Genomic DNA, 57,671 nt, shown 5'->3' with positions numbered 1-57,671 from the left:
GAAGAAGGCCGAAGTTGTCTGCGTCACGCTGTTTTTCAACTCCGACAGTGCGTAGCCCAGGCTCAGCTTGGCCGCCACAAACGCCAGTGGGTAGCCCGTAGCCTTAGAGGCCAGCGCCGAGGAGCGCGACAGGCGCGCATTCACCTCAATCACGCGGTATTCCTCGGAAAATGGGTCCAGGGCGTACTGAATGTTGCACTCGCCCACAATGCCCAGGTGGCGAATAGTCTTGATGCCGATGCTGCGCAGCTTATGGTACTCGCGGTTGCTCAACGTCTGCGACGGCGCCACCACGATGCTCTCGCCGGTGTGGATACCGATAGGGTCGAAGTTCTCCATGTTGCAGACCGTGATGCAGTTGTCATACTGGTCGCGCACTACTTCGTACTCCACTTCCTTCCAGCCTTTCAGCGACTCTTCTACCAGAATCTGGTCGGAAGTCGTGAAGGCTTTTTCAGCCAGCGCCCGCAGCTCGTCGTCGTTATTGGCGAAGCCACTTCCCAAACCACCCAGTGCAAACGCCGCCCGCACGATAATGGGGTAGCCGATTTCCTCGGCCGCCTTCAACGCATCATCCAGGGTAGTCACGGCCCGGCTGCGGGCAATGAGCACGCCGATCTGGTCGAGCTTATCCTTGAAAATGTCGCGGTCCTCGGTGTCGATGATGCTCTGCACCGGCGTACCCAGCACCTTCACGTTGTACTTCTCGAAGATTCCCCCTTGGTACAAGGCCACGGCGCAATTCAGGGCCGTTTGGCCGCCAAATGCCACCAAAATACCGTCGGGCTGTTCCTTCTTGATGACCTCCTCTACGAAGTAGGGCGTCACGGGCAGGAAGTACACGTCGTCGGCAATGTTGTCCGACGTCTGCACGGTGGCGATGTTGGGGTTGATGAGGATGGTGCGGATGCCTTCCTCTTTCAGGGCCTTTAGGGCCTGCGAGCCGGAGTAGTCAAATTCGCCGGCCTCGCCGATTTTCAGCGCGCCCGAGCCAAGGACCAGGACTTTTTGTGGTTTGTTCATTCTAAGAGGTGGGTCACAAACCGCTGGAACGGTTATGTTAAATGGCAGTCGTATAAAGTCGGCTATAGCCGATTCGCTTTGTGGCGGAGTACGTTTTATTCAGTAAAGAGAGTGTCGCTTCTCACTATTTCCCAGTTGCCGGACGGCCGTTTGGTCATCCAGATTTTGATAGCTGCATCGGCGCGTTCACCATCTAATAAAAAGCGAAAAACAAGAGAGTCTTTTTTGGCATTCAGGTTTTCAACCTTAAAGTTTTTGGCCGTTATCCTTCCTGTTCGACTAGTTATTCGGGGAGAAACTCTGGCCGAACTCATGGCTTTTGCAATCAAATCAGCTGGTTCACCGAGCATTGCTTTCATGAGTGTCTGCTGTCCCATATTCTTGAAAAAACAGAACGCGGCAAAAGCTAAAACACCCAGCAGCATATACCCCCAATTCGGAAAACCTCTACCTTTTGCTTGCATAAGAGTAATGGCCTAGGAAGTGATGAATCAGGAGAAAGGCACGCCATGCTTCGACTTTGCTGCGCTCCAGTCAGCATGACGTTCTTTTTCGGCTGATTTACTTACCCTCCTTATACTCCTCTACCGCCTTCAAAAAGTCATCAAACATAAACTCCGTGTCCTGGGGCCCACCAGCGGCTTCAGGGTGAAACTGAGTGGAGAAGAACGGCTTGGTTTTGTGCTTGATGCCTTCGCAAGTGCCGTCGTTGAGGTTTTCGAACAGCATCTCCCACTCGGCAGGTAGGGTGTCGGTGTCTACCGCGAAACCGTGGTTTTGGCTGGTGATGTAGCTGCGCTTAGTGCCCGTGAGTAGGACAGGCTGGTTGTGGCTGCGGTGGCCGTACTTCAGCTTGAAAGTGTCGCCGCCCGCGGCTAGGCCCATGAGTTGGGAGCCCAGGCAGATGCCGAAAATGGGCTTATCCTGCTGCAGGGCCGTTTGGAGGTGGCCAATAGTCGCCTCGCACATCTTCGGGTCACCGGGGCCATTGCTGAGGAACAGGCCGTCGTAGTCGAGCTGGGTGAAGTCGTAGTCCCAGGGCACGCGGATGAGCTCTACGTCGCGCTCCAGGAAGCAGCGGATGATGTTGGTCTTGGTGCCGCAGTCGACCAGCACGATTTTGTTGCTGCCGCTGCCGTAGTGCTTCACTTCGGTGGGGCTCACCTGGGCTACCAGATTATCCTGATTGGGGTCGTGCAGGGGCACGTCCTCTTCGGCCACGATTTTTCCCAGCATGGCGCCTTTCTCGCGCAGCTTCTTGGTGAGTAGGCGCGTATCCACGTCGAAAATGCCGGGGATGTTGTATTCCGACAGCCAGTCGCCCAGGCTCTTGGCAGCGTGCCAGTGGCTGTGCTCCTCGGAGTAATAGTTCACCACCAGTCCGGCCACGTGAATCTTATCCGATTCAAAAATCTTGGAAACCGACTCGTACAAATCCTCGCCGGGCACACCGTAATTGCCTACCATCGGGTAGGTGAGCACCAGAATCTGCCCGGCAAACGACGGATCCGTGAGGTTTTCGGGGTAGCCAGTCATGGCTGTGCTGAACACGACTTCGCCTGCGGCCGATGTGAAGGCGCCGAAGGATTTGCCCTGAATTTCGGTGCCGTCTTCCAGCACCAGCTTCACCGATTTAGCGTTTTCCACTCTGTTTTGCGTAAAAGGGTTTACTCTGTTAGTTAATTTCTGAGGTAGTCAGGCAGGCCGCTTTCTTCTATGTTGCAGTAGGCTGAAGCAGCAGGTGCGCCTATTGTCCCACTTAGCATAGATTGGAACCTTGCCATCGGAGCGAAATACGACGATTTGCCCCCTGTGCTGGGTGTCTGGCGGGTGCGCGGCTTGTCCTCAGCCAGCTTTTGAAACCGCTCCGATATTTTTTCGGCTGGAACAGGACCGAAAACTAGGGGTCTGTTCCAGCCGAAGCAGGAGGTAAGCCAAACGGGGGCGAAAGAATGCGTTTCACTAGGCCCCGCGCACTGCCGCTTCCGAATGTCAGGCATCGGGAAGTCTGGCGGGCACGACTGCTGAATGGAATAGGCGGTGGCCGCTCTTTCATGGAAAGAACCAGCCGGTTGCTGCGCAATAGAAGCCAATGGCAGCGTGCAGCTAATCAGAAGGGGAGCTTGGCTCGTGAACCTCATCGTGCTACTCATTGGGGTTGCAAGTTAGGCCACAAGTCGCTTACTTCCTCGCCTCCGCCGGAATAAGTGTGTACAGCGCCTCTAAAAACCGGTCTACTTCCTCCCTCGTGATATTCAGCGGTGGTAGCAGACGCAGCACGCCGGGGTCGGAGGCATTGCCTACAAAGATGTGGTGCTCCGACAACAGCTTGTCGCGCACCTCTTTTACGGGGAAGTTGTACTTGATGCCAATCATCAAACCCCGACCGCGGATTTCCTCAGCGCCGGCGTTGGCTTCTAGTTCTTGGCGCAGGTAGTCGCCCAGTTCGTGCGCATGCTCCACTAGGTTTTCCTGTTCGATGACTTCCAGCACAGCCAGCGCCGCGGCACACGCCAAGTGGTTGCCGCCGAAGGTAGTACCTAGTAGTCCATACGAAGCTTTCAGGGTAGGCGCAATCAGAATGCCACCGATGGGGAAGCCGTTGCCCATGCCCTTCGCTACCGAAATAACGTCGGGCTGAATACCTGCCCACTGGTGCGCGAAGAACTTGCCACTGCGGCCGTAGCCGCACTGCACTTCATCAGCAATCAGCAGGGCGCCGTATTGCTTGCACAGCTCGGCTAGTCCGCGTAAGAAGTCGTCTGAAGGCATGATGATGCCGCCTACCCCTTGAATGGGTTCGATGATAGCGGCGCATACATCGCCCGCTTGCAGGGCTTGCTCTACCTCGGCCAAGTCGTAGGGTAGGAAGCTCACGGCGTGGTTAGCGTTGAAAGGCGCCACAATCTTCGGGTTATCCGTAGCCGCCACCGCGCCCGACGTACGGCCGTGGAATGCGCCTTTAAACGCAACAACTCGGCTCTTGCCCGTGTGGAATGATGCCAGTTTCAGTGCATTCTCGTTGGCCTCGGCGCCCGAGTTGCACAAAAACAGCCCATACTCCGGGTAGCCAGACACCTCGCCCAACTTCTGCGCCAGCTCCCGCTGAATCGGAATCTGCACCGAGTTGGAGTAGAAGCCTAGGTTCTGAAGCTGCTCGGTGAGGCGCTGCACGTAGTGCGGGTGGCTGTGGCCGATGGAAATCACGGCGTGGCCGCCGTAGAAGTCGAGGTATTCCTGCCCGTTGTCGGCCCACAGCTTCGCCCCAAGCGCCCGCACGGGCGTGATGTTGACGAGCGGATAAACGTTGAAGAGGTCCATGATGATAAGCAGTTAGCGCCGTTCTGGTACCCAGGGTAGAAGCCCTGGGCTAATCAGCATTTCGGCAAATTTCGTTACGTAGCCCAGGGTTTTAACCCTAGGGTATCCGAGCTGTTAAAACAACGCCGCCTTCAATCCTAGCCCCGTCGTTTCTGGTAGCCCAAAAAGCAAATTCATATTCTGCACCGCCTGCCCCGAAGCGCCTTTAATCAGATTATCGAGAGCCGACGTGATAAGTAGTTGCTTCCCGAATTTCTGCACGTGCAGCAGGCACTTGTTGGTGTTCACTACCTGCTTCAGGTGGATTTCCTTATCTGAAACCGTAGTGAATACCGCATCGGCGTAGAAATTTCGATATAGCTCCCGCGCCTCGTCCTGGCTCAGCTCCGACGGCGTGTAGACGCTGGCGAAGATGCCCCGCGTGAAGTTGCCGCGGTAGGGAATGAAGTTGATGTCGACCTCGGCCTGGGGCTGGAGGTACCGCAGACTCTCCCCAATCTCGCCCAGGTGTTGGTGCTTGAAAGGCTTGTAAATGGAGATGTTGCCCGTGCGCCAAGTGAAGCCCGTGGTTTCGGTCAGCTCGCGGCCCGCGCCGGTGCTGCCGGTAATGGCCGAGACGTGCACCGCATCCGTGAGCTTACCTGCCGCCGCCAGGGGTAGAAGCGCCAGCTGAATAGCCGTGGCAAAGCACCCCGGATTGGCAATGCTCTGCGCCTGTTGAATGCGGCTGCGGTTCATCTCTGGCAAGCCGTACACAAACTCCCTACCCTCAAACTCGGCGTCAGCTTCCAAGCGGAAGTCGTTGCTGAGGTCGATGATGTGGGTGGTTTCGGGCAGATTGCTCTTTTCCAGCCACGCCTTGGAGTTGCCGTGGCCCAGGCACAGGAACACCACGTCCTCATCGCCAGCCAGGTCCGACGCAAATCGCAAATCGGTGTCGCCTACCAGGTCGTCGTGGACTTGGTAGACGGGATTGCCAGCGTTGGACGAGCTGACGATGGCGCTCAACTCCGCGTATTCGTGGTGCAGCAGAATGCGAATCAGCTCCCCGGCCGTGTAGCCAGCGCCGCCCACAATGCCGACTTTGATGTTGTGATTTTGCATGGTCTAGTCGCCCTCCTAGGTGGACCCCACCCCCCGGCCCCACTCTCCTTGATGCGGAGAATCCTCCGGGAGAGGGGGAGCCACGGCGGCGTGAACAACAGTTAGGACTAAAAACTAAAAGTAGAAACTAGTCCCCCCTCTCCCGAAGGATTCTCCGCATCAAGGGGAGTGGGGCTAGGGGTGGGGTTACTCGTTGAACGAGCTGTGAATCCGCAGTTGGTTGCTGAAGATCTTGATGAAGCCCCGCGCGTCGCGCGAATCCCAAGCGTTGTTTTCCTCGCCGTAGGTCGCGACTTTGGACTGCATCATGTCGTATTTCGACTCGATGCCTTGCAGTTCGAACTGGTAGGGCTTCAGCGTCACGAACACCTTGCCCGACACCCGCTCCTGCGACGATTCCAGCAATGCCTCAAAGTCGCGCATCACCGGGTCGAGGTATTGAGCCTCGTGGAGTAGGGTGCCGTACCAGTTGGCCACGTATTCCTTATGAATCTGCTGCCAGCGCGAGCTGGTATGCTTCTCCAGCAAGTGGTGGCCCTTCAGCAGAATCAGCGGGGCGGGTGCTTCAAAGCCTACCCGGCCCTTGATGCCCAGAATGGTGTCGCCCACGTGCGTGTCGCGGCCGATGGCATATTGACCAGCCAACTCGTTGAGCTTTTGGATGAGTGCCACGGGTGCCATCTGCTCGCCGTTCAGCGCTACGGGTTCGCCCTTCTCGAAGGTGATTTCCACGTTCATCGGCTCGGTCTGCGTGAGTTGGGTAGGGTAGGCCGATTCGGGTAGCGCCTGGCGCGAAGTCAGCGTTTCAACGCCGCCTACGCTGGTGCCCCAAATACCCACGTTGATAGAATACTTTGCCTTCTCCCAGCTCATCTCGAAGCCCTGCTGTTGCAGGTACTCAATTTCCTGCTGGCGCGAAAGTTTCAGGTCGCGGATGGGCGTGATGATTTCCGTATTGGGCGCGATGACCGCAAACGCCACGTCGAAGCGCACTTGGTCGTTGCCGGCGCCGGTGCTGCCGTGGGCAATGTACTCGGCCCCGGTGCTGCGGGCGTACTCGGCAATAGCCAGCGATTGGAACATGCGCTCCGCACTCACGCTCAGCGGGTACGTGTCGTTCTTTAGAATATTCCCGAAAATCAGGTAGCGCACACACTCGTGGTAGAATCGCTCCGTCACGTCGATAACCTCGTGCGTGGTGGAACCCAATTCGTAGGCACGCTTTTCAATAGCGGCCAATTCCTCGGGCGAGAAACCGCCCGAATTCACAATTACCGTGTGGACTTCCAGCCCAAGTTCGCGCGACAAATACACGGCGCAGTAGGACGTGTCGAGGCCGCCGCTATAGGCGAGGACTACCTTTTTCTTCATTTCAGAGAGTTAGAGAATGTATGCGAAAGTAGGGAGAGGGTAGGAGAACGTCATTCCGATTAACCCCACCCCCGGTCCTTCCCCTCCGGGAAAGGGGGGGCAGACGGTATCAAAACAGTTCGTCAGAACGCACCCCTCTCCCGGAGGGGAGGGGCCGGGGGTGGGGTAGCGCTACCGCAGAATCTCGATAGATTCCTGCGCAATCTTGCCGTACTGGTCTTTCAGATTGTCGTAGACCATGCCCGTGCACAAGCACATTTTGCGCTCGTTTTCCTGCAAGATGGGGTAGTTCTTGCAACTCATGCAGCCTTTCCAGAAGTCGTCGCTTTGCGTGAGCTCGGGGAAGGTGGTAGGGCGGTAGCCCAGCTCGCTGTTGATTTTCATCACAGCAGCGCTGGTGGTAATACCGAAAATCTTGGCTGCCGGGTACTTCGTGCGCGAGAGTTTGAACACCTCGTGCTTGATGGCACGGCCCAGGCCTTCCTTACGCAGCTCGGTGTTCACGATCAGGCCCGAGTTCACCACAAACTTGGCGTCGTCGAACGTCTCAATGTAGCAGAAGCCGGCCAACTCACCTTCTACGAAGGCGATGATGGCGTCACCGTTCTGGATTTTCTTGATTAAGTAATTCGGCTCGCGCTTGGCGATGCCAGTGCCCCGCGTCTTGGCCGACTCAACGTACCATTGGCAAAGGGTGTCAACATATTGAATGTCGGCGAAAGTAGCGACGCGTAAGTTCATGGAGATACGGCGATGCTTGCCTACGCAGGGGTAGGCAAAATGTCTCGAAAAGCAGGATTGCGAAAAGAGAGCCGTTGCTGCCGAGAAAGGCAGTTTTAGGCAACCGGGGCCGGCGGGACGGGTACTCGGGTAGGACTTCCATAGCCGGCTAGCACATGCTGGTAGCCGGGCTGACTGGGTCGCCAGAAGACCCATAATCAGCGCATGAATAACTGTCCTACACCCGTCGTCGCATCATTTCGGTTGAGTTTGTTTCCGGCCGGCTACCGAGCAGGTTAGGTGCACGGCGGAAAATTTTTGCAAACATAAACCCCGTAAAGGATATTGCAAGCTTTTACTGAAATTTACCCTCGTTGGTTGTGGAATTAACCAATTCTTAATCAAGGGGTTGTCAGCGTTGCAAAAATCACATTGGGATAATAAAGTTTGAGCAAGTAACGCGCCAAAGCGCTTTTGAGTATTGGCAAGTGCACGTAACCAATATGTTACGTATGTGCTCCGAATAGGACTATTCGGTTGCAGCTATATAACACACGCTAGCTGTAGCAGTTCATTTTAAAGACAAAATTTTACCTGGCCGATACTGTTGCTTGCACCGCGCAGCTCATAAATATAAAGCTACTCAAGAGCGTCATGTCGAGCTTGTCGAGACATCTTGCGCGCTGATATCAGATAGTAAATGCCTTGCTAAAGGATAAAACTGCTTGCGGACGTTAGCACGTAAGATGTCTCGACAAGCTCGACACGACGCTTTACTTACTCTCTCTACCTGGTTTCTATATGGCAGCCGTCAGTACGAAGCTCGTTTAGCAGAATCCCGTCAGGCGACTACCGGCGTCGGACCGGTAACGTAAGCATCTCCTCCATGAAAGAACAACTGAAAATAGTAAAGATAGGCGGCGGCATTCTGGACGATCCAGAGAAGCTGTACCAGTTCGTAGCCGAGTTTCACCGCCTACCCGGCCTGAAGGTGCTGGTGCATGGTGGTGGCAAGGGCGCTAGTACCTTGCTGCAAAGCCTCGGCATTGAGCCCCAGATGGTGAACGGCCGCCGCATTACCGACGCCGCCACGCTGGATGTGGTGACGATGTTCTATGCTGGCAAAACCAACAAGCTGCTGGTGGCCCTACTTCAGGAGCGTGGCACCAATGCCCTAGGCCTTTCCGGTGCCGATGGCGACGTGCTGCGCGCCACCCGCCGACCGATAGGTGCGGTCGATTACGGCTACGTTGGCGACCTGACCGATCAGAGCGTGAACACGCCACTACTGCAAACCCTACTCAGTGGGGGCCTCACGCCCGTATTCTGCGCCATCACCCACGACGGCCAAGGGCAACTGCTCAATACCAACGCCGATACCATTGCCAGCGTGTTGGCTCGTGCACTAGCACCATTTTATGAGGTAGCCCTGCATTTTTGCTTCGAGAAAGACGGCGTATTGGCTGACGTGCACGACGACAGCTCGGTGATTCCGCAAATCACGCCCGCGCTGTTTCAGGAGCTGAAAGCCAGCGGCGCTATTGCGGCCGGTATGCTGCCGAAGTTGGAAAATGCCTTTGCCGCCTTAGATGCAGGGGTAGAAAAGGTCATCATCGAAAACGCGTTGAAAATCAACGAACCCGTGAAAACTGTGCTATGTCAAAGCTAGTAGACCAGTTGACCGAGGAAGCCATTCAACTGCTGATGGCGTTGATTCGCACACCATCTTACTCGCGGGAGGAGGCGGATACGGCCACGCTGCTAGAGCAGTTTCTGCAAGCACACGGTGCCGAAGTGCACCGCGACGCCAATAACGTGTGGGCCATGTCACGCCACTGGCAGGAGGGCCGCCCAACGGTCCTACTTAACTCCCACCACGACACCGTGAAGCCCGGCGCCTCCTGGACCGCCGACCCATTCGGGGCCGCAGTAGTAGGCGACAAGCTCACCGGCTTGGGTAGCAACGACGCGGGCGCTTCCGCCGTGAGCTTGCTGGCGACGTTTCTCTACTTTGAGGAAAACCCGTTGCCCTTCAACTTGCTCTGCGCCATCACGGCGGAGGAGGAAGTATCGGGCGCTAACGGTATCCGTCGCCTGTTGCCCCTACTCCCTACCATCGACTTGGGCATTGTAGGAGAGCCGACACAGATGGACCTGGCCATTGCCGAAAAGGGCCTCGTGGTGCTGGACTGCGTAGCGCACGGTCGCACTGGCCACGCCGCCCGCGAGGAAGGCGACAATGCCCTCTACAAAGCTTTGGATGACATTCAGCTACTTCGCAACTACCAGTTTTCCCGCGTGTCGGAGCTGCTGGGGCCAGTGAAGCTCTCCGTCACGCAAATTCAGGCCGGGACCCAGCATAATGTAGTACCCGACCGTTGCACGTTCGTGGTAGATGTACGGACGAATGAGCTGTATTCCAATCAGGAAGTAGTCGATATTATTCGTGCTATGGTAGGTGCCGAGGTGACGCCGCGCTCTACCCACCTCAATTCTTCACGCATTGCCCTGGAGCACCCGTTGGTGCAGCGTGGGTTGGCGCTGGGTAGGAAAGCATTCGGCTCCGTCACGCTCTCCGACCAAAGCATGATGCCCTTTACGACGGTGAAAGTAGGCCCCGGCGACTCGGCCCGTTCCCATACCCCCGACGAGTTTATTTATTTAAGCGAGATTCGCGGCGGGGTGCGTGGCTACGTAGAGCTGTTGCAGGGACTAGAATTAGAGACTAAAAACTAGAAGCTAGTTTTACCTTTTAGGAATATGAAAATCTGGGAAAAAGGCATTCCTGTAGATGCCAAAATCGAGCAGTTTACCATTGGTCAAGACCGGGAACTGGACCTGTATCTGGCCAAGTTCGATGTGCTGGCTTCCAAGGCGCAGGCCAATATGCTGGCGCAGGTAGGCCTGCTCACGTCGGAGGAAAACCAGCAGCTGCAACAGGGCCTCACGGAACTGGCCGATCAGGTGGAAGCCGGCACCTTCACCATTGAGGACGAGTTTGAGGATGTGCACTCCAAAATTGAGTCCTACCTCACGGAGAAGTTCGGCGACGCGGGCAAGAAGATTCACACGGCCCGCTCCCGCAACGACCAGGTGCTAACGGCTATTCAGCTGTTTTTGAAGGACTACACCGAGCGCGCCGCGGCTAAAATCGTACAGCTGGCGGAGGTGATGCTGCAAAAAGCAGAAGTGCACAAAGCCGATTTACTACCTGGGTACACGCACTTCCAAGCCGCCATGCCCAGCAGCTTCGGGCTGTGGTTTTCGGCGTATGCTGAGCACTTGCTGCTGGATTTGGCGTTGTTCGAAGCCGCCCACACCGTAGCCGACCAGAACCCGCTGGGCTCCGGCGCTGGCTTCGGCAGCAGCTTCCCCATCAACCGCCAGCAGACTACGCAGGAACTCGGCTTCGGCAACATGGCCGTGAGCAGCGTGGGCGCCCAAATGCTGCGCGGCAAGACGGAAAAAACGCTGGCCTTCGCGCTGGCCGGGTGCGCCGCTACCCTCGCCAAGATGAGCTACGATCTGGTGCTCTACAACTCGCAGGATCTGGCCTTTGTGGAGTTGCCGGCCGCCTTCACCACGGGCTCCAGCATTATGCCGCACAAGAAAAACCCCGATGTGTTCGAGCTAATTCGGGCGCGGTGCAATGCGTTGCAGGCCCTGCCCAACACTATTACGCTCACCATCAGCAACCTGCCCAGCGGCTACCACCGCGACTTCCAGATTCTAAAGGAGCTGCTCTTCGAGCCGATGACGCAGTTCCTGGATATTCTGGACATCGTGTTGTTTGCCCTACCCCAGCTGCGCATCAAGCCCAACCTGCTGGCCCAGGACAAGTACGACGGCGTCTTCTCAGTAGAGAATATCAACCAGCTCATTCAAACCGGCACACCCTTCCGCGAAGCCTACCAGCAGGTAGGCCGTGCCGTGAACGAGGGTAGCTACGTGCCACACAAGGAGTTCCAAACCACTCACTTGGGCAGCGTGCACAACCTGAGCTTGGAAGAAATCGAAGCCAAGCTGGCGCGGGTGCGGCAAGGAAGTAGGGTGCTGGGCGGAGAGCAGTAATCAGCTGTCATCCTGAGCGGCGCGAAGGACCTTATTACGTTGGCACGAGTCGTTCGCACGATATTGTTCAGCGTGATAAGGTCCTTCGCGCTGCTCAGGATGACGATAGGTAGGTAACCTTCACGCGCTTCACAAGCGGCACCGTGAACTGAACATTTGCAGGCTTACCGTTCTGCCTACCCGGCCGAAACTGCCCGATGGTGCGGAAAGTCTCGGCTAAGGCGGGCGTAACGGCTTCTTCCGATTCGGCAGCGGTAGGCCCGAGTGCTGGTCGGCGCACGTGGCCAGTTTTATCAATGATAAACGTAACAACGGACATGGGCCCGCTAGCCGCGCCGCCGTGCACGTGGCTGGTTATGAACGACTGCAACCCATCCATACCACCATCCAGGTAGGCGGGCTTCTGCTCCACATACGTATAGATTTTATCGCCATCCAGCATAGATGTGTTTGGTTTTTGCGACGACACTGCATTGGGCGCTGAGGTAGCCATTTGAGCACGCGCAGCAGGGATGAGTAACGCTGAGAAACCGAGGAGAGTGAGGGCGCCGAGCAACGGGCGTGGTAGAGAAGTAGGCATAGGTCTGAGTAGGCTTAAGTAGAAAACTATTTTCTGTTTTTTGAGGAAGTGGATGACGTAAAAGTGATTGGTATGGTGTAATAAACATCTACTGGAATATCATTTTGTTCGCCTGGGGTCCAGCAAGGCATGAGTTGTATAACGCGTATTGCCTCAGCATCTAGAATAGGAGATAAGCCCCTTTCAATCCGGATACTGTCAACTGTACCTGATTTGGTTATTCGACATTTAACCCAAATTCGGCCTGATTGAGTGGCACTTAGTGGATAGCGGACATTGCTTGCAATGAATTGTCGAAGTGCTTTATCTCCTCCGGGGTATTCAGGCATTTTCTCCACATACATACCTAGCACTTCTGGTTGGAAGCTCTGCTTGGTAGTGGTAGACTTCACCTGCGCCCACGCTTCCCTACCCGACAACCCCAATCCGCACACCAGCACCAGCGCCACCAGAAACCGCCGCAGCTTGGAGCGCAGCCGCGGCTGCGGAGCCGCGGCCAACTGGCTTTGCCGGAAGCGGCCACACAACTGGCCATCGGGCGAGGCGGCGCGGGCGGCGGCCAGGTCGGCGGCGGTGCTGTTGGTGAAGTCTATTACCTCGTGGTTGCAGTGGGCACAGTGGCGGCCTTGAGCCGTTGGTGTCATTTGCTGCCAGTCTTCAGAGCAGGCTTGCAGATGCACGTTAAGGATAGGTAGGGGTAGCATAGAGGCGTGATATATAGCAGTAGTAAAGTAAATTACGCTGAAAGACTACTTCTTATTGCAGATGCGCAGAGCGCGTTGCTGAAACAAGTTGATATAGGCGACTGTCCGCGAGCAGATGCTGTTCATACCATCTTCATGCTGCGCAATAAAGCTTTATTGTAACCCGCTCAAAACAATCTCTGATTTTTGTGCTTTATGTCCGCATCTGACGGCTACGATTGTGTGAGTATCTTTGCCGCTTACCCCGCAGGGGGTGTTGTTTCTACTTTGCCTTATGTCATCTCTTCAGAATTATCCCCGCTTCACTTTAGGTAATACGCTGACCACGGAGCAACTGGAGTTTTTTCGGCAGTATGGATTTCTGCATTTTCGACCTTTTCTGACCCCCGATACTGTGCAGGATTTGCTGCGCGCGTCGGAAGACGTGCAGAGCAAATGGCTGGCCGAGGGGGTAGAGAAAGTAAACGGCGTGCCCATCAAATACGGTAAGGATGTGGACGGCCAGCCCATTGTGCAGCGGTTTGCTTTCGCCTCACACCACAGCCCCGTACTGCGCGAGTTCCTGAAAGATCCACGCCTAGAAGCGTTGTTTCCCTTGCTAGAAGCTCCCGGCGGGCGCATCGGCGAAAACGAGAAGGACGGCCTTGTCATCAACCACTACGTGAACGTAACGGGCTCCGAGTTCTCGCAAATGGGTTGGCACACCGATTCTCTGCGCGACGTGTTCTACGGCAAGCGCATTGGTCCGATGCTGAACGTAGGTGTGCACCTCGATGGCACGCCGGCTACCAATGGCGGCCTGCGCCTGCTGGTAGGTACACACACGCAGAGCCTGCGCAAAATGCTGTTTCGTAAGAAATACTACAAAGACGTAGACTCTGACCCCAACGAAATAGCCGTAGAAACCGAGCCCGGCGACCTGACCGTGCACGACGGCCGCATGTGGCACCGCGTGGCCCGCTCGCCGCTGGTAGGTGAGGTGTCGCGCCGCCGTGTCATGTACATTCCTATTATCTCGGGCAAGTACGAGCCCAAAAACGAGGAAAGTCCTACGCCGTTTTACCTGCGCTTTCTGCATTTGGTGAAGTAGCGTAAGGACTACAAGGCTGTCATGCTGAGCGCAGCCGAAGCATCTCTATCGCAGCGCTAATTCTATTCATTATGAATTACTATCGGTAGAGATGCTTCGGCTGCGCTCAGCATGGCGGTTTACGCGTAATTGGCAGGATACCACCAAAAATAATCCTATGAAAACGGCACTTATTACCGGCGCCTCGCGGGGTATTGGGCAGGCCATTGCCACCGAGTTGGCGCGGCACGGCTACCATGTACTACTCACGGCGCGCTCCGAAGAGGCCCTGGAAACAGTAGCCGCTACCCTGCGCCAGCAGTTTGGGGTAGAGGTGCACGTGCTGGCCGCCGATCTGGCCGCGGCCGATGGTCCGGCCCGCGTGGCGGAATGGGCCACTGCCACCGCGCCGGAACTAGCTGTGCTAGTGAACAATGCTGGCTACGGACTGTGGGGCAGGTTTGAAGAATTGGGCCTGGATGAGCAGCAACAGATGTTGCGCCTGAATATGCAGGTGCCCGTAGAGCTGACGCACCGCTTGCTCCCTGCGCTGCGCCGCCAGCCCAAGGCCTACATCCTGAACGTGGCCAGTACCGCGGCCTACCAGGCGGTGCCTACCCTATCACTCTACGCAGCCAGCAAGGCGTTTCTGCTCAGCTTCAGTCGCGGCCTGCGCTACGAGTTGCGCAACTCACCGGTGTCCGTCACCTGCCTCAGCCCCGGCTCTACCACCACCGACTTTGCCAATCGAGCCGGCATGAACGACGCCCTGCAAGCCACCGCCAATAAGGTCTCGATGACGCCGGAGCAGGTAGCCAAAGCCGCCGTAGTGGCCCTACTGGCCGGCGAGGCCGAGCTGATTCCGGGGGCACTCAATAAGATTTCCGCCACGCTCACCAGCTTCGTACCCAAGTCGCTGACAGAGAAGATTGCGGCCGGTATCTACGAGAAGCATTTGTAGGAAATAGTGAGTAGTGAGTTTGTGAAGTGGTAAGTAAAAAGCGCCTGTCATGTTGAGCTTGCGAAGGACCTTCTGCCAGTTGAACGAGTCGTTGTTACACTTATCGTTCTACCATGAGAAGATCCTCCGCTGCGCTCAACATGACAGGCGCTTTTTACTTACCACTTCACCACTTTCCCCGCCAGGTAATAGCAGCCGAAGGCAAATGGCACAGCTGCCAGCACATCGTAGGTATAGTGTGCGTGCTGTATTAGCACTAATGTGGCTACAACCACTGTCAGGACGGCCAGCACTTGGCGCAGCCGGCCTCTACCTACTGCCAGGGACAGGAGGGCCAACGTGGCGGTATGACCTGAAAAGAACAGGTCTTTGGTGATGGGAGTAGGCGAGGCGTAGAAGAAACGCTCTACCACTGGGTCGTGTAGCACTAGCAGGTGGGCAGGTGCTTCCAGGGGGAATAGCCACAGCGTAGTTATGCGCAGCAAGTGTAACAAGGCATAGGCCCACAGCGCCCGCAGCAGCAGGGTAGGGCGAGGCAGTAGGTAGACCAAAGCCACCGCAATGCTCAGGTAGATAACCTCAAAGGTAGGCGCAGATACGTCGCGGGCGGGTAGGGCGTCCAGCAGAGGGTCGGGTAGCACCGTACCTGGCCGCGCCTGAATGAAAGCAAAGAAGAAAGGCAGCGCGTAGGAAATACCCAGCAACAACAGCACCACCACAAGCAGCCGCAGGCGGAAGGCAGGATGGTATCGAACTGCCGACCAAGTGAGCGGGCGCGCCGGTGTGGTAGTGGCGGGAGAACTAGAAACGAGCATGCGAGAAGGAGCTTCGCACTATAAAAGGGTAGGTGCAGTACAAAAATAACACTCTGAAAGCAGGTATGCGAAAGTGGTGCCATCGGCGTACTTTAGGACGTTTTTTCATGCCCTCTATCCACTGCCTATGCCTCGTTTTTCTACGCTGCTCACTACCGCCTTGGCGCTGACTACCCTGCCGGCCCTGGCCCAAAACGCTGCCCTCAATGCCCGTATTGCCAAGCTGGCGGCGCAGGAAGAAAGCAAGGTGATTGCCTGGCGGCGCGACATCCACGAGCATCCCGAGCTGGGCAACCAGGAAACCCGCACGGCTGGTATCATAGCCGACCACCTCAAAAAGCTAGGCATTGAGGTGCAAACCGGCGTGGCCCGCACCGGGGTAGTGGGCATTTTGCGCGGCGGCAAGCCCGGCCTCGTAGTAGCCCTGCGTGCCGATATGGACGGCCTGCCCGTAATGGAAACCACCGGCCTACCCTTCGCCTCGCAAGTGAAGACCACCTACAACAACCAGCCCGTAGGCGTGATGCACGCCTGCGGCCACGACACGCACGTGGCCATGCTACTGGGCGCAGCCGAAGTGCTAAGCCAGGTGAAAAAAGACCTGCCCGGCACCGTGAAGTTCATCTTTCAGCCGGCCGAAGAAGGCTCCCTACCCGGCGAAACCGGCGGCGCCAAGCTAATGGTGCAGGAAGGCGTGCTGACGAACCCCAAGGTAGACGCCGTGTTCGGTCTGCACATCAACGCCCAAACGGAGGTAGGCAACCTGCGCTACCGCCCCACCGGCGAAATGGCCGCTGCCGACGTGTTTACCATCAAAGTGAAAGGAAAGTCGGCGCACGGGGCCTACCCTTGGCTGAGCGTGGACCCCGTGGTGACGGCCGCGCAGATTATTCTGGGCCTGCAAACCATCATCAGCCGCCAAACAGAATTGACCAAGGATGCGGCCGTGCTAACGGTGGGCATGGTGCACGGCGGTGTGCGCAACAACATCATTCCCGAGCAAGTGGAGCTGACGGGCACCATCCGGACCCTGGACAAAGACATGCAGCAGAAACTGTGGGCCGATGTGCGCCGCACTGCTACCGGCATTGCCAGCAGCGCCGGCGCTACCGCCGAGGTGGAAATCGTGAACTACACGCCCGTGACCTACAACGACCCGAAGCTGACCGCGCAAATGGCGCCTACCCTGCGCGCCGTGGCGGGTGCTGGCAACGTGCAGGAACAGAAGGCCGTAACTGGCGCCGAGGACTTTGCCTACTTCCAGGAGAAGGTGCCGGGCTTGTTTGTGTTTGTGGGCGGAATGCCCAAAGGGAAAAACCCAGCGGATACGGCCCCGCATCATACCCCCAACTTTTTCGTAGACGAAAGCGGCCTGACGCTGGGCGTAACGACGCTAGCCACCCTCGCCGCCGACTACCTGGGAGCGAAACGGTAGGTATGCCTACAGAACGTCATTTCGACCAACGGGAGAAATCTCGCGTGCTCCCAATAATCTTTGTCAGTTGAGGTTAGCGCTGCATGCGATATTTCTCCCGTTGGTCGAAATGACATTCTACACCAACACCTTGCGCCCTACCCTCAACCCTCCGCGAAATCCATTTAATCCGCACAATCTGCGATGAATATTGCTTTAGTTACCTGCGACATCCTGGCTCAGTATGCCGCGCCCAATGTAGAAGACGAAGACAGCCTACTCACAAACTACCTGCGCGCGCAAGGCCACCACGTAGAGCCCCGCGTGTGGACCAACCCGGCCGTGGAGTGGGAAAAGTACGATGTGGTGCTCCTGAAATCACCCTGGGATTACTTCGACCGCATTGAGGAGTTCTACGCGTGGCTGGACCGGATGGAGCAGCTGCAAGTGCCCATGCTGAACCCCGCCGCCATAGTGCGTTGGAACACCAATAAGCGCTACCTGCGCGACATGGAGCAGGCCGGTGTGCGCATTGTGCCTACCCAGTGGCTACCCCGTGGCAGTCATTTTGATGCCGAAGCCGCCCACGCCGCGCTGCAAACCGACCACCTAGTGGTGAAACCAGCCGTGAGTGGCGGCGCCAAAAATACGTTTGCACTGCTGCGCGGCGAGTCTTCTATCCGCACACCTGACCTCAACGAGCTGCTCCAGCACGAAGACTTTCTGGTGCAGCCCTTCCTACCCCAGATTCAGGCGCAGGGCGAGTGGTCGTTGGTATACTTAGGTGGCGAGTACAGCCACTGCGTGCTGAAAACTCCCAAGTCCGGTGATTTTCGGGTGCAGCACTACCTGGGTGGCGGCATTCAAGCACGGCCCGCGCCGGAGAACCTGCGCCGCACCGCCGATGCCATTGTGGCCCAGTTTGCCCCCGACTGCCTCTACGTTCGCGTAGACGGGGTAGAAATCGACGGCGAATTGGTGCTGATGGAATTAGAGTTGATTGAGCCCTTCCTCTACCTCGCCACCGAGCCCACGGCCTTGGCACAGTACGAAAAAGCGCTGTCAGCTTTAAAAAGCTGAGGAGTTTTCTACTATTATTATCTGTCATCCTGAGCGGAGCGAAGGACCTTATGACCGCAGAACGAGTCGTTGATACGATAGTCGTTCTGCGGTCATAAGGTCCTTCGCTCCGCTCAGGATGACAGGTAGAATCGTCTACAAAATCCGACTAATCCGCTCTAATCCGTGATTATTGGAAACCATTCACCTCAAAGCCGCCATCCACGCTCAGACACTGGCCGGTGATGTAGCTGGCGGCGGGTAGGCACAAGAAAGCCACGGCCGCACTTACTTCCTCCGGCTCGCCTACCCGGCGCATGGGGGTGCGGTCGAGCACGCTTTGTAGAAAATCTGGGTTGCGGAGCACTGTTTCAGCCAGGGGCGTGCGGATATACCACGGCGCCACCACGTTCACGCGGATGCGGTCGGCGGCCCACTCCACGGCCAGGTTGCGGGTAAGCTGCACCATGGCGGCCTTGGTCATGCCGTAGATAGAGCCGGTGCGCACGTGCCGCAGCCCCGCCACCGACGAGATATTTACCACGCTGCTCCCCTCGGCAGCTTGTAGCAGCGGGTAGGCACCCTGGCACAACGCAAACGTCGATTCGAGATTGGTAGCCAGCAGAAATTGGAACTCGCTGGCGCTGTAGTCTACCGTGGGCTTGCGAATGTTGGTGCCCACATTGTTGACCAGAATATGCAGTCGGCCCCACCGCTCGCGCACCATATCCAGCACCTGCTGCCTACCCTCCGCCTGACTAACGTCGGCGGCCAGCGCGTGCGCATCGAGGCCAGCCGCTTGCCAATCGGCCACTTGCTGTTCCAGCGCTGGTGCGGTGCGGGCTACGGCCAGCACTGCGGCGCCTAATCGCAGTAACTCTTCCGTAATGGCCGCCCCAATTCCTTTGGAAGCCCCCGTAACAACGGCTACCTGCCCTTGCAGGGACCAGCGAGCCGCAGAAAAAGTAGATGTGACATCTGCCATAGCGAAGATTATTGTATAAGATTTCGGCCTTTCAAAAAAGAAAACAGGCAATGAGAAATTCCCGAATTTGTAAATTTAATATACTCATTGCACAATGCGTGGTATTGGCCTAAGCGCGATAGTCTACAAATGGGATTACTAGTTGTACGGGATAAGCCACTTGAGTAGAGAATAAAAATTGAGTTTGCTTACGTGTTGTGGATGCATATTAAAATATTCTTAATTTGGATACCCTGCTGTTAGCAGATTGTTCTACTTCCTTTCTTCCTTTCCAAACCACACTCATTTGTATGGCAGAAAACTACTCTGCTGCCGCCTTGCTATTGCTCGGCGGCCTAAGCATCGCTACGGCCCAAGCACAGCAAAAAGTGCCTACAGCGACTGAAAAACCAATTAAAAGCACTGCGCCAATGTTGGTAGAACTCCGCGGCGCGAAAACCAATTACTCGCTGAGTGAAGCCAGCAAGGCCTTACGCGAACAGTTGCAATTAGCTACCACCGACCAGCTCCTACGTGCCAAAACGTCGGCCGACGCGCTGGGGTATGTCCACGAAAAGTACCAACAATACTACCGGGGCATCAAGGTAGAGCACGGCGACTATACCGTGCACGCCAAACAGGGCCAGATTGAGAGCCTGAGCGGCCATCTTACCCGCATCGACAAGCTGGATGTGCAGCCAGCCCTGGCCGAAGCCGCCGCGTTGCAGCGGGCCATGAGCTTTGTGGGCGCCCGGCAGTATATGTGGCAGGATGTCTCCGAAGAAGCTTTCCTGAAAGAGCAGGAGCAAGACCCCATGGCTACCTACAAGCCCAAAGGCGAGCTGGTAGTGATTGGGGTAGGCGAAGGCGAAGCCAAAACGGTACTGGCCTGGAAGTTCAATGTGTACGCCAAGGCCCCCGTAAGCCGCGCCTACCTCTACGTGGATGCGCATTCGGGTGAAGTCGTATATAAGGACGATATCATCAAGCACGCCGCCACTGGCAGCTTTGCCACGGCCTACAGCGGTACCCGTTCGGTGGCCACCGACAGCTACAACGGCAGCTACCGCCTGCGCGAAATCACCCGCGGCAACGGTATCGAAACCTACAATTGCAGGAAAGGCAACAGCTACACCAGCGCCGTCGATTTCACCGACGCGGATAACAACTGGACGGCCGCCGAGTACAACAACGCCAATTTTGACAATGCGGCTGGCGACGCGCACTTCGGTGCCCAGGCCACCTACGATTATTGGAAGAACATCTTCGGCCGTAACAGCTACGATGGTGCTGGCGCCAAAATCAAAAGCTACGTGCACTTCGACGACACGCCCGGCGACGGCAAAGGCTTCGAGAATGCCTACTGGAACGGCTCGGTGATGACCTACGGCGACGGCGGCACCCGCTTCCGGCCGCTTACGTCGCTAGACGTATGCGCACACGAAATCGGCCATGCCGTATGCGAAAAAACCGCTAACCTGACGTATTCCTACGAGTCAGGCGCCATGAATGAGGGCTTCTCCGATATCTGGGGCGCCTGCGTGGAACAATACAATGCCGCCCGCTACGCCCTCACGAAAAATACCTGGCTGATTGGCGAAGACATCGACAAGCAACAGGCCGCTCTGCGCTCTATGAGCGACCCCAAAGCAATGGGACAGCCGGCCTACTACAAAGGCCAGTACTGGTATGCTGGCACCGCCGACAACGGGGGCGTGCACACCAACTCGGGTGTGCTCAATCACTGGTTTTACATCCTGACGCAAGGCAAGAGCGGTACCAACGAAGGTGGTAACAGTTATTCCGTGACAGGGGTAGGCATCACCGACGCGGCCAAAATTGCCTTCCGGACTGAGGACGTATACCTCACCTCGTCGAGCAACTATGCGGCGGCCCGCAGTTATTCCATTCAGGCAGCTACCGATTTGTTTGGGGCAGGCTCGGCGCAGGTAGTGGCTACTACCAATGCGTGGTACGCTGTGGGGGTAGGTGCGGCCTACTCCGGTGGCGGCACTACTACGCCACCACCCACCACGGTTGCCTACTGCACCTCGAAGGGCACTGATATATCCTACGAGTGGATTGACTACGTGAAGCTGGGTAGCATTGCGCGCACCTCGGGCAAAGACGGCGGCTACTACGATGGCACGGCCCTGAGCACGTCTGTTGCAGCTGGCTCTTCTCAGACCATTAGCTTCAGCGCGGGCTTTGCTTCTTCAGCCTACACCGAGAACTGGGACGTGTACATCGACTACAATCAGGACGGCGACTTTACGGATGCCGGCGAGAATGTAGTGGGTGGCAGCAGCGGCAGCAGCGGTACCCTAAGCGCCACCTTCACAGTACCAGCCACGGCCAAAACCGGCAAAACCCGCATGCGCATTGTGATGAGCGACAACTCGGTTACCACCAGTTGCGGCACCTATACCTACGGCGAAACCGAAGACTATTCCGTGAACATCACAGGCGGCACCCTGGCTGCCGACAACACGGGCGTAGCCAGCCTCACAGGCATCACCACCCTCGATGCCAAAGCGCCTGCGCGTCAGGTGTCTGTTTACCCCAACCCCGCCACCGACCACGTAGCCATTGCCCTACCCGACAACGGCACCATAGCGGGCGTGGAAGTGATGGATATCCGCGGGACGAAAGTAGCCGTACCGTATGCTGTCAAAGGCGAGTTGAACGTATCAAACCTGGCAAAAGGCGTGTACATCCTGAGCATCAGCGACGGGCAGAAAACCTTCCACCAGCGGTTTGTGAAGGAGTAGTACGTAATTCGCTACCCATAAGAAAAGGCCCGATGCACGCTGCATCGGGCCTTTTCTTGTTCCAATAGCTTCTGATCTACCTACATCCCACAGTAGGTAGTGGCCGCAAAATGTGCCTACCTACTCCACGGCGAGTACTCCAGCTTCAACTCAACCAACCCATACCCATCGTTGAGCGCGGAGCTGGAACGACCAAGGCCGGTACTAATATCGTCGAACTGGTCGGTGGTGGTGAAGTAGTAGGCGGCTTCGGCGGTGGCGTTGAGCTTGGGTGTGAGGCGCAGGGTTACGCCCAGGCCCACGGGTGCTACTATCGCCAAGGCAGGGTAGTCGCCGCGCTCGGGGCGCAGAAACGAGGTGTTGTCGTCGGGGCGGGTGGTGCCGTTGTAGGCTTTGGGACTGTAGAGGGCCAGGCCTACCCCCAGTTTCAAGTAGGGCTTCACAAGGGCTGTGGGCGCCGGCCGTGGGGTAGCATAATAAGCCCCATCGCGTAGCGGCTCGAAGCGCACGAATACCGTACCCGTGCCGTTGCGCCCCCGGAAAGCAAGGTTACGCTCGGGCAGGTAGTCCGTAGAACCTATCTGGAAGTAGGTAGCCTCGGTGCCTACCGTCCAGTGCGGATGCACGGGGTAGAGCACGCCCAGGCTGAAGCTGGGCCCGGGTAGTTGATTGCTGAGCCCCTTCGTCAGGTCGCCATTGTACAGGCCAACGCCGGCGCCAGCCGAAAAGCGTACCGGACCCCGGTAGTACGTGCGGGCCTGCATGTCATAATGCCGTTTGCGGCGCTCGGGGTGGTCCTGTGCACAAACGGACAGGGACAAGGCAACAAGGGCAGCAGACAGAAGGTAGGATTTCACGGGAGAGACGAAAGAGGTGGGTAGGGTAGGTAGAGAAAAGACCGTCATGCCACGCATAACGTTCAAACAGTAAGCTGCCGTTACTTAAACGTGCCCTGGGGGTCGGGCTGCTTGGCTATCAGCTCGCTAATGAAATTGAAATCGATGCTGGCCACGCTGTATTTTTGGCCTTGGTGCACGGCATTCCAAGCCTTGGCGTAGTCTTCCTGAATGTAGTACACGCGGGCCAGTTGCTGCCAGGCAGTAGCGTTGGTAGAGTCGGCGGCCAGGGCTTTGTTCAGAAAATCGGTGCTGGTCGATAGGTCTTTTTTCTTCTTGGTCTGCTCATACCGAATCAGGTAGAGGCTGCCCAAGTCGCTGAGGGCCTGGTTGTCGTTGGGTGCTAGGGCCAGCGCTTGGTTGAGCAGATCGATGGAGGCATCGGGGGTAGGCTGCTGGCTGGCAATCACACCCAGCCCGCGGTAGGGTAGGGGGTTCTTGGGGTTGAGCACCCACGCCAGGTTGAGACGGTAGGTAGCCGTGTCGATCTGACCTTCGTTGAGGTACTCGAAGCCTTTGGTAGCAAAAAAGTCGCTGGCCTCGGTGCGCGACGCAAAGCTTTTCTGGATGTTGCCCAAGTAGGTAGCGCCCAGCGCCTGCTCGGCCTGCGCCGCCGATAGCCCCCCAAACAACGGCTGCACCCGGCTGGCTGCCGTGATAGTGGTAGCAACCGACTCAGTTTTACTCTTGGATTTGGATTTGCGCTGCGCTTGCGCCGGTGTAGTAACCAGGAAAGCGAACAGCAGCGCGCAGGGAATCAGAATATTTTTCATCAAGCAAAAGAAGCAGGAAAACGAACGATAAAGTGGTAACGTGCAATGTTAGCTAACAAATATACAACGCCGCACCACGCAACTACAATGCTACCGTGGCAGCCGGCAATCCGCCCGCTGCCGGGCCGAGTACGTATGGGCTACTTCCTGTATTTCGTCTTACTCGCCTTATGTCTTTTCTTCGCTACGGACTGCCAGCCATCGTAGCCGGCTTGCTCTTGCTGCTGGTTGCCAACGAATATGCCGTGGCCCGGCCCAGTCGCCGCATCCGCGACGTTGCTTACGTGCCCCCTACCGACTCGGCCTACCTGGCCGGGCGCCAAGTGTTGGATGTGTACACGCCCCGCCGGCGCGGGCCGCAGCCCTTGCCAGTAGTGATTTTTATCCACGGTGGTAGCTGGAACAGCGGCAGCAAAAATCTGTATTCCTTTATCGGGCGGAGGCTGGCGAAGCAAGGGGTAGTGGCCGTCATCATCAGCTATCGGCTGGCCCCGCAGGTGCGCGTGCCGCAAATGGCCGACGACTGCGCCCGTGCCGTGGTCTGGACCACCCAACACGTGGCCGAGTACGGTGGCGACCCGCAACGCCTGTTCGTGATGGGCCACTCGGCCGGCGGTGGGCTATCGGCATTGCTCGCTACCAAAGACGAGTTGTTCACGCGTTGGGGGCTGGCCCGCAACCCCGTCCGCGGCGCCATCCTCGACGACCCCGCCGGCCTGGACATGCTCGACTACCTCCAAAAGATGCAGTACCCCGGCGACGAACAATATCTGGTGCCTTTCGGCAAAGACCCCGCCGTATGGCGCGCTACCTCCGCCATGTATTTCGTATCGGCCAGTAGCCCGCCTTTCCTACTGTTCGTGGGCGGCGAAACCTACCCCTCTATCCAGAGCAGCAGCGCCCGGTTTCGGGAGCGGTTACAGGCAGTAGGACAACAGCCCGGCTACACGGTGTTGCCGGGCAAGAAGCACGTCCCAATGGTGTTGCAACTATTCTGGCAGCACAACATCATCTATCAGCAACTGCTGAAGCTGGTAGGAGCGAAGTCTGAGTAGGTCGAAAAGCAGAACGTCCCGTGGCGCGCAGCGCAACGGGACGTTCTCGATATTTCTTCAGAGAGCGTTAGCCAATTGACTACGCCACTGACTCAATCTCAAAGCCGGCTTCCTGCACAGCCCGGATTACCTGCTCCGGCTGCACGTTGTTGCCTTGCACGGTCAGGATTTTGTTGGGGTCATCGGTGTCCACCTGCCAGCTGGAAATGGCGGTTTCTTCGTTCAGCGGGCCAGTGACGGCACGCACGCAGCCGCCGCAGTTGATGGTGGTTTTGAATTTTAAAGTATTCATGGAGTGTAGCAAATTAAGCCGAAAGGGCAGCTATTGAAGCTGCATGATGGCTGATTAGATAAGGATAGAACAAGAAACAGGGTAGAAAGTGTCGTGCAGAGGCGTGTAAGCTTCGGGTGGCAGTGTATAGAATTCGGTTTACTATTATTTCTGCCTTTGCTCAGCTATCTGCACTCCGCACTCGCTCGGCTATGCCGAGTGAGCCCTACGCCCAAGCAGCTCTGCTGCGCGCGTCTACTTCACGTTAGCGCGGTGTTGCGCAAACGGCGCGGCCGGATTTGGGGCACTGCCCCTCACACGTAGTCCTCACTCGGTACAGCCGAGCGAGGGCGGAAGCAACAAGCAAAAGGCTTACGCCGGCCGTTGCGGGCGCTTCTCCAGAATCAGTTGGGTGCGGTAGTCGTGCAACGTAGCCTCCAGGCCCACGGGGTACACGTGCGGGTTGAGGAAACGGCGGATACTGGGGTCGAGGCTCTGTACTTCCCGCAGAGCGCGGGCGCGGCTTTCAGCCAGAGTAGGAAGCTGATGCACCAGCTCGCCACGCCGGAAAATAGGCTCCAGCAGCTCCCGGAAATTAGTAGAGCGGATAGACCGCCGGCGCGTGAGGTCAGTGGGGTCTACAATGGTCAGCGACTCGGGTAGAGGCTCTGCGGTGTTGTAGAGCATGTCGGCGCGGGGCTGGCCTTTCTCGTTTTCGTAGCGGCGCACCTGCAAAATGCCGGGAATGCTGGTTTTAATGATCTGCTCCGACAGCTTCACGGTGTAGTCCCAGCCCGAATCGTCGGATTTGCGCAGCGCGGCCAGCTTGTACACGCCCCCCAGGGCCGGCTGGTTGTAGGCCGTTACCAGTTGCGTACCTACTCCCCAGGTGTCGATGCGGGCGCCTTGCTGTTTGAGGCTGGTGATGAGGTTTTCCTCCAGATCATTGCTGGCCACAATGCGCGTATCCGTGAAGCCGGCCTCGTCGAGCAGGGCGCGGGCCTCGCGGCTGAGGTAGGCCAAGTCGCCCGAGTCGAGGCGGATGCCGCCTAGCTCGTGGCCCTGCGCCCGCATCTGCCGGGCTACGTTGATGGCGTGGCGCACGCCTTCTAGCGTGTCGTAGGTGTCTACCAGGAAAACCGAATCGTCGGGGAAAGCCTGCGCGTAGGCTGAGAAGGCGGTTTCTTCGTCGTCGAAAGCCATTACCCAGCTGTGGGCGTGGGTGCCGCGCACGGGAATGCCAAACCGCTGTCCGGCCAGCACGTTGGAGGTACCATCGCCCCCACCCAGGTAGGCCGCCCGGCTCGCCGATAAGCCCCCGTCAAACCCCTGTGCTCGCCGCAAACCAAATTCCAGAATCTGGTCAGAGCCGGCCACTTCCCGCATGCGGGCGGCCTTGGTAGCAATCAGTGTCTGAAAATTGACGAGCGTGAGCAAGGCCGTTTCCACCAGCTGCGCCTGCAACAGCGGCCCCCGCACCCGCACCAGTGGCTCGTTGCCGAATACTACTGTGCCCTCGGCCACGGCATCTACATCGCAGGTGAAGCGCAGATCGCGCAGGTAGTCCAGAAACTTAGGGTCGAATAGCGCGGTGCCCTTGCTGCCGCGCAGGCTGGCGAGGTATGCCAGGTCATCAGGAGAGAATTGCAGCTGTTCCAGCCAGTCAACAGCGTAGGCCAGGCCCGCCGCCACGGCGTAGCCGCCCCCAAACGGTGGCTTGCGGAAATACAAGTGAAACACCGCCTCGCGGTCCTGCATGCCCTGTTGCCAATAGCCATAGGCCATGGTAAGCTGGTAGAGGTCGGTGAGGAGGGAGAGTGAAGGGGCGTAGAGCCCGGAGAGCGGAGCAGAATTCATGCAGTAACGCTTGGAAGCTAACCGATGGTACACTAGCTACCATCGGGCCATCAAGGTACGCGCTACCGGCGAACAAATAGCGGCCTAGCTACCGAAAACTATATTGCGTTTCGCTTCTGCGCAAAAGATATAATCTGCGTTTCTGGCCTGCTAACACCTACTGCCTGCTACCGTAGCAAAAAAAAAGCGTTCCGCAGAACGCCTTAGCAAGTGGCAGATAGATAAAGCGTTGTGTGCTAAACTACCCGATTTGAAACGACATAAGACACCAAAAACCGAAAGCCTGCGCCTTCGGTTTTTAGGGTCTGGATGTGGAAAGGAACGGAAAGGAAGTATGGAAAGGGTGAAACCGCTAGGAAGCGGTGGAAACAGAAGCCGGTAGGATGCTAGGGGAAGACAGCATCATAACGGCGATTAATTGGAGCAGGCCTTGTTGCGAGGTCGGTGGCTGATGAGAGTGTTGCATAGCTCGGAGGTCGAAGAGTATACCCAAAGGTCCTACTTCAAAGGCTCCCAAAAAAGGTAGTTTTCGATCAAAATGCGACTATAATATTTCTAATAAAATATATAACGATAAGCAATATTTTAGGTTGAATAAGATGGTTTATGCTTCAAAAATTGTTGGTGCGCACTCCAAATTGTGACAGAATCATTTTTTGAAAAATATTTTTATAATTCAGTTTTCCGTCTAAAACACAAAAAAGCGCGCTTCAGGGGCGCGCTTTCATGGAAAACAGCATAATATTCGTAGTAGCCGCGACGGGACTTTCACCCTACGATTGAAACCGAATTGATGCGCTTCCAACAGATGATGGAAGCCTGTTTAAGAGCCTATAACGCAATTCATAGTCGGTGCTAATCGGAATGAATCCGAAGTAATCCGGTTTTTTGTCCCCTAAATAGCTCCCCAGTATAGGTATGATGGGGGACAAAACATATATTTAGTGCAGCATTTCACCCCTGCACTATGCTGTCTATTTCTTTTTTGCTGAAGGAGCCGAACTCCTTGAAGCCCACTCCAATTTTTGCGTTTGTATCCTTTAGTGGGCGCCGTGTGAAGGTTGCAACTGGTCTGAAGATTTTGCCGCGCCAGTGGCTGAAGGGTGAGCAGGCGGCCCAAACGCGAGGGTTGAAGGATAACGGCCCGTTGAATGATCGACTGTCAAAGGTGCGCACGCTTTTAACGGATTGCTATAATCTGCACCTGAGCAACGGGAATCTACCCAGTGCAGAGCACCTACGCGCCGCCGTAGTATTAAAAGAGGCGGCCGCCGTCGAATCAGGACCACGTACTTTCTGGGAGTGCCACGCAGAATGGGAGGCTTTGACGCGTGCGGCCGGGCAAGTCCGGACAGCGCAGACATACGCAACGGCCGCACGTCATTTACGGGAGTTTGGGGAGGCGAGCGGAACAGCCATAGACTTTAACCTCATCACTCCTACATGGGGGGACAAGTACACGGCCTATCTACTCCATACGGCCAAACAGACAGACAACACCATACACAAAAATCTGTCGAGACTAAAGCGGTTCATGAAGTGGGCCGCCGAGCGAAACTACCACGATAGCACAGGGTACACGCGTCTTACCTGGAAGCGTCAGGAGCCGGATATTATAACGCTGACGGCTGAAGAAGTAGAGGCCCTGGAGGGGCTTGACTTGCCCAGCGGTGGCTACCTGGATAATGCCCGTTCTCTGTTTTTGCTGAGTTGCTACACGGGCCTACGATATTCAGATTTGGTGAGTATCAGGGCCGAGCACTTGCGCGGCCAAACTCTACGTCTTACCACGCAGAAAACCCGCGAGACGGTATCTATACCATTACAATCCCGTGCCCTGCCAATTGTGCAGCGAATGATAGCCGGCTTTATTCGGCCTGTCTCTAATCAGAAGTTGAATGACTATCTGAAAGAGCTAGGGCAGAGGGCAGCTATTACGGCCCCTGTAGAAGTCATTCGGTTTCGTGGCGGGAAGCGAGAGAGCCAAACAGTTGAGAAGTGGCAAAAATTGGGTTGCCATAGTGGCCGCAGAAGCTTTGTAACTCTAAGTCTGGAGAGAGGCTTGCGGCCCGAGCTAGTGATGAAGATTACCGGCCACCGGGACTGGAAGTCATTCAAGCGCTACGTCAACATTACAGAGCAGGCGGTAGAGCGTGAATTTGCCCGGGTGTATGAAATGCCGACGCTATTAAAGGTTGCTCAATAATCGAATTATAAAGATGCAAGGCACAACCACCGAAGAGCGGAGAACAGAGGCCGAAAACTATAACTATGCATTGCAACTCAAATATGCAGCAGTCTATGGTGGAGATATGATTAAAGCAAGCAACTATAATTATTGGCGTATCCAAGATGAATGCGGACGAATTACAGAGCAAGAATACCCGCTAAAATATAGCCACTTGTACAGCCGTCACTTTTTTACGCATGTATTCGACTATGGCGTGCACGACCTATATCCTTGGCTTGATTCGCAATTTCCCGAACTAGATACTATCGACGCCGAATACATTGATGCATTACTGGAAGAAGCAACAGAGTACGGATTCTTTAAGGATGGGTGGATATGTGTACTTCATAGCGACGGGAGAATGTGGGTACATGACAATGCAGATGAAGCTAAAGCTATGGGCTGGCTTGCAGATTCAGTTACCAGTGACCATTTCTATGGTGGTGACAGAAATGTACAGCGCGCCGACTATCTGAGAAGATGGGTAGAAAAACGATTGTCGGCAACTATTGAAAGCAGTGTTAAGCCAACACCTTACAAAAGCCTGTATGAGGCTTTGTGTGGAGGTTTCACCCCTGGTCAACTAGATACCCTACTTAGCAACGAGTACTTAGCAATGTATGACTACAGGCAAAAAGAACCTACGGCAGCAGCGAAGCCTGGTATGTGGGCTAGCTTGGTTTGGGCTCTTAAACTTCGCGAGTTTTTACCTTCTAAGCTCTCGGCTTCACTTGCGGAAAAGTTGCTGAAAGTCACATTCGGCGCCGACGTAAGCAAGTCACAGATAACCCTGTTGGGCAGGCAAGAAATTGATGCAGGGACACGCGAACCACACAGAGGAACCGAAGTAGCTCGTATATACAACGCGCTAAAAACTATCAAAGCAGACAAATAGATGAGCCGTTACGAGTCTTTTTAAGCCGACCGGCCACGACCTATCGGATGTTGTCAGCTTGCAGCGTCAATACCGGACAACACCATTCCCGGGGTGACAATGCAGCATGCAAACAGAAACCATTATCACCGCCAGGCTTACCCCAGCCGAGCTAGTAGAACTGCTTCGCCCTATGATTCGCTTTGAATTGGGGCAGCTTTTAACCAGCGTACCAGCCGCCGCCGAAGCTGAGGAATTACTGACTGTGCGGGCAGCCGCAACGCTACTTAATGTGTGCCCACAGACGGTGCACGATTGGAAGCGGCGCGGCGTGCTGCCGTACCACAAGATGGGCGGCCGCACTTACCTAAAGCGTGCTGACCTCTTGAACGCACTTCAGGCCCACCAACGGTCGGAGAAACCAGCGCGCAAGGAAACGGCCCGCCCAGTCATGCGCAAAATGGCATAGTCCGGCCCCGCCGTGTACGACTATGTAAACCTGCGCGCCACGTTGCCCGATAGCGAGGCAGAGCAACGACTAGGCCGTGCCCCGGCCTTTGCCAGTAGCGACGGCGCCACCGATGCGAAGGGATGGGTCAGAGTACAACACCGAGGCCTACGGATTGACTATTTCCCTGAGACAAGGAAGGTTCGAATCCGTGGTTCTCTGCACACTTTTGCCCAGGGCCACAACCTTGGCCGCTTCACTGCTGCTGACGTGACAAAGGCCTGTGCCGATGTGGCCGCCGTTGTTGACCTACCACCGGAAAGCCTAGCAGTGGTAGGCCTGGAGGCTGGCTTGAACATTCCTTCGGCCAACTCGCCCCGGCCGTTCCTGGAAAACTTGGCGAGCCACAAGGGCGCCCCCTTCGCGGCCATGAAGCCACCCAACGGCGCCACCCGGCCCCTGGAGTACGGCGCCTATCATAGCGACTACTGGGTAAAACTCTATGATAAGGGCAAGTACAGCCAACTACAGGGCCGGCCACTGCCTGCCAACGGCCCGCCGCACTTGCTACGCTACGAGATTGTGTACCGACGCATTCGGCCATTATTGCGCCTGACAGGCCTTGAGAGCCTAACGCTTGCCGACTTACCCCGGCCGGAAGTAATGGCCGTTGTGCAGGCCGATATATCTACTCACTGGAAACTTACGCACCACCGCACCATGCAAAACCCAGATTATACAGGGCTCAACTTCTCAGATGCTACGCTGCTAGTCGTGGCCGACAACCTAGCATTTTGGGCGGCCATGAAGAAAAGTCAGCCGGCCAGCACATACAAACGCCACCGACGCCGTGCTCAGGAGCTACTAGCCCAACGCGCCGAGGCCTCCCCGTATGACGAAGCACTGACCCAGGAACTAGCACGCTTGGATATAGCCCCGGCCGTGTAGGGCTAAGGCCCATATTTGACCCCTGTTTCCATGCATGTAATCACCTGGAAACCTCTCCTCCCAATCAGGCCCCTAGAACGAGCCGAAATACCCGGCCGGAGCCCCGATAATCACCCGAAGATTGATGCGTCGAAGCGGACCGAAGGGAGCATTCGACAAGGCACAGCGCCTAGCGTCACGGATTGCTGACGTTGTTTAGCCCGCACCTGTAGCGCACCAGCTACACACCACCCCAACCCCTGTATTTATTCACCCCCGTAGGAGCCCAAAACAGGACACTTCGGCCAAACCATGCCCACACTATGCATATCATACCCAGAAACACCCAATGTATTCACTACGAAGGGCAGTACTTCTTTTGTTTGGCAAATGCCAGCCGCTATTTCATAGCACCGAGCGGAGATATTCTATCTACGCGTAACGGCGGGCGTGCTCTATTGAAACCTGCGCCCAACAACAAAGGGTATTTGCATATAAGATTGCGTATGAATAGCGGCGAATGGCAAGGACATTTGGTCCACAGACTTGTAGCCACCCGATTCTTACCCAATACGGAAAATAAGCCCACTGTCAACCACCGCGATTCAAACCGTCAAAATAATGCGGCTGACAACTTGGAATGGGCCACCTATAAAGAGCAAGCTCACCACGCGCGAAGTACAGGATTAGCTACAGTTAAGCGTGGCCCCCAACACCACATGTACGGCACGCACCAGAGCGAAACAACGAAGGCTAGAATGGCGTCTGCCCACGTGGGGGAAGGACACCCCAAGTTCATAGGATGGTACATTACCCCTAACGGCCGCTTCGCTTCTGCTCGGGAAGGCGCAAGGGCTAACGATATTCATCATGGTCGACTAGTGCGAAATTGCAGAGAAGGCAAGATGGTTTCCGAGGGCTGGGATTTTGAGCAGGCCCAACAGGCGCACGCACTAGCAATAGCGGCATAGCCCCTCATGGACACACCCATTTTGCTGCCCTGCCCGTGGTGTGGCGCCCCGGCCGCCGTCGAAGTGTACTGCCCACCGTCGCCCTACGAGCCGGCACCTACAGAATACTTCATTAACTGCTCCCACGAGGGCGCGGGCTGCCCGGCAAACCTGGTATTCGTTGGCCCCTGCCTTACGCTAGCCGAGGCTGCCCGAAGATGGAACACCCGCGCGCCACCAGCTGCTTCACGCTAGGATTTTCAGCAGTGAGTGAGCTACACACAACCAATAGGCAGCCCGCACCCTTTCACCCCCTCTTGAACCGCCGATAGGGTAGGCGTTGGCCCACTCTCGGTTTCTTATACTCTGCATAAATAACACCCGCGCAAGATGCTGCAAATCAATGCGAAAGAATGGATTGTCAGGGCAATGCTAAACGATAGAGTCCGCAACGATACGGCCAAACAGTTTGGAATCCGGCCTAGTCATTTACAGGCACTTTCGGCCCTTTACTCACTCATAAAACGCGAGTTCCGGCCTGTTGGACCGGGTGAACTATACGCCAGCACCCCCATTAGCCCCACGCTTTTGCGCTCCTATGTGCGTATCCTGGTGCTGGGTGATTATGTCGAACGGTACCGGATTGACGGCCGGCCCCGGCTTCGGCTAACAAGTAAGGGCAACCACGTCATACTTGTGTATGCTCGGCGCCTACAGCAAGCGGTAGATCGGTACCTAGCAGCCTAGGCAGTGAGCGAGCTATACAGGGGCATCAAGTCTACATTTGCCCCCCTACCCACCCATCAAAGGAAAACGAAATCCCCAAACCGGGTACCCCAAAGAAGACACCCCGCCGGCCTACCCCATCTGCGCGCGAGTGGCTTAGACCTCCACAGAATTGCGGCGATTGAAACCCTAAAGCTACCCGGTTACTTGCCGGCCTGTGTCTGCTGGAAACGCAAAAGCAAATCGTCGTAGTCAGTTTGCAGCTGTTGGCGCCGTGCGGTTTCCGCTTCGAGTAAGGCCCAACACTGTGTTTCTTTGGCCTCCCCAGCAGCTTGCAGCATCAAGCCTTGCCCAGCTACAAGCCAATTCAAGTTTAGCTCAGGGCAGGCCACCACCAGCTTTTCCAGCATATCCGCTGAAGGCTTGCTAGTCCGTTCGCTGCTGCCCACGAGGTAGCCAATAGCCGAAGGACTTACCCCCAGCTTCTTGCTAAGCGAAAACTTGCTTTGACCTGTCTGCTCCAGAAAGGTTGCCAAACGGGTATTGATTGTTTCTTTCACAACTGAGAAATAAACCGAGGCTATTGCTTGCTTTTAACTTCACAACTGTGAATATTTACCACAGTTGTGCAACAAATATTGCCCTTTCCTTTTATTCCATCACCAGCCCCACCCCTGCCTACTATGAATTATATGCCCTTGCCCACGACTTATTACCATGAGCTATACGTGCCTCTGTCGCCAACCCTGTGCCGGGAGCTACGAATACTCCTGACGCCCGAAGAAACGCTGGCCGGCTGCCAAGTGTATGAGATGGAAGAGCCCACCCTAGGCCCCGCGCTGCCCCGTGGTAGCTACGCCGTTGTGCAGCCGTTGGACCCAGCCCAGTGGCCTACCATCCAACCCGGCGAACACTGTCTTGTGACACTCGAATACTTGGCAGATGGTACGCCTACTGGGTTTGAGAACAACTTTCTCAGCAATGAATTTGTACGCATTGTAGCGAACCAGCTGCGCACAGCGGGGACGCTAGCGGCAATTATCAGCAAAGACAACCCGCCGTATCCTACGGTCTGCACATTCGAAACAGAGGAGTACGCCCAACCGGACGCGTCGGAGTACTTGCGCGAAATAGGCCGGGTGCTACGTGTCATCTTATTGCCCGTTATCCTATGAGCACGCGAGTACTTGCCCAATTCAGCGCCTAGGCCCGCGTCCGCAGTGTCATCGCGCGGGAAATGGCTATCAGCACCGTGCAGCTGCGCTACCGGCCGCAACGCAGGTCGAGTAGCTGCCACCTCGGGCCGGCGGCCTACCGGCTATACCCTGTCGCATTGCTCCTGAATACCCTGGAAATACTCCAGCTTATTTGGGAGCAATTCGACAGGGTATTTTTGTAGCAGCGTATTCATATTACTTGGCCTAAGATTTATTCATCACCAAACTCTATTTATTTACTACATTGCTTTATGACATTTTATCTTCTAAATCAGACTGTTATGCCTCTATCTCGCAGCTTCTTCCTATTGGGTGTGTTCATGCTCCTGCTGTCTGCACCTATTCGTGCCCAACAGCGGATACTGTATCAAGCAGGCAACGATGGGCAACTGCTCACCAAAGCACAAGTAGATGCCGAAGTCCAGCAACTCCGAGAAAAGATGAAGGCAAATAATATGGGCGCCTATGTAGAAGTCAAAGACAGGGTATTACGGCATGATACCGTCGTGTATCGCTATGGCATTACCTTGGCCTCGCTGAGTTCGGTGGCGGAGCACGAGAAGCGCGAACAACTCATTGGACAGCCCTTACCTGCCTTCTCGTTGCGCGATCTGAACGGGAAGCTCATCACCTCCGCTAGCTTGCAAGGCAAGCCGGTGGTACTGAACTTCTGGTTCACCACTTGCGCTGGCTGCATTAGTGAAATGCCTGCCTTGAATGAGGTGATGGCAGCACCCAATAATAAAGGCATTACGTTCCTCGCGCTTACCTATGAGAAGCCGGAAAAAGTGCGGGACTTCTTGCAAAAGCGCGCGTTTGCGTTTCAACATTTACCAGCTGCACAAGCTTATTGTGATCTGTTTACACAAGCCTATCCCATCACGGTTTTTGTAGACAAACAAGGCATTATCCGTTCTATTCAGGGGCAGTTACCATATATTGGTCCAGCCGTAACACAGGCCCAACGCGTCTTAGCTGCGGATGGAACGAGCTACTTGGATGCAACTGATCTATACCATGCGCTAGACGAAATCCGCTAACCAGCTAGCCATAATAGTACGGGCTTTTCTACCGAATATTATTTGGTAGAGTATTAATATACAGGTATTTAACCAAACAAAATACTTTTATGATGCTGGAGTATCTACTAGGTTTGCTGCATGGAAGTATACACGAAACAGGAGTTGGCGCCGTGGCTGGAACGCATCGAACGGCTTAGCCAGCAAGTACAGGAATTACAGCAAGCCCAGCTGGACTGGGTACCCTTACCCGAGGCCATGCGCCTATCGGGCCGTAGCCGGGCCTGGTTCTACCTTCGGCGCGACCGAGGCACGCTACCCATTACGATGCTGCCGCGAGAGGCCGGCAACCGTCGCACCATGTATTCACGCACTGATTGTGTGGCCTATGGTCGGGAAAACCGCACCCTTCCCCCGGCCGGGCTATGACGGAAATCTATACCAAGGTTGAGATTGACGAGCTATTGCAGAAAGCTCTAGCCCCCTTGGTACAGATGATTCAGCAGCTTCAGCAAGCCTTGCCCGATTGGGTGCCGCTGGAGGAAGCGCAACGACTCACCGGCCGCAGCCAAAGTTGGTTTCGCGACCAACGTAATCGAGGCAAACTCCCTATTGCAATGCTGCCCCGAACGCCAAGGAGCCGCCGCGTAATGTACTCGCGCAAGGATTGTATAGCCTACGGGATTAAGCGCCAAATCTTGCCGCCGTGGTACCCAGGGGAACAGCCTAAGTAAAGCAGAAGCCCGCTAGACTATCTAGTGGGCTTCTTGGTTTCGTGCTTGAGCAATCGGCGTAAAATTGTGCCGATTGGATAGCTCAGACTAAGTTGATTCTTCGCGGCCAAGTATTGCCCCAGCCGGCCGCGCTAAGTACCGTTGTATAGGTGGTGCCGTTGTGGGTCACGGCGCACTGTTCCCCGGTTAGGTTGGCATCTACGGCGCCGATCTGCACACCTCCCACGAAGAACATAACGCCACAATACCGGGTCCAGTCGTTGGGGATAAGATTGAACTTGAACTGAGTACCGGGAGCCCCGCACCAAGAGACGCCAATAGTCTGGGCATGGGCAGGTTTTTCCGGACCATCACCAGCAAGAATCATAGAGAAAGAGGTAGTTGCCATATGGTAAAGTTACCCATTTGCGGCCTGAAAAACGGCCGATAAAGGCTGTGCAGCACCGAACAAAACTATATTGCTGCGGCCCTATGTTTTGTGGTCAATTATTTGCAAGCTAGCGGACTATATCAATAATAACGTATGAGAAAACTACTACTATTCTGCTCTCTGCTGCTATTGGGCAGCACGGGCGCCACCACCCCAACCCCGGCCGGCTATTCGATGGAGGCCGACAGCCACGCCAGGGCCACGACGACCGTTTATATCTGCAACAATGGCAAGACGGCCGTTTATCACAACGATACGGATTGCTCAGCCATGAAGCGCTGTACCCATGAGACGGTGACAACTACAGAAACTAAGGCTCAGGGCGCTGGGAAGCGTCGGTGTATGAAGTGCTTTTAGGCGTGGGCAGATTCCTTTACCAAGGTCAACCATCTGCACCACTGCCGCACGTTTGTGCACAAATAGGAGCCGAGGGATTATGCAGTGTATATTGACTTGTCGGAGTTGTAGAAAAGACACTTCAGCATACACTTTGTGTTTTATTTAAACTAAAACACAAAAAATTGCGTTTATTTGTGTGAGTTCTGAAAGACTGCTCGACGGTCTATCCGCAAGGTGGTAGGAGTTCCCCGGGGCAGTCGAAAGGCTGTCCCTTTCTCTTTATAGTAATTTTATATACGTTGGTGTACTGCCACCTATTCGTCTATTAAGTACTGGATCAAGCCGCAGATAATAGTTTCTTGCTCCAAACTTCTTCACATTTCTATTTGGCTCGAAGTATTGCCGAGCGAAATACGCAACCACATCAGTAATTTGATGAATTAGGGAAGAAGTAGAATCCTTGTAAAAGGGGTCTTCTATAATATATTGTAGCTGTAAGTTTCTGTACGACTGGCCTTGCTGAGCAAAAAAAAGATTGACTTGGGACTGCATTAAAATGCCGCATTTTTCGCAAAAGCCCAGTTAATTTCTTTGCGTCAGTATTATCCGGAATGATCATGCCCTGCTGATCAGAAAATCCCCCAGGGAAATTTTTGTGTTGTATCGTATTCTCGAAACGCTGTATTAGAACCTGCCAGGCTTGTTCAAAGACATTATATTTTGGAGGCTTCCCTTGTTTGTCTATCACTACTGTGATGACATGTACGTCATTGCGTGAGGCTAACCAATCTATGCATTGCCGCAGAATATAGAGTTTAACATGCCTCGGCGTACCTGATAACGGTTGCCCATGTTGCACAAATGGATTAGCATGTATCTCTGCCCGTACTTTTAATCCATGTGTTACTCGCAAGTTTCGTCTAAAAACAACTAGATCGTTAACAATAGCAGTCCAGTTAGTTTCGTGAATTACTAATCCGGTAAGTGCAAAATATCGGCTGGGGCTATTGACCAATCCAGTATCGCCGCTCTCATCTATATATAGATAATACATAAGTCATGGTGAGATTTGTCCTGAAATATAGGACTATTCACCATTGACTCTGTAATTTATTCCCCTGCCAACTGCCCTACCGTCACCATACGCCCCACTCAACCACTGTGTTAGTGGCAATAATGCACCATCCCCTTGGTTGTTGCAGGGCTACATACTTTACTGCTTCACTATGCGCACTTGTCGCACAGAGGCATCTTGAGCTACACGTAGCATATACACACCACTTACTAGTCCTTGCAGCGACACCCGGCGCTGGGCTGGCTGCTGAAGCACCAAGCGGCCTAGTCCGTCGTACACGCTAACTTCAGCGCCGCTAGTTATGCCCGTTAGCTGCACTTCGTCTACACACGGGTTGGGGTATACCTGTATGGCTGTTGCTGGGGTCGCCTGTCCAACTGGTAACGGCGTGCCGATAACCACCTGCACCTCGTTACTCACCTGCTGAGCCAACGCCCCGCTGGTCACGCGGGCTGTGTAAGTACCCGACAACGTGGCCGCGTATGTATCTTTGATGGCCCCGGCAATTGGCTCCCCATTGCGGTAGAACTGAATGGTTTGTCGGGGGAGTGGCCGCAACTCTACGTCGGTGTTCAGGAAGATAAAGAAGTAGGTGGTATCCCGGTAAGTGAGGGCGCAGGCTTGGTTTAAGTAGGGCGCAGTAAAGTCCACAGAGGCCAGTTGTTGCCCACGTAGGTAGACGAGCATATTGGCCGGGAATGGGTCGCCAGTGGGCGCGGGCGCATTAAATAGGAAGTCTACGCCCGCTGGGGCGCCTAAGGTAATCGGCCCTTGATTCGGGAAGGAGTTGGGAAAGTCGCCGCGCAATGTCGTGTTCAGGCCCGCTCGCTGCACTGCCAGGGGCACCGTGCCACCCGTTGCGACTGTAGTGGGACCAGTTGCCAGGAGGGAGATATTTTGCGCATGCAGGGCAGAGGCGGATAGCAAAATCAGCCACAAAAGGCATAGAGTAATAGAAGTTTTCATTAGAAATAAGACGCTAAGAATAAGTTACACTGAAATATAGAGCTTATTATATAATTACAAGTGACACTCTTTAAAAGAGGCTAATTAATAGCCGTGTACCTCTACGCGTAACCCCAAAAAGCAAAAAGCCCTTTTTCGGTAAGAAAAGGGCTTCTCCGTAGAGTGGTTTGCTTTCTAGCTAACAAGGGTACTATTAGCTGCTGTCCCCTATAGTGACCCCTGTTAAATGAATAACCCGATTTCTGGCATGGAAAATGGGTTTATTGTAGCCGCGACGGGAATCGAACCCATATCAAGCGTTTAGGAAACGCCTATTCTATCCGTTGAACTACGCAGCCAGCGTGATTGCGCCACTCGGTAAAGATACGGGTATTTCAATTCGTCTTCCAAGTTGTTAACGGGTAAGAGCGCCGCCTGCTGCCTATCTTCGTATGAACGTTCTCCTCCTCTCCTTGTCTACTTCGTTGTATGGGCCTATTGGATGATTTGCGCGCCTCCCGCCGGGCAGCGGGTCGCCGTCCGGCCGTGGCTACTGCCGAAACTGACCACCGTACGCCGGCCCTGTTATGTATTCCAGACATTAGTGGCTTCACGCGCTTCATTCAGGAATCGGGTAGCCAGTTGGCCCCGTTCCTGGTAGCTGATCTACTCGAAATCCTCATTGAGGCCAATATTATCGGCATGCAGGTCAGTGAGATTCAGGGTGATGCTATTTTATTCTACCGCCTGGGGCCGCCACCTTCTATCCGGCAAATGGTGGAGCAGTGTCGCCGCATATTCCTCGATTTTCAGAACTACCTGCGCCTGGTAGAGCGCGACGCCGACTCGGAACTGGGTACTGCTTTGCGGGGCTACGAGCTGACGCTTAAGATTATTGTGCACTACGGCCCAGTAAGCGTGGCTCAGATCCGGCAGCACACCAAGCTGATGGGCAAGGAGGTGATTGTGGTGCATCGGCTACTCAAAAACAACGTAATGGGTAGCGAGTACGCCCTGTTTTCGGACAGCTACCTGCGCACGCAACCAGCCACCGACATTGCGCAGAGCTTCACCTGGACGCGCCTACTGCGGGGCTCTACCGCCTACGAACACTTAGGCCGCGTCCGCTACCGCTACGCCCACCTCACGCCCCTGCGTCAATTCCTGACAACGCCCGACGGCAGCGGCGGCGCTAGTAGCCAGAGCGGCGTGCTGAAAGTGCGCCGGGCGGTGCGGGTGCCAGCCGGATACGCCCTGCGGGTGGTCCGTAACTTCCGGCTGCGGCCTTCCTGGATGGAAAAAGCTACCGGCGTGCACTACGATGTAACCAAAGCCGGCCGCCTGGGCACCAGCTACAAGGTAGATGTAGGCAACGGGCAAATTGACTTTCAAACAGTACAGCTATTCGAGGAAGAGGCCGACCGCCTAGAGTACGTGGAGAAGATTTCGCACTTCCGGCTTTTCCCCAACTCGTTGCTGTTCTTCTTCATTGAAGCCGTAGATGACCGTTCCTGCTTGGTCACGCTGGAATTTCAGTATGGCCATGTAGCCAGCCAGCAACGAAGTATCCGCACAGGACAGTTGCGCCGCATGCGCCGTTTTCTGGGGTACTCCATCTTAAAGCTAGCCGCGCTCTGCGAGCGGATGTACGAGCGGCGGTAGGGTTTTTAAAGGATAAGGTAAGAAGTCTGTCATCCTGAGCATTCCGCGCATCAAGCGGCGACGAAGGACCTTCTCACGTGCGAACGACTATCGTAACAACGACTTGTTCTCGCGTAACAAGGTCCTTCGTCGCCGCTTGATGCGCGGAATGCTCAGGATGACAGACTTTTTATCTTCAAAAACTTCTGCCCTCCTATTCTCACACCCTCATACCCTACAGCTTATACAGCAGCACAATACCAAACGATAACGCCGTAAGAATCAAACCTACCATGAAGATGGTGTAGCTGACGCGTAGTAGACGATACTTGCGCGAGAGTACCTCGCCGAGGTAGTACACGTCCGTTACCATGTTGGTGTAGAGCGCGTCTTTCTGGCGCATCAGCTCGCGCATGCCACCTTGAAAATCGTCGAGGTTGAGCTTAGTAAAGTTGCCGAAGAAAAGCAGGTTGACGCGGCGGTTAGTGGCAATTTCGGGGCTCTTTTTCAGCCATTTAAAGCTCGTTACGTCGGGTTGGGCCGAGAGAATGGCCGACACCACCGAGCCCAGCGACGTGAGCAGCAAAATGCCCATGGGAATAGATAGCACCGGGTTGTGCGTGATGGCCGGGCTAAGCACCGCCGTTTTGCCGCCTACCTTGGTACCCAGGTAGGTGATGATAACCGAGATGAGTACGGCATTCAGCGAAATCATCATGTTGGCCTTTTTGTCGGCCATGTCCGAAAGCTTCATGTGGTTGCCGTACATGGTCCGAAACATAGTTTCGATGCCGCGCTTGGGCTCAGCGAAAGTTTCGGTGCGGGCTTTGTCTTTTTCCTTGCGCTTCTTCTCGGTTTTCTTCAGCAGCTTGCGCTGGTCCTTGATGTTTTCCTTTAGCTGCTCCTTGTATCGGCTTTTGGCCACGGTGGTGAGGAACTTGAACGACATCAGAAAATCGAGCTGCGACTCGGCCCAGCCTACATTGGAAAAGGTGCGGCCCTGGGCCACTTCCCACTCGGCGCGCAATAGCTCGGCACGGGCCGCAAAATCCTCGCGGCCGGTGTTGCTCATATCGGCATCTACCAGCAGGTGCTGTAGCTGGGTAGTGCGCGGCTCGTCGCGGTGCGTGGCCCGAATCATATCCAGAATCAGCGCAATGCGGTTGGTGGGGTACTGCTGTTCTTGCAGCCATTGCTCGGCCAGGGCCATGCTGCGGTACTCGTGCCCGTCGTATTCTTCGGTGTAGCCTGCGTCGTGAAACCACGCCGCTAGCACTAAGGCCTCTTGGTCTTCTTCGCTCAGACCGGCATCTTGGCCCAGCGCCCGCGCCTCCCGAACCGTATTCACGGTGTGGTCTAAATTATGATAGACAAGTTGCTTCGGCAGCTTTTCCTCGAAAAGCGTCGTTATATAAGCCTTGGCTTTCTTAACTATCTCGGCCTTAGTAGGCTGTAGCGTGGCGGTAGTTTCCATATAAAAGGAGAGGCTGAGGAAGCGCAACAAGCCCGGCTGGTGCACCCCATCGGTTTACAACGGGAATGCCGTCCGGAGGTTTTTGTGTGGCTCTATCCAAACTGTGAAGGCAGCATTTGCGTAGGGCTCTGCACCATGCAAATAAGGTGTCAACTCACCCGAACAGTGGAAATCCCTGAATAAGTTTACTGAAATTATCTAACTGAACAGCTGTAGAGCGGTTCACAGAGCATGAAGCGACACATAGTGGTCAAAGTTCTGTTTATTTCCTTCGTATGAGAAGAAAGATTTTGCATTATTTCCTGTCGCTGGCTCTTGGAGGATCGAGCGCACTGTCGGCACAGGGCCAAGCCACGCAAACGCCGCATCCGGAGCGGCCAAATTACCGTGGTGAGGGTAAGAACTGGGAGTCGCTGACGCCGCCTGATAGCAGCCAGCTGCGCTATACCGTTTTTCTGATTGGCGACGTGGGCAAGCCCGCCGACGCTAAGGTGGGCGGGGAGCCATCGTTGAACTTTCTGCGCCGCCAGATTCTGGCCGCGGGCCCTAAGAGCACCACCGTGTTTCTGGGGGACAACATCTACGAGTATGGCCTGCCCCCAGAAGATGCGTTTGACCGCAAGGTGTCGGAGGAGCGCATGGTGGCTCAGCTCAAAGCCCTAGAAGGTTATCAGGGCGAGAAGTACATGATTCCGGGCAACCACGACTGGAAGCAGGGCCACGACGGCAGCGTGGAGCAGGTGAACCGCGAGCAGGACTTCGTGGAAAATTACCTGAAGAGTGACTCCGCGGCGTTTGCCTACACCGGCGACTTTTTCATTCCGCGCGACGCCTGCCCCGGCCCCTACGAGATTCAGCTCAACGATAACTTGGTAATGATTGCCGTGAATTCGCAATGGTTTTTGCAGACCAACGGCGAGCGACCCTACGGCAACAACAACGACTGCGGCGTAGCCAACGAAACGGATTTCTTCACCCAGCTCGAAGACATTATTGCCCGCAACAAGAACAAGAACATCATGGTGGTGGCCCACCACCCGCTGTTTTCGGATGGCATTCACGGCGGCTACTTCACGTTCACGGACCACTTGTTCCCGCTGTCCATTGTCTATAAGTACGCCTATCTGCCGTTGCCCGTCATTGGCTCTATCTACCCGCTGGCGCGCAAGTATGGTGGCATCAGCCAAGACCTGCCTCACCCTCAGTACCAGGCGTATAAGCAGGGGATGATGGAGATTTTTGCTAAGTATCCCAACATCATCTACGCGGCCGGACACGAGCACAACTTGCAGTTTTTCCGCGAGCAGAACATGACGTTCGTTACCAGCGGCTCGGGTTGCAAAACCCAGCACGTGAAGCCGGGTAGGGGCGGCGACGCCGTCTTCTCTGATAAGGAAAAAGGCTTTGCCCGCGTGAACTACTACACCAACGGCGAGGTATGGACGGAGTACTGGATTCCGAATGAGCGGGGCGAAAACGGCCGCTTGGTGTTCCGGGCGCCTAACTACGCCTTGCAGAAGGATGTGGCTACCAAGCAGGTAGGCGGTACGCCGGGCCAAACGCTACCTAACGCGCCTCAGCGCGATTTCCGCGACAGCACCGTGACGGTAGCCATCAACCCGGAGTATAACGACCACAACGGCTTCCACAATCTCATCTTTGGCAAGCACTACCGCAAGGAGTGGGCTACGCCCGTAGCGTTTCCGGTGCTGGATCTGGCGCATGAGAAAGGTGGCCTGACGCCCTATAAGGTAGGCGGCGGCAAACAAACGGCCTCGCTGAAGCTTCGCAACGACGAGAACCGCAACTACACCCTGCGCAGCCTCGACAAAGACCCCGCCGCCGTGCTGCCCGAAGCCCTGCGCGATGGGGCGGCCCGCGACCTGTTGCAAGACCAGATTTCGGCCCAACACCCCTACGCGGCGTTTGCCCTACCCCCGCTGGCCTCGGCGGCGGGCATCTTGCACACTAACCCGGTGCCGCGCTTCATTCCGCAAGACCCTCGACTGGCACAGTACTACAACCGCTTCGCCAACACTACGGCTATGCTGGAAGAAGACGCCAAGGACGACCAGAGCAACGTGGCCTCGCTGGACTATGCCACCAACTTGGTAGGTACCGACCGTGTGATGGAGCGCCTGGAGCAAGACAACGACAACCAGGTAGACAAGAAAGATTTTGCCCGCTCGCGCCTGTTCGATATGTGGATTGGCGACTGGGACCGGCACGAAGACCAGTGGCGTTGGGCTGAGAAAAAGGACGAAGACGGCGACCGGAAGTTTACGGCTGTGCCCGAAGACCGCGACGTGGCCTTCTTTAAAGGTGACGGCCTGCTGCCCTACCTGGCCTCGCGGAAGTTTGCGGTGCGCAATTTCCAGAACTTCGGCAACGACTACGCCGACTGGCGCGGCCTGAACCTGACGGCCCTCAGCAACGACCGGCGCTTTCTTGGCGAGCTGACGCAGAAGCAGTGGGTGAAGATTGCCGAGGACATGAAAAACCGCCTCACTGACGCTGAGATTGAGCAGGCGTTCAAGAAGCAATGGCCCGCCGACATCTATGCCCTGCACGGCGCCGAGATTGTGGCCAAGCTCAAAAACCGCCGCGACCTGCTACCTCAACTAGCCGCCGACTACTACGGCATGCTGAACAAGGTGATAGAGGTGAAGGGTAGCCAGAAGCGCGAGCTGTTTGAGGTAGAGCGCCTACCCGATAGCAAGATGCACGTGACCATGACCAAAATCAGCAAGAAGGGCAACACCAATAAGGTGCTGTTCGATAAGGTGATTGATGGCGACGTAACCAAGGACGTGCGCCTCTACGGTTTTGCCGGCAACGATATTTACAAAGTCACTGGCCAGTCGAACGGCGGGCCTACCCTGCGCATCATCGGCGGTATTGATAAGGACACCATTACCGACAACTCGCGGGTAGGTGGCCTGTTCCGGCGCCACAAAACGCTGGTGTACGACAACGAGGTAGACTCGGCCAACGTCATCAACGCGGGCTCCGAAACGCGCCTGCACCTGGAACCCGGCAACGACGTGAGCCGCTACGACAACCCCAACCGTGCCGACCGCAAAGACTACCGCCTCAACTACTTCGGGCCGGCAGCCTACTTCGGCTACAACATTGATGATGGTTTGTTTGTGGGAGGTGGCGTAACGTACCGCACGTATGGCTTCCGGCGCGCACCTTTCGCTACCGAGCAAACGCTGGTGGCTAACTGGGCACCTTCGCGCAATGCTTACAACATTCGCTACACGGGTACTTTTGTGGATGTGCTAGGCAAGTTTGATTTGAAAATCAACAGCCAGCTCTACGGGCCGCAGCTGCTCTACAACTACTTCGGTAAGGGCAACGACTCGCGCAACATCCTGGCCGAGCAGACCGATGACCGGGTGCGCAACCGCGAAATCAACGATAACTACCGCGTCCGCTTCTCGCGCCTGTACGTGGCGCCTATGCTGGAGAAGGACGTGTTCAGCTTCCTGAAAGTCGGCTTTGGCCCGCAGTACGACCAGTTCCGGGTGTCGACGTTTGACGTGGGCAACCAGATTCAGCAGGGCATCAACAACGGCTACACTGGCGCGGCCCTAGGCATTCGGCCTTCCGATTTCCAGCTGAACCGCTACCTGGGCGCCAAGGCCTACATGAATATCGACGCGGTTAGCTCGCCTAAGAACCCGCGCATTGGCTTGCGCTGGTACAACAGCGCCGAGTTCAACCACCAGTTGGGCGGCGAGGAACTGAACTACGGCCGCATTGCCTCGGAGTTCCGCGCCTACATCAGCCCCAACTTTCCCTTCCAGCTTACCTGGGCCGGCCGCGTGGGCGTGGCGCACAACATCGGCGACTACCGCTTCTACCAGGCCAACACCTTGGGCGGACAGTCTAACGCCACCATTGCGGCGGCCAACCTGCGCGGCTACCGCCGCACGCGCTACGCCGGCCGCAGCTCGCTCTACGGCAACCTGGAAGCCCGCTTGCAGCTCTTCACCTTTAACGCCTACCTGGTGCCCGGCAAGTTTGGTATTCTGGGCCACACCGATGCTGCCCGCGTGTACTCTGGCAACGATGTGCAAACCGGCCTAAAGGCCTTTCATACGTCCTATGGTGGCGGCATCTGGATTGACGTGCTGAAGCAAGCCGTACTGAATGCGACCTATTCGGTGGGCGAGGAGAAGCTGATTTTCGTCGGATTCGACTTCCTGTTTTAGTAATTTCCAATTGTCATCCTGAACGCAGTGAAGGACCTTCTCAAGCCAGAACGGCTAGCGTAGCAACGACTCGTTCTAGCTTGAGAAGGTCCTTCACTGCGTTCAGGATGACAATTGGAAACAACCAGTACCCTTTTTCGGGAAAAGACGTTAAGAGCAACACTTAACGTCTTTTCTTTTGTAGGACACGCTCATTTTCGCGTACATGACGCTACTCTATTCTCTGAAATTACCGGCTAAGGCGACGCTGCTGAGCGTGGGGCTAAGCCTGGGATTTCATTTCGCCGTTGCGCAGGAAGTGCCGCCGCGCACGCCTGTATACCCCGTTCCTGCCCCCGCCCCCTCCGATAGTGTTGGGATAAGCGAGGTAGGACAGGAGGCTGAAGCCCGCGAGTTTGCTGTGCCATCGGTTATTGGGATGGGACCCAGCAAAGGGATTGTGGCCCACATCGAACGTTTGAGCGACTTCCAGATCACGACCAAGACCAAAAGCAATACGGAGGGGGTAGCTGATGTGAACACGAAGACTACCGTCACTAAAAACAGTCGGGCCTTCATCAAAGCCTACGCGCCGCTGTGGAACCACCCTCACCTGAAGGTGATTCTGGGCGTGAACTACGACCGCGAGGAATTCCAGTTCAAGAACCCCGATGCGTCGCCGTTCTATCGCAACCTGGAAGACAAGGGCCTGAAAACGCTGGGTGCCCAACTGGCCGCCATCCGGCCCATCGACGAGGTGCATTGGTACCTGGCCCGCGTGAAGGGCGAGCTGAACGGCGATTACACCTCCGAGAGCAGCGACCTGAGCTTCAACGACTACCTGAAAATGTCGGGTGAATTTATCTACGGCTGGAAGCGCAGTGCGCGGTTTGCCTGGGGCATTGGGGCGCAGCTGAGCTACACCTTCGGGCGGCAGAGTATCTACCCTGTTATTCTCTACAACCGCACCTGGAACGAGCATTGGGGCGTGGAGTCGTTGTTTCCGGCCCGCGTCACGTTCCGGTACAACGTGAACGAGAAAACCCTGCTGCTGGGCGGCTACTCCGTGGATGGCCTCAACTACAATATTAAACTGCGTGAGCCTCTACCCAACAACAACCTCACGACCCTCATTATCCGCGAAACCGAGTTTAGGCCCCGTCTGCGCCTGGAGCGCGAAATCTACGATTTCCTGTGGTTTGGCATCGAAGGTGGCTACCGCTACAACGCCTCCTTCAACGGCTTTGATTACGATGGCAACCGCGGTTTCAGCCTGTTTCGGGCCGGCACCCGCCCCCGCATCATCGACAACACGCTGGGCGGTGCTCCCTACGCCAGCCTGGAAATCTTCATCGTACCTCCCCGCAAGCTGCTGAAGAAAACGATGGGGAAGTAGGGAGTAGGGGTAAGAGGGTAGGAGGGTGTGGGGCAGGAAGGTTGTCATCCTGAGCTTGCGAAGGACCTTATCACGCGTGAACGAGTCGTTGTTATGACCACTGTTCTCACGTGATAAGGTCCTTCGCAAGCTCAGGATGACAACCTTCCTACCCCCACACCCTCCTACCCTTACTTCCTGCCCTTCTTCTGCGTCAGATTCTTTAGGTATTCGTAGGTGGCGAGTTGGGCTTGCATGGGGGCGGCGCCTTCTTCGGCTTGGATGAAATTGTTGTGATAGTCGCGCGACTTCAAGTTGTCCTGGCGCTGGAAATCGAGTAGCAGGCGCACTTCGGCGCGTAGCTTGTCATCGAGAATGGGGAAGGCTACCTCCACGCGGCGGCTGAGGTTGCGTGCCATCCAGTCAGCGGAGGCCACGTACACCAACTCCTCGCCGCCGTTGCCGAATACATACACACGGGCGTGCTCCAGGTAGCGGTCCACAATGCCTTGCTGACTGATGTTGTCGCCCAGGCCCGCCGCGTCGGGTATCAGGCAACTAATGCCTCGGATGAGCAGCTCTACCCGCACGCCGGCCTGGCTAGCCTGGTAGAGCCGCTTAATCATGTCCTCATCCTGCAAGGCATTCAGCTTTAAAATGATATATGCCTCCTGGCCGTTCTGGGCGCGCTCAATTTCTGCGTCTACCAGCGCATCTAGGCGGGTGCGCAGGTCGAAGGGCGCGGCCAGGATGTGCTCCAAGTTGGTGGGCGGCTGCCGGTCGTGGAAATAGCGGAACAGCGCGGCCACCTCCTGCGTCAGGCGCGGGTCGGCCGTAAACAGGCCGTGGTCGGCGTAGATGCGGCTAGTGGCCTCGTTGAAGTTGCCGGTGCTGAGGTAGGCGTACTGGCGGTTCTGCTCATTCTCAGTGCGCGTAATCATCAGTAGCTTGGTGTGCACCTTCAGCTCGGGCATACCCATAATCACATCGGCGCCGGCTTTCTGGAGCTTATCGGCCCAGAAAATATTGGATTCCTCGTCGAAACGGGCTTTCAGCTCCACTACCACGGTCACCTGCTTGCCTTTTTTCAAGGCTTTCAGCAACGACTTTACCACCTCGCTCTTGCTGCCCGCCACCCGGTAGAGTGTGATGCTAATGCTGTTGACCAGCGGATCGGCCGCGGCCTCGCGCAGCAGGTTCACGACGTAGCTGAACGACTGGTAGGGCAGATGCAATAGGTGGTCTTGCCGGGCAATGGCCGCCAGCATGGTACCCGGCCGCGCCGGCAGGGTAGGGTGGGGTAGGGGTGGCTGCGGCTCGTACTGCAAGTGCGTCAGCTCGAAATCCGGGAAGCCGAAAAAGTCGCGGAAGTTGTGGTAACGGCTACCCTCCACCAGCTCGTCCTGCCCGATGCCGGTTTTCTGCATCACGGCGCGCAACACCTCCTTGGGCATGGCGGGGTCGTAGAGCAGGCGGGCCGGAAAGCCGGTTTCGCGCTTTTGCAGGCTGCTTTTGATCTTGGTGAGCAGGTTGCTCGATACTTCTTCCTGAATATCCAACTCGGCATCGCGCGAGAGCTTGATGGCCTGCACCTGCACGCGCTCATAGTCAGGAAACAACTCGTGCGCCCCCACCCGAATCACGTCGTCCAGAAACATCACGTAGTGCTCCTTGCCCTCGTCGGGTAGGCGCACAAAGCGGCCGCCGTGGCGCTTGGTGGGCAGCTCCATCACCAGCACGCGTTCCTCATCGGCCTGCTTTTTATTGGTGAGATGCGTCAGAAAAAAGGTGAGATACACCGACTGATCGCGCAGGAACAGGTGGTGCAGGTTATCGTCTAGAAAAACGGGGGAGAGCAAGTCGCGCACGTGCTCGTGGAAATACATTTGCACCCAGTCGCGCTGCGTGGGGCTCAGATCGTGGTCCGAAATCAGGTGAATGTGCTCCTGTTGCAAGCCCGGCAAAATCTGCTGCCGAAACGTGTCGCCGAAAGCCTGCTGCTGCCGCCCTACCTCCTGCAACACCGTTTGGAGCAGATCGGCGGGGTCCTCGCCCAGCTTGGCGCGGGTTTTCTTCTTGAGCTTCACTAGGCGGCGTAGCGTGGCCACGCGCACCTTGAAATACTCGTCGAGGTTGCTGGAAAAAATAGCCAAGAACTTCAGGCGCTCCAGCAGCGGCACATTGGGGTTTTGCGCTTCCTGCAACACGCGGTAGTTGAACGTCAGCCAGCTCAGTTCACGGTTGAGGAGGGGAAGCGCCGGAGGGGTAGGAGTGGACGTTGACATAAGGCGAAGCGGCTATTTCTGGTTCTTGGGCGTGTCGTAGAAGTAAAACTCTGCGTTGGCTTGGTCAATTTCCGCCCAGCGCTCTACCCGAAAGTGCAGGCATACAACGGCGCCCGTCGACATTTCATTGATGAGATTAGGCGAGAGCAGATTGGCAAAATCGGTGATGGTGTTGTTGTGGCCTACCAGCAGCACCGAGTTGGCCGTATCGGGGCACTCGCGCACTACCCGCAACAGATCTTTCACCTCGGCCCGGTAGATGCTTTCATCCACCACAATTTTATCGTGGGGGTAGTTGATTTCGCGTGCCACTAGCACGGCTGTGCTTTGGGCCCGCACGGCCGAGGAAGTCAGCAGCAGGTCTACCTTGATATTGCGCTCGGCCAGGGCCTGTCCCATCATAGGAGCGTCGTCGCGGCCTCGGTCGTTGAGTGGGCGCTGGTGGTCATTCAATTCGTCGTAGCTCCAGCTGGATTTGGCGTGGCGCATCAGGTACAGAATCTTCATGGGTAGGGGCACGGTGGGTAAGCACGTCTCTTTACTACGCCCCGGCCGAAATGGTTATCTGGGCCGGGTAGCGCTGCTGCCAGGTTGTGTGCAAGAAGAGAGCCGATATAGATGGCTAAGCACAAGCAAAAGTGAAAAGTACCAGCTATAGATGTGATTCAATTAGAGAATATTCTTCTAAAAATGAGAATATTTATAAACAATATAAGATATATGTATTGGTTTATATTCATTGTAAAAGGAATTTTGCTGTTGAAAACACAAGTAATCAAGGTAATGCGTAGATATTATACTTCCCTGGGCAATAATTTACTTATTCCTGTTTTAGGATTATTGCTACACACTGCTCCTTACGAGGCGAAAGCGGAGGGATCTAAGAATCTAACGCCCGCTACAGCACCCCGCACCGCGGCCAACACAGCCAATGACTATGTGGGCTACCTCCAGCAAAACGACACCAACCAAGATAACACGCGCGGTTTCCTGAATGCTGGTAGCCCCGCCGATGAGCGCCTATATGTACACGTAGAGCCCGGCGAAACCGTGTACTACGGTGTGCACCGCATGGACTACACGCAAACCCATAACTCCCTCCGCATTCAATTGCTCTACCAGCCAAGCGGGGGCGCTATCACGGTAGTAAAAACCAACCGGCTAGATCCGATTGCAGGTACTACCAGAAACTCATTGCTGGCTGCTGGGCCTGGTGTTATTAATACGCCGCAAGAGGCGAGTGTTGGGCCTGACTACAACGGTGCTACCACAGGTGGCTACAAACCATTGTCTTATACCAACACCATGGGTAGTGCCCAGGAGTTTTGGTTTGAATTTGTGGAGGTGAACACCAGTGATGTTCCTACCAACAAAGTGCGTACGGCCTACGATATCTGGGATGTAACGGTGCGCGCCGACACCGGCGAGAAAACCGGGCGGCTCTACTCCCAGAGCTGGGGCTTTACGGCGGGTGCAGGCGATGCCCGGCTGGCGAATTCCTTCTCGCTTTACCCCCTCATTCCGAACCCCAACTACAAAGGTACCTACTTCATCAAGCGGGTAGACTACGCCGGGATGCAGCCCTGGGGCGTGTTGCTGACGGCTAATTCCTACGGAGTAGACAACACCTCCGGCACGTACAAAGACTGGCGCAAGAGCCGTAGCGGCTCCTTCAGAACGGCCGAGTATAAGTTGTTTGTCAATGACCCCGATCCTGCCATCTACCCCACTACCATCCGGCCCGGCGCTCCCACCATCAGTACCAGCTGCCGCCCCGATAACAAGGGCGCTATCTTCACGTTGCGGGTAGATCAGGCCGGGTTTGGCACCATCTTCATCGACGGCAACAACAACAAAACCTACGAAGCCACCACCGACCGTCTGCTCGAAGGCCTGACACAGATCGGCAACAACACATTCGACTGGGACGGCAGCTCCGATACTAAGGCCGCTATGCCTTCCGGCAACATCAGCATCACATACTCCAGCGGGGTAGGGCCTGTTAACTTTCCTATCTACGATGCGGAAAGCAATACCAATGGCATTATTATTCGGGAAGTGCGCCCCGGCAATACGGGCAACGTTGACTATGCTTTCTGGGATGATGCTCTGCTCACCAACTTCCCGGCGCCCCAGCAGAATCCCTACGGCATCAACTCGGCCGCGGGCGCCCACAAGTGGGCCAACGATATTGGCGACAACCGAACCGTAAACACCTACGCCGTGGGCCTGATTGCCCGTAATCAGTCCAACAACATTACTTATAACAACGGTAGCTGCCTGGTAATCGCTCCTATAGTGCTGCCGGTGGAGCTAACCAGCTTCACAGCTACAGCCCAGAAACAGCAGGTAGCGTTGCGCTGGGGCACGGCCTCAGAAAAGAACAGCGCACAGTTTGTGGTAGAGCGTAGCCTCGATGGGCGACTATTTGAGGCCGTGGGGCAGGTTGCGGCGCAGGGCAATACCACCAGTGCCCACAGCTACTCGTTCCTCGACCCGATTTCCGATCAGGTTGGCAGCGTGTACTACCGCCTGCGTCAGCTCGACCTCGACCAAACGGCTCACTTCAGCCTGGTAGTGGCAGTGCAACTGTCCGCAACGGCGGGCACGCTCTACCCCAATCCTGCTACCAACGAGGTAGCTTTACGGTTTGCCGTGCCCCTACCCAGCGGGGCGGAATACGTCCTGCTGAACGCGGCCGGCCAAGTAGTGCAACGCGGACAAGCCGCAGGGGGCACGGAGTTACGCATTTCTGTGGCTGGTCTGCCTGGAAATAGCCTCTACCTGCTACGGGTAGGCAACCACACCTACCGCTTCTCGAAGTAAGTTGCCATAAAAACCGCCTGTCATCCTGAGCGTAGCGAAGGACCTGCTCACGCCAGAACGATACTCGTATCAACGACTCGTTCTGGCGTGAGCAGGTCCTTCGCAAGCTCAGGATGACAGGCGGTTCACTTTACTCTGCCTCGTCGTACTCCAACGTATTGGGGTAGCGCTGGCGGTGCAACTCGCCTACCTTGCGCACCAGCAAGGCCCGCAGCTCATCGATGTTTTCACGCTCCTGGGCCGAGATGAAAATCACCGGATCATGCATTTTGGCCATGTAGGAGGCTTGCAGCTGGTCGAGGGTAGGGCGGATCAGGGTGCCTTCTTCCTCGTCAGGGTTCATGTCCTCGAATCCGCCTTCGGGGTCGAGGCCCGCTTCGGCTTCGGGGTTATACTGGTCGATTTTGTTGAAGACGAGCAGGATAGGCTTGTCGGCGGCGCCGATGTCTTTCAGCGTGTCGTTCACTACCTCAATGTGCTCCTCAAACGACGGGTGCGAGATATCGACCACGTGCATCAGCAAGTCGGCCTCCCTAATCTCATCCAGGGTGCTCTTAAAGCTCTCAATCAGGCGGGTAGGGAGCTTGCGGATAAACCCTACCGTGTCGGAGAGTAGGAAGGGTACTGTGTCCAGCACCACCTTGCGCACCGTGGAGTCTACGGTAGCAAACAGCTTATTCTCGGCAAACACATCGGAGCGGGAGAGCAGGTTCATAATCGTGCTCTTGCCCACGTTGGTGTAGCCCACCAGCGCCACCCGCACCAGCCCGGTGCGCGACTTGCGCTGCGTGACGCTCTGCTTGTCGAAGTCCTTCAGCTTTTCTTTTAGGAAGGAAATTCGGTCGCGCACCACGCGGCGGTCGGTCTCGATTTCCGTTTCACCCGGTCCGCGCTGGCTTACACCACCGCCGCGCTGCTTGTCCAAGTGCGTCCAAAGGCCAGTGAGGCGGGGTAGCAGGTACTGATACTGCGCAAGCTCTACCTGCGTGCGCGCCGTAGCCGACTTCGCCCGGCTGGCAAAAATGTCGATAATCAGCAGCGAGCGGTCCACGATTTTCACCTTCAACTCAGCCTCCAGGTTGCGCAGCTGCGAGGGCGACAAATCATCGTCGAAGATGACCATGCTGGCCCCCGAGTGGTTCACAAACGCTTTGATTTCGGCTAGCTTGCCCTCACCCACAAACGTGCGGATATCGGGCTTTTCCAGGCGCTGTACAAAGCGCTTCACCACTTGCGCGCCGGCGGTTTCGGTCAGAAACGCCAGCTCATCAAGGTATTCCTGAGTAGTCGTATTGGGTTGGCGCTTGTCGGGCACGGCTACCAGCACGGCAGATTCCTGCTCCTGGGCCGTGTCGTAGGTAGCGTCTTTATTGCCTTTGGCCAGAATGCGGCCCGCCCGGCCCTTCACCGTGTCGGTGGCGCCGGGGTGGCGGGTGCTGTTTTGGCGAGGTTTGGAGCCGGAGTTATTGCTCAAAATAAGGAAGAGTTAATTTGTTGAAAATTTGATTGTTAACGGCGTCTGTCATCCTGAGCTTGCGAAGGACCTTATCAAGTCAGAACGAAGGTCATAACAACGACTCGTTCAACTGGCATAAGGTCCTTCGCAAGCTCAGGATGACAGACGATTTTTCACTCAGTCACGCCGCTACTCAGTCACTCGTAAGCGTCAGCGAGTAGGCGACTACCTGTTCCATCTCGGCGTCGCTGAGCTGGTCTTTGAAGCCGGGCATCTTACCTAAGCCGTTTTTTCACCATATATATACGGCCCGTGGTATTGAGGTTGCTTTTGGTGAGGTCGTGGGCGCCGTTAGCACCTTTGCGGCCATCCTCGCCGTGACACACGGCGCAGCGCTGCGTGTAAATAGCGTGGCCAGCTGCCAGCGCATCCTGGTTTAGGGTGCTCACAATGGCCGTGGGCACGCCCGCCGAGTCGGTAGCCGTGACAACCGTAGTGCCCGCCGGCGACACCGACACTGCCGGCGTAGCGTGGGTAGTATCGGCCGACTGGCAGCCGCCCAAGCCAGCGAGCAGCAGACTGCCCAGCACGATTCGGGGTAGGTAGGAAATCATCATTAGAGCCATAACAACAAAACGAGCCACAAAGTAACCAAAGTACCAAGCGCAATGACAGAATATATAGCAGATTGAAGGTATAGAGGGTCGGCCGCGCCCAAGGGGTAGGCTTTTGCGCTGTGTAGCGCGTCTGGTTTATGTTGCTACGTCAGCCGATACAAGAGGTTTATACACTCCAGCTTGCCTGTGTCTTCTGAAAAGTAGTGTTGTGCTTACAGGAGATAGTGTAGATAAGTATTTGGTTAACAGATAAATATACTTTACCTTGCCTGCTTCCCCGTACGCTTGCCCAACTTCCTTTGTTATATGATTTCGAAACCAACTACGTACTCTTCGGGCCGGTGGCTGCTGCTATGGTTGCTGTTGCTGCTGGCGGGTTGCCAGTCTACTTCCGATGATCCGCAGCCAGCGCCGGCCAGTGGGCAAGACCTGTTTGTGTCGGCCACCAAGATTGTGACGGCACCCAAAACGCTATTGCAGGCAGCGGCCACATCGGCCGGTTTCGGTAACTACGCTCAGTATGTGCAGTACGATGTGACGTTTTACAAGCTCATCTATAAGACAACGTTTCAAGGCAAGGAAATTCAGGCCTCGGGGCTGGTAGGAGTTCCACTCAATACGCCCAAGCCACCCGCGTTGCTGAGCGCCCAGCATGGCACCATCTTCCGGTTGGCCGATGCGCCTTCCAACTTCCCGAATTCCTTCAGTGGCTTTGAGCTGTTTGCCGGGGCGGGCTTTGCTACCGTCATTCCAGACTTCATTGGCTTTGGCGCGTCCGACAATATCTTCCATCCCTACTTCGATCAGCCTGCCTCGGCTGCTGCCGTGGTAGATATGCTGAAGGCAACACAGTACTACCTACAAAGCCAGCAGACAGCGCTCAACGACCACCTGTTTTTGGTTGGCTATTCCGAGGGCGGGTACGTCACGATGGCCGCACAAAAGGAAATCGAAACCACTACGGCCCACAACCTCACGCTCACGGCTGTGGCTGCCGGCGCCGGTGGCTACGATCTGCCAGAAATGCTCACGGGCATCGCCACCACGCCCACCTACGCTACCCCGGCATTTTTGGCGTTTATCCTGCAAGCCTACAACACCACCTATGGCTGGAATCGGCCGCTGACGGATTTCTTCCAGCAACCCTACGCGGGTAGGCTACCCGGCCTACTAGATGGCTCCAAAGCGCTGGATGAAATTGACGCCAGCCTGACTACGAAACCTGCGGAATTGTTTGCCCCCGCGTTCTACACCAATCTGCAAAATGGCACCAGCGAAGCCGACCTGCGGCAAAAGCTCCGCGACAACAGCTTCCTGACCTGGGTGCCTAAAAGCCCCACGCGCCTGTTCCACGGCACCGCCGACGAGTCGGTTTTCTACCAGACATCCGAAACAACGTTCAAGCGTTTTCAGGCGGCCGGTGCTGCCAACGTGGAGTTTATTCCCATTCCAGGCGGCATGCACCGCACCAGCATTGCCCCGATGATGCTGAACGTGCTACCCTGGTTTCAGTCGTTGGATAAGTAGGGCTGAAAGGAAGTAATGGGGTGGTAGTGGTGTAATAATTGTTTGGGCGGACACGATGCCATTCTGCATCCTACCTTTGCGCCCAAACCACCCTGCCTGCATGCGCGTTGCTATCGTTATCAATACCTCCTGGAACATCTGGAACTTCCGGCGTAGTCTGGTGAAAGCCCTGCAAGCCGCCGGCCATGAGGTGCTGGCCATTGCGCCCCCCGACGACTACTCGCAGCGCCTGGAAACCGAGCTAGGTTGCCGCTACGTGCCAGTGCTGATGGAAAACAAAGGCACCAACCCCGCCAAGGACGCCCAGCTCACGCAGCGCTTTTACCGTATCTACCGCCGCGAGCGGCCCGATGTGGTGCTGCACTACACCATCAAGCCCAATATCTACGGCACGCTGGCCGCCAAGCTGGCGGGCATTCCCAGCGTCAACAACGTGTCGGGGCTGGGCACGGTGTTTATCGTGCGCAACCTGGTGAGCCGGGTGGCGCTAGGGCTCTACCGGTTTGCGTTTCGGTTTCCGAAGCGGGTGTTTTTCCAGAACGGCGACGACCGCCAGCTGTTCCTGCAATACCGGCTGGTAGCGCCCGGCATCACCGATTTACTACCCGGCTCAGGGGTAGACATACAGCGGTTTCAGCCCGCTCCTGAGTTCACGCGCAACACGCCTTTCACGTTTTTGATGATTGCGCGGGTGCTCTACGAGAAAGGCGTCGAAGAATATTTTGAAGCGGCGCGGCTAGTGCGCCAGGCCGTGCCCGGCACGCGGGTGCAACTGCTGGGTGGTATCGATGAGAGTGGAGGAGTAGGCGTGAAACGCGTCATCTTCGAGCAGTGGCTGCAAGCTGGCAATATCGAGTACCTAGGCACTTCCGACGACGTAGCTGCCCTCATACGCGAGGCCGATTGCGTGGTGCTGCCCAGCTACCGCGAAGGCACGCCCAAAACCTTGCTCGAAGCCGCCGCTATGGGCAAGCCCATTGTAACAACCGACGTACCCGGCTGCCGCGAAACCGTGGTGCACGGCCACAACGGCCTGCTCTGCCAAGTACGCGACGCCGCCAATTTGGCCGAGAAGATGCTACAAGTACAACAACTCTCTGATGCCGACCTAGCCCAAATGGGCCGCGCCAGCCGTCAGCTAGCCGAGCAAAAGTTCGATGAGCAACTGGTGTTGGACAAATACCTGCGCATTGTGGCCGACGTGACGCGGCGCCAGACAATCTAAATTTCGCAGCCTGAAGAAAAGGCTGTTCTTACTGCTTAATTAGTGATACATGGAATTTAAGTACTTCAATATTGCAGATGTGGTAGAGGTACTGCCTCGCGTGTTTGGTGATGCCCGCGGCGCATTCTTTGAGTCGTTCAGCGCGGAGAAGATGACGGCCGCCGGCATCACCGGCGACTGGGTACAGGACAACCAGTCGCGCTCCGACCGGGGTGTGGTACGTGGGCTGCACTTTCAGGCGCCACCCTTTGCGCAGGCCAAGCTGGTGCGCGTGGCTTCCGGCCGCGCCCTCGATGTGATAGTGGACATCCGCAAAGGCTCGCCTACCTACGG

Annotated in this window: 50 protein-coding genes and 1 tRNA gene (2 of these 51 cut by a window edge); 26 read left to right on the top strand and 25 right to left on the bottom strand. The window is 56.0% G+C overall.

Annotated elements, in window-relative coordinates; all coding sequences use genetic code 11:
• The 7 genes from carB to F1C16_RS15855 form a co-directional block, all read right to left on the bottom strand.
• Positions 1–1,023, bottom strand: the beginning of a protein-coding gene (gene carB, locus F1C16_RS15885; protein ID WP_185281600.1) for a carbamoyl-phosphate synthase (glutamine-hydrolyzing) large subunit. The gene continues 2,202 nt to the left of window position 1, outside the view; the window shows 1,023 of its 3,225 coding nt (coding positions 1–1,023); its start codon is at positions 1,021–1,023; the stop codon falls past the left edge of the window.
• 95 nt (positions 1,024–1,118) lie between these two features.
• The gene (locus tag F1C16_RS15880; protein WP_185281599.1) at positions 1,119–1,487 is read right to left on the bottom strand and encodes a hypothetical protein; all 369 of its coding nucleotides are present in this window, start codon (positions 1,485–1,487) and stop codon (positions 1,119–1,121) included.
• 97 nt (positions 1,488–1,584) lie between these two features.
• Positions 1,585–2,670, bottom strand: coding sequence for a glutamine-hydrolyzing carbamoyl-phosphate synthase small subunit (gene carA, locus F1C16_RS15875; protein ID WP_185281598.1), 1,086 nt, complete (start codon positions 2,668–2,670; stop codon positions 1,585–1,587).
• Between the two features lie 534 nt (positions 2,671–3,204).
• Positions 3,205–4,344 (bottom strand): aspartate aminotransferase family protein, encoded by a 1,140-nt coding sequence (locus F1C16_RS15870; RefSeq protein WP_185281597.1) that lies wholly within the window; start codon positions 4,342–4,344, stop codon positions 3,205–3,207.
• Between the two features lie 114 nt (positions 4,345–4,458).
• Positions 4,459–5,448: an N-acetyl-gamma-glutamyl-phosphate reductase gene (gene argC / locus F1C16_RS15865; protein ID WP_185281596.1), complete on the bottom strand. Its 990-nt coding sequence runs from the start codon at positions 5,446–5,448 to the stop codon at positions 4,459–4,461.
• A gap of 186 nt (positions 5,449–5,634) precedes the next feature.
• A complete protein-coding gene (gene argG, locus F1C16_RS15860) occupies positions 5,635–6,819 on the bottom strand; it encodes an argininosuccinate synthase (RefSeq protein ID WP_185281595.1) in 1,185 nt (394 codons plus the stop codon).
• Between the two features lie 171 nt (positions 6,820–6,990).
• Positions 6,991–7,560, bottom strand: a complete 570-nt coding sequence (locus tag F1C16_RS15855; protein ID WP_185281594.1) for a GNAT family N-acetyltransferase — start codon at positions 7,558–7,560, stop codon at positions 6,991–6,993.
• Positions 7,561–8,425: 865 nt separating this feature from the next.
• On the opposite strand from F1C16_RS15855, the gene argB reads away from it, so the two are divergent.
• The 3 genes from argB to argH are packed head-to-tail and all read left to right on the top strand — an operon-like array spanning position 8,426 to position 11,610.
• Entirely contained in the window at positions 8,426–9,208 is a 783-nt protein-coding gene (gene argB / locus F1C16_RS15850; protein ID WP_185281593.1) for an acetylglutamate kinase, read from the top strand.
• The gene (locus tag F1C16_RS15845; RefSeq protein WP_185281592.1) at positions 9,196–10,275 is read left to right on the top strand and encodes a M20 family metallo-hydrolase; all 1,080 of its coding nucleotides are present in this window, start codon (positions 9,196–9,198) and stop codon (positions 10,273–10,275) included. Before argB ends, F1C16_RS15845 begins: the two co-directional genes overlap by 13 nt.
• A 24-nt stretch (positions 10,276–10,299) precedes the next feature.
• Complete coding sequence (argH, locus tag F1C16_RS15840; RefSeq protein ID WP_185281591.1) at positions 10,300–11,610, top strand: argininosuccinate lyase; 1,311 nt, start codon at positions 10,300–10,302, stop codon at positions 11,608–11,610.
• A 94-nt stretch (positions 11,611–11,704) separates the two neighbouring features.
• Here argH and F1C16_RS15835 read toward each other — a convergent pair whose 3' ends face one another.
• On the bottom strand, positions 11,705–12,190 hold the full coding sequence (locus tag F1C16_RS15835) for a hypothetical protein (protein WP_185281590.1): 486 nt from the start codon (positions 12,188–12,190) through the stop codon (positions 11,705–11,707).
• Positions 12,191–12,216: 26 nt separating this feature from the next.
• A complete protein-coding gene (locus F1C16_RS23370) occupies positions 12,217–12,519 on the bottom strand; it encodes an energy transducer TonB (RefSeq protein ID WP_374940604.1) in 303 nt (100 codons plus the stop codon).
• A 49-nt stretch (positions 12,520–12,568) separates the two neighbouring features.
• Between F1C16_RS23370 and F1C16_RS15825 the strand changes: the two genes are divergently transcribed.
• The 3 genes from F1C16_RS15825 to F1C16_RS15815 all read left to right on the top strand — a co-directional run bounded on the left by F1C16_RS15825 (position 12,569) and on the right by F1C16_RS15815 (position 14,924).
• A complete protein-coding gene (locus F1C16_RS15825) occupies positions 12,569–12,820 on the top strand; it encodes a hypothetical protein (protein WP_185281588.1) in 252 nt (83 codons plus the stop codon).
• A 348-nt stretch (positions 12,821–13,168) separates the two neighbouring features.
• On the top strand, positions 13,169–13,984 hold the full coding sequence (locus tag F1C16_RS15820) for a phytanoyl-CoA dioxygenase family protein (protein WP_185281587.1): 816 nt from the start codon (positions 13,169–13,171) through the stop codon (positions 13,982–13,984).
• 157 nt (positions 13,985–14,141) lie between these two features.
• Positions 14,142–14,924, top strand: a complete 783-nt coding sequence (locus tag F1C16_RS15815) for an SDR family oxidoreductase (RefSeq protein WP_185281586.1) — start codon at positions 14,142–14,144, stop codon at positions 14,922–14,924.
• A gap of 158 nt (positions 14,925–15,082) precedes the next feature.
• Here the strand turns inward: F1C16_RS15815 and F1C16_RS15810 are convergent, their stop codons facing one another.
• Positions 15,083–15,739, bottom strand: coding sequence for a phosphatase PAP2-related protein (locus tag F1C16_RS15810; RefSeq protein ID WP_185281585.1), 657 nt, complete (start codon positions 15,737–15,739; stop codon positions 15,083–15,085).
• A gap of 127 nt (positions 15,740–15,866) precedes the next feature.
• Here F1C16_RS15810 and F1C16_RS15805 point away from each other — a divergent pair, with 127 nt between their 5' ends.
• Together F1C16_RS15805 and F1C16_RS15800 are read left to right on the top strand one after the other, a co-directional pair.
• A complete protein-coding gene (locus F1C16_RS15805; RefSeq protein WP_185281584.1) occupies positions 15,867–17,174 on the top strand; it encodes an amidohydrolase in 1,308 nt (435 codons plus the stop codon).
• A gap of 183 nt (positions 17,175–17,357) precedes the next feature.
• Positions 17,358–18,233 carry a RimK family alpha-L-glutamate ligase gene (locus tag F1C16_RS15800; protein ID WP_185281583.1) on the top strand — a complete coding sequence of 292 codons (876 nt, stop codon included), beginning with the start codon at positions 17,358–17,360 and terminating at the stop codon, positions 18,231–18,233.
• A gap of 169 nt (positions 18,234–18,402) precedes the next feature.
• Here F1C16_RS15800 and F1C16_RS15795 read toward each other — a convergent pair whose 3' ends face one another.
• The gene (locus F1C16_RS15795; RefSeq protein WP_185281582.1) at positions 18,403–19,197 is read right to left on the bottom strand and encodes an SDR family oxidoreductase; all 795 of its coding nucleotides are present in this window, start codon (positions 19,195–19,197) and stop codon (positions 18,403–18,405) included.
• A gap of 290 nt (positions 19,198–19,487) precedes the next feature.
• On the opposite strand from F1C16_RS15795, the gene F1C16_RS15790 reads away from it, so the two are divergent.
• On the top strand, positions 19,488–21,947 hold the full coding sequence (locus F1C16_RS15790; RefSeq protein WP_185281581.1) for a M4 family metallopeptidase: 2,460 nt from the start codon (positions 19,488–19,490) through the stop codon (positions 21,945–21,947).
• 116 nt (positions 21,948–22,063) lie between these two features.
• Here F1C16_RS15790 and F1C16_RS15785 read toward each other — a convergent pair whose 3' ends face one another.
• On the bottom strand, positions 22,064–22,852 hold the full coding sequence (locus F1C16_RS15785) for an outer membrane beta-barrel protein (RefSeq protein WP_185281580.1): 789 nt from the start codon (positions 22,850–22,852) through the stop codon (positions 22,064–22,066).
• Between the two features lie 32 nt (positions 22,853–22,884).
• Positions 22,885–23,616 (bottom strand): tetratricopeptide repeat protein, encoded by a 732-nt coding sequence (locus F1C16_RS15780; RefSeq protein WP_185281579.1) that lies wholly within the window; start codon positions 23,614–23,616, stop codon positions 22,885–22,887.
• A 170-nt stretch (positions 23,617–23,786) separates the two neighbouring features.
• On the opposite strand from F1C16_RS15780, the gene F1C16_RS15775 reads away from it, so the two are divergent.
• Complete coding sequence (locus tag F1C16_RS15775) at positions 23,787–24,671, top strand: alpha/beta hydrolase (protein WP_185281578.1); 885 nt, start codon at positions 23,787–23,789, stop codon at positions 24,669–24,671.
• Positions 24,672–24,750: 79 nt separating this feature from the next.
• Here the strand turns inward: F1C16_RS15775 and F1C16_RS15770 are convergent, their stop codons facing one another.
• Both F1C16_RS15770 and F1C16_RS15765 read right to left on the bottom strand, forming a co-directional pair.
• On the bottom strand, positions 24,751–24,963 hold the full coding sequence (locus tag F1C16_RS15770; protein ID WP_185281577.1) for a heavy-metal-associated domain-containing protein: 213 nt from the start codon (positions 24,961–24,963) through the stop codon (positions 24,751–24,753).
• 351 nt (positions 24,964–25,314) lie between these two features.
• Positions 25,315–26,799 (bottom strand): nicotinate phosphoribosyltransferase, encoded by a 1,485-nt coding sequence (locus F1C16_RS15765; RefSeq protein ID WP_185281576.1) that lies wholly within the window; start codon positions 26,797–26,799, stop codon positions 25,315–25,317.
• A gap of 967 nt (positions 26,800–27,766) precedes the next feature.
• Between F1C16_RS15765 and F1C16_RS15760 the strand changes: the two genes are divergently transcribed.
• The 6 genes from F1C16_RS15760 (at position 27,767) to F1C16_RS15735 (ending at position 32,483) form a co-directional block, all read left to right on the top strand.
• On the top strand, positions 27,767–29,005 hold the full coding sequence (locus F1C16_RS15760) for a site-specific integrase (protein WP_185281575.1): 1,239 nt from the start codon (positions 27,767–27,769) through the stop codon (positions 29,003–29,005).
• A 13-nt stretch (positions 29,006–29,018) separates the two neighbouring features.
• Complete coding sequence (locus tag F1C16_RS15755) at positions 29,019–29,924, top strand: hypothetical protein (protein WP_185281574.1); 906 nt, start codon at positions 29,019–29,021, stop codon at positions 29,922–29,924.
• Positions 29,925–30,030: 106 nt separating this feature from the next.
• Positions 30,031–30,372 (top strand): helix-turn-helix domain-containing protein, encoded by a 342-nt coding sequence (locus F1C16_RS15750; protein ID WP_185281573.1) that lies wholly within the window; start codon positions 30,031–30,033, stop codon positions 30,370–30,372.
• A gap of 12 nt (positions 30,373–30,384) precedes the next feature.
• On the top strand, positions 30,385–31,299 hold the full coding sequence (locus F1C16_RS15745; RefSeq protein WP_185281572.1) for a hypothetical protein: 915 nt from the start codon (positions 30,385–30,387) through the stop codon (positions 31,297–31,299).
• Between the two features lie 302 nt (positions 31,300–31,601).
• Positions 31,602–32,249, top strand: a complete 648-nt coding sequence (locus F1C16_RS23365; protein ID WP_219733338.1) for an HNH endonuclease — start codon at positions 31,602–31,604, stop codon at positions 32,247–32,249.
• A gap of 6 nt (positions 32,250–32,255) precedes the next feature.
• Positions 32,256–32,483 carry a hypothetical protein gene (locus F1C16_RS15735; RefSeq protein ID WP_185281571.1) on the top strand — a complete coding sequence of 76 codons (228 nt, stop codon included), beginning with the start codon at positions 32,256–32,258 and terminating at the stop codon, positions 32,481–32,483.
• A gap of 674 nt (positions 32,484–33,157) precedes the next feature.
• On the opposite strand, the gene F1C16_RS15730 is transcribed toward F1C16_RS15735, so the two are convergent.
• Positions 33,158–33,490 (bottom strand): hypothetical protein, encoded by a 333-nt coding sequence (locus F1C16_RS15730; protein ID WP_185281570.1) that lies wholly within the window; start codon positions 33,488–33,490, stop codon positions 33,158–33,160.
• Positions 33,491–33,646: 156 nt separating this feature from the next.
• Here F1C16_RS15730 and F1C16_RS15725 point away from each other — a divergent pair, with 156 nt between their 5' ends.
• The 3 genes from F1C16_RS15725 to F1C16_RS15715 all read left to right on the top strand — a co-directional run bounded on the left by F1C16_RS15725 (position 33,647) and on the right by F1C16_RS15715 (position 35,619).
• On the top strand, positions 33,647–34,129 hold the full coding sequence (locus tag F1C16_RS15725; protein ID WP_185281569.1) for a hypothetical protein: 483 nt from the start codon (positions 33,647–33,649) through the stop codon (positions 34,127–34,129).
• Positions 34,130–34,452: 323 nt separating this feature from the next.
• Positions 34,453–35,211, top strand: a complete 759-nt coding sequence (locus tag F1C16_RS15720; protein WP_185281568.1) for a TlpA disulfide reductase family protein — start codon at positions 34,453–34,455, stop codon at positions 35,209–35,211.
• Between the two features lie 120 nt (positions 35,212–35,331).
• Positions 35,332–35,619, top strand: a complete 288-nt coding sequence (locus F1C16_RS15715; protein ID WP_185281567.1) for a hypothetical protein — start codon at positions 35,332–35,334, stop codon at positions 35,617–35,619.
• A gap of 387 nt (positions 35,620–36,006) precedes the next feature.
• On the opposite strand, the gene F1C16_RS15710 is transcribed toward F1C16_RS15715, so the two are convergent.
• From F1C16_RS15710 to F1C16_RS15695, 4 genes are all read right to left on the bottom strand, one after another.
• Positions 36,007–36,312: a hypothetical protein gene (locus tag F1C16_RS15710; RefSeq protein ID WP_185281566.1), complete on the bottom strand. Its 306-nt coding sequence runs from the start codon at positions 36,310–36,312 to the stop codon at positions 36,007–36,009.
• Positions 36,313–37,117: 805 nt separating this feature from the next.
• The gene (locus tag F1C16_RS15705) at positions 37,118–37,747 is read right to left on the bottom strand and encodes a DUF3800 domain-containing protein (protein WP_185281565.1); all 630 of its coding nucleotides are present in this window, start codon (positions 37,745–37,747) and stop codon (positions 37,118–37,120) included.
• 159 nt (positions 37,748–37,906) lie between these two features.
• Positions 37,907–38,734, bottom strand: a complete 828-nt coding sequence (locus tag F1C16_RS15700; RefSeq protein ID WP_185281564.1) for a T9SS type A sorting domain-containing protein — start codon at positions 38,732–38,734, stop codon at positions 37,907–37,909.
• 266 nt (positions 38,735–39,000) lie between these two features.
• Positions 39,001–39,072 (bottom strand) — tRNA-Arg (locus F1C16_RS15695).
• 130 nt (positions 39,073–39,202) lie between these two features.
• On the opposite strand from F1C16_RS15695, the gene F1C16_RS15690 reads away from it, so the two are divergent.
• Positions 39,203–40,375, top strand: coding sequence for a DUF2652 domain-containing protein (locus F1C16_RS15690; RefSeq protein WP_185281563.1), 1,173 nt, complete (start codon positions 39,203–39,205; stop codon positions 40,373–40,375).
• A 214-nt stretch (positions 40,376–40,589) separates the two neighbouring features.
• Here F1C16_RS15690 and F1C16_RS15685 read toward each other — a convergent pair whose 3' ends face one another.
• Entirely contained in the window at positions 40,590–41,828 is a 1,239-nt protein-coding gene (locus F1C16_RS15685; protein WP_185281562.1) for a Pycsar system effector family protein, read from the bottom strand.
• Positions 41,829–42,103: 275 nt separating this feature from the next.
• On the opposite strand from F1C16_RS15685, the gene F1C16_RS15680 reads away from it, so the two are divergent.
• Together F1C16_RS15680 and F1C16_RS15675 are read left to right on the top strand one after the other, a co-directional pair.
• A complete protein-coding gene (locus tag F1C16_RS15680; protein WP_185281561.1) occupies positions 42,104–46,048 on the top strand; it encodes a metallophosphoesterase in 3,945 nt (1,314 codons plus the stop codon).
• Between the two features lie 205 nt (positions 46,049–46,253).
• The gene (locus F1C16_RS15675) at positions 46,254–47,423 is read left to right on the top strand and encodes a DUF6268 family outer membrane beta-barrel protein (RefSeq protein WP_185281560.1); all 1,170 of its coding nucleotides are present in this window, start codon (positions 46,254–46,256) and stop codon (positions 47,421–47,423) included.
• Positions 47,424–47,593: 170 nt separating this feature from the next.
• Here the strand turns inward: F1C16_RS15675 and ppk1 are convergent, their stop codons facing one another.
• On the bottom strand, positions 47,594–49,687 hold the full coding sequence (gene ppk1, locus F1C16_RS15670) for a polyphosphate kinase 1 (RefSeq protein WP_185281559.1): 2,094 nt from the start codon (positions 49,685–49,687) through the stop codon (positions 47,594–47,596).
• 12 nt (positions 49,688–49,699) lie between these two features.
• On the bottom strand, positions 49,700–50,194 hold the full coding sequence (locus F1C16_RS15665; RefSeq protein WP_185281558.1) for a histidine phosphatase family protein: 495 nt from the start codon (positions 50,192–50,194) through the stop codon (positions 49,700–49,702).
• A gap of 333 nt (positions 50,195–50,527) precedes the next feature.
• Here F1C16_RS15665 and F1C16_RS15660 point away from each other — a divergent pair, with 333 nt between their 5' ends.
• Positions 50,528–52,513: a T9SS type A sorting domain-containing protein gene (locus F1C16_RS15660; protein WP_185281557.1), complete on the top strand. Its 1,986-nt coding sequence runs from the start codon at positions 50,528–50,530 to the stop codon at positions 52,511–52,513.
• A gap of 130 nt (positions 52,514–52,643) precedes the next feature.
• On the opposite strand, the gene hflX is transcribed toward F1C16_RS15660, so the two are convergent.
• The gene (gene hflX, locus F1C16_RS15655) at positions 52,644–53,900 is read right to left on the bottom strand and encodes a GTPase HflX (RefSeq protein ID WP_374940603.1); all 1,257 of its coding nucleotides are present in this window, start codon (positions 53,898–53,900) and stop codon (positions 52,644–52,646) included.
• Positions 53,901–54,244: 344 nt separating this feature from the next.
• Positions 54,245–54,613 carry a c-type cytochrome gene (locus tag F1C16_RS15650; protein ID WP_185281555.1) on the bottom strand — a complete coding sequence of 123 codons (369 nt, stop codon included), beginning with the start codon at positions 54,611–54,613 and terminating at the stop codon, positions 54,245–54,247.
• Positions 54,614–54,892: 279 nt separating this feature from the next.
• On the opposite strand from F1C16_RS15650, the gene F1C16_RS15645 reads away from it, so the two are divergent.
• The 3 genes from F1C16_RS15645 to rfbC all read left to right on the top strand — a co-directional run.
• Positions 54,893–56,113 (top strand): S9 family peptidase, encoded by a 1,221-nt coding sequence (locus F1C16_RS15645; protein ID WP_185281554.1) that lies wholly within the window; start codon positions 54,893–54,895, stop codon positions 56,111–56,113.
• A gap of 100 nt (positions 56,114–56,213) precedes the next feature.
• Positions 56,214–57,338 carry a glycosyltransferase family 4 protein gene (locus F1C16_RS15640; RefSeq protein ID WP_185281553.1) on the top strand — a complete coding sequence of 375 codons (1,125 nt, stop codon included), beginning with the start codon at positions 56,214–56,216 and terminating at the stop codon, positions 57,336–57,338.
• Between the two features lie 49 nt (positions 57,339–57,387).
• Positions 57,388–57,671, top strand: partial view of a dTDP-4-dehydrorhamnose 3,5-epimerase gene (gene rfbC / locus F1C16_RS15635; RefSeq protein ID WP_185281552.1) — the 5' portion only. It continues 259 nt past the right edge of the window; 284 of the gene's 543 nt are visible here — the first part of the coding sequence; its start codon is at positions 57,388–57,390; the stop codon falls past the right edge of the window.

The organism is Hymenobacter sp. NBH84, assembly GCF_014217645.1.
Lineage (GTDB): Bacteria > Bacteroidota > Bacteroidia > Cytophagales > Hymenobacteraceae > Hymenobacter > Hymenobacter profundi.
Note: the sequence above shows the minus strand (reverse complement) of the source record. Positions and strands in the feature narration are given on the sequence as shown.

Excerpts from the sequence above, each read along its gene's own strand:
- F1C16_RS15880 (WP_185281599.1), bottom strand. The coding sequence starts at position 1,487 with ATGCAAGCAAAAGGTAGAGGTTTTCCGAATTGGGGGTATATGCTGCTG.
- F1C16_RS15870 (WP_185281597.1), bottom strand. The coding sequence starts at position 4,344 with ATGGACCTCTTCAACGTTTATCCGCTCGTCAACATCACGCCCGTGCGG.
- argC (WP_185281596.1), bottom strand. The coding sequence starts at position 5,448 with ATGCAAAATCACAACATCAAAGTCGGCATTGTGGGCGGCGCTGGCTAC.
- argG (WP_185281595.1), bottom strand. The coding sequence starts at position 6,819 with ATGAAGAAAAAGGTAGTCCTCGCCTATAGCGGCGGCCTCGACACGTCC.
- F1C16_RS15855 (WP_185281594.1), bottom strand. The coding sequence starts at position 7,560 with ATGAACTTACGCGTCGCTACTTTCGCCGACATTCAATATGTTGACACC.
- argB (WP_185281593.1), top strand. The coding sequence starts at position 8,426 with ATGAAAGAACAACTGAAAATAGTAAAGATAGGCGGCGGCATTCTGGAC.
- F1C16_RS15845 (WP_185281592.1), top strand. The coding sequence starts at position 9,196 with ATGTCAAAGCTAGTAGACCAGTTGACCGAGGAAGCCATTCAACTGCTG.
- argH (WP_185281591.1), top strand. The coding sequence starts at position 10,300 with ATGAAAATCTGGGAAAAAGGCATTCCTGTAGATGCCAAAATCGAGCAG.
- F1C16_RS15835 (WP_185281590.1), bottom strand. The coding sequence starts at position 12,190 with ATGCCTACTTCTCTACCACGCCCGTTGCTCGGCGCCCTCACTCTCCTC.
- F1C16_RS23370 (WP_374940604.1), bottom strand. The coding sequence starts at position 12,519 with ATGCCTGAATACCCCGGAGGAGATAAAGCACTTCGACAATTCATTGCA.
- F1C16_RS15820 (WP_185281587.1), top strand. The coding sequence starts at position 13,169 with ATGTCATCTCTTCAGAATTATCCCCGCTTCACTTTAGGTAATACGCTG.
- F1C16_RS15815 (WP_185281586.1), top strand. The coding sequence starts at position 14,142 with ATGAAAACGGCACTTATTACCGGCGCCTCGCGGGGTATTGGGCAGGCC.
- F1C16_RS15810 (WP_185281585.1), bottom strand. The coding sequence starts at position 15,739 with ATGCTCGTTTCTAGTTCTCCCGCCACTACCACACCGGCGCGCCCGCTC.
- F1C16_RS15805 (WP_185281584.1), top strand. The coding sequence starts at position 15,867 with ATGCCTCGTTTTTCTACGCTGCTCACTACCGCCTTGGCGCTGACTACC.
- F1C16_RS15800 (WP_185281583.1), top strand. The coding sequence starts at position 17,358 with ATGAATATTGCTTTAGTTACCTGCGACATCCTGGCTCAGTATGCCGCG.
- F1C16_RS15795 (WP_185281582.1), bottom strand. The coding sequence starts at position 19,197 with ATGGCAGATGTCACATCTACTTTTTCTGCGGCTCGCTGGTCCCTGCAA.
- F1C16_RS15790 (WP_185281581.1), top strand. The coding sequence starts at position 19,488 with ATGGCAGAAAACTACTCTGCTGCCGCCTTGCTATTGCTCGGCGGCCTA.
- F1C16_RS15785 (WP_185281580.1), bottom strand. The coding sequence starts at position 22,852 with ATGACGGTCTTTTCTCTACCTACCCTACCCACCTCTTTCGTCTCTCCC.
- F1C16_RS15780 (WP_185281579.1), bottom strand. The coding sequence starts at position 23,616 with ATGAAAAATATTCTGATTCCCTGCGCGCTGCTGTTCGCTTTCCTGGTT.
- F1C16_RS15775 (WP_185281578.1), top strand. The coding sequence starts at position 23,787 with ATGTCTTTTCTTCGCTACGGACTGCCAGCCATCGTAGCCGGCTTGCTC.
- F1C16_RS15770 (WP_185281577.1), bottom strand. The coding sequence starts at position 24,963 with ATGAATACTTTAAAATTCAAAACCACCATCAACTGCGGCGGCTGCGTG.
- F1C16_RS15765 (WP_185281576.1), bottom strand. The coding sequence starts at position 26,799 with ATGAATTCTGCTCCGCTCTCCGGGCTCTACGCCCCTTCACTCTCCCTC.
- F1C16_RS15760 (WP_185281575.1), top strand. The coding sequence starts at position 27,767 with ATGCTGTCTATTTCTTTTTTGCTGAAGGAGCCGAACTCCTTGAAGCCC.
- F1C16_RS15755 (WP_185281574.1), top strand. The coding sequence starts at position 29,019 with ATGCAAGGCACAACCACCGAAGAGCGGAGAACAGAGGCCGAAAACTAT.
- F1C16_RS15750 (WP_185281573.1), top strand. The coding sequence starts at position 30,031 with ATGCAAACAGAAACCATTATCACCGCCAGGCTTACCCCAGCCGAGCTA.
- F1C16_RS23365 (WP_219733338.1), top strand. The coding sequence starts at position 31,602 with ATGCATATCATACCCAGAAACACCCAATGTATTCACTACGAAGGGCAG.
- F1C16_RS15735 (WP_185281571.1), top strand. The coding sequence starts at position 32,256 with ATGGACACACCCATTTTGCTGCCCTGCCCGTGGTGTGGCGCCCCGGCC.
- F1C16_RS15725 (WP_185281569.1), top strand. The coding sequence starts at position 33,647 with ATGCCCTTGCCCACGACTTATTACCATGAGCTATACGTGCCTCTGTCG.
- F1C16_RS15720 (WP_185281568.1), top strand. The coding sequence starts at position 34,453 with ATGCCTCTATCTCGCAGCTTCTTCCTATTGGGTGTGTTCATGCTCCTG.
- F1C16_RS15715 (WP_185281567.1), top strand. The coding sequence starts at position 35,332 with ATGGAAGTATACACGAAACAGGAGTTGGCGCCGTGGCTGGAACGCATC.
- F1C16_RS15710 (WP_185281566.1), bottom strand. The coding sequence starts at position 36,312 with ATGGCAACTACCTCTTTCTCTATGATTCTTGCTGGTGATGGTCCGGAA.
- F1C16_RS15705 (WP_185281565.1), bottom strand. The coding sequence starts at position 37,747 with ATGTATTATCTATATATAGATGAGAGCGGCGATACTGGATTGGTCAAT.
- F1C16_RS15700 (WP_185281564.1), bottom strand. The coding sequence starts at position 38,734 with ATGAAAACTTCTATTACTCTATGCCTTTTGTGGCTGATTTTGCTATCC.
- F1C16_RS15690 (WP_185281563.1), top strand. The coding sequence starts at position 39,203 with ATGGGCCTATTGGATGATTTGCGCGCCTCCCGCCGGGCAGCGGGTCGC.
- F1C16_RS15685 (WP_185281562.1), bottom strand. The coding sequence starts at position 41,828 with ATGGAAACTACCGCCACGCTACAGCCTACTAAGGCCGAGATAGTTAAG.
- F1C16_RS15680 (WP_185281561.1), top strand. The coding sequence starts at position 42,104 with ATGAGAAGAAAGATTTTGCATTATTTCCTGTCGCTGGCTCTTGGAGGA.
- F1C16_RS15675 (WP_185281560.1), top strand. The coding sequence starts at position 46,254 with ATGACGCTACTCTATTCTCTGAAATTACCGGCTAAGGCGACGCTGCTG.
- ppk1 (WP_185281559.1), bottom strand. The coding sequence starts at position 49,687 with ATGTCAACGTCCACTCCTACCCCTCCGGCGCTTCCCCTCCTCAACCGT.
- F1C16_RS15665 (WP_185281558.1), bottom strand. The coding sequence starts at position 50,194 with ATGAAGATTCTGTACCTGATGCGCCACGCCAAATCCAGCTGGAGCTAC.
- F1C16_RS15645 (WP_185281554.1), top strand. The coding sequence starts at position 54,893 with ATGATTTCGAAACCAACTACGTACTCTTCGGGCCGGTGGCTGCTGCTA.
- F1C16_RS15640 (WP_185281553.1), top strand. The coding sequence starts at position 56,214 with ATGCGCGTTGCTATCGTTATCAATACCTCCTGGAACATCTGGAACTTC.